Origin of the sequence: Pedobacter frigoris (genome assembly GCF_032678645.1) — a bacterium.
GTDB classification, from domain to species: domain Bacteria; phylum Bacteroidota; class Bacteroidia; order Sphingobacteriales; family Sphingobacteriaceae; genus Pedobacter; species Pedobacter frigoris_A.
Window position 1 is genome coordinate 403,699 of the sequence record NZ_JAVTSP010000003.1, and the last position, 57,671, is coordinate 461,369.

At 40.0% G+C, this 57,671-nt stretch carries 43 protein-coding genes (2 of these 43 only partly in view); 25 read left to right on the forward strand and 18 right to left on the reverse strand.

What is annotated here, in order from left to right; translation table 11 throughout:
* The 5 genes in view from R2Q78_RS12195 to R2Q78_RS12215 are tightly spaced (at most 8 nt apart) and all read right to left on the reverse strand, a layout consistent with a single transcriptional unit that may run on beyond the window.
* Nucleotides 1-72 carry the start of a glycosyltransferase family 4 protein gene (locus tag R2Q78_RS12195; protein ID WP_316792240.1) on the reverse strand. The gene continues 1,071 nt to the left of window position 1, outside the view, so the window shows 72 of its 1,143 coding nt (coding positions 1-72); its start codon is at nucleotides 70-72; its stop codon lies beyond the left edge, outside the window.
* Entirely contained in the window at nucleotides 69-731 is a 663-nt protein-coding gene (locus R2Q78_RS12200) for an ABC transporter ATP-binding protein (RefSeq protein WP_316792241.1), read from the reverse strand. The genes R2Q78_RS12195 and R2Q78_RS12200 overlap by 4 nt, the downstream gene beginning before the upstream one ends.
* An 8-nt stretch (nucleotides 732-739) precedes the next feature.
* The gene (locus R2Q78_RS12205) at nucleotides 740-1,585 is read right to left on the reverse strand and encodes an ABC transporter permease (RefSeq protein ID WP_316792243.1); all 846 of its coding nucleotides are present in this window, start codon (nucleotides 1,583-1,585) and stop codon (nucleotides 740-742) included.
* Nucleotides 1,582-2,712, reverse strand: a complete 1,131-nt coding sequence (locus R2Q78_RS12210) for a glycosyltransferase family 4 protein (RefSeq protein ID WP_316792245.1) — start codon at nucleotides 2,710-2,712, stop codon at nucleotides 1,582-1,584. Before R2Q78_RS12210 ends, R2Q78_RS12205 begins: the two co-directional genes overlap by 4 nt.
* A gap of 4 nt (nucleotides 2,713-2,716) precedes the next feature.
* Nucleotides 2,717-5,020: a polysaccharide biosynthesis tyrosine autokinase gene (locus R2Q78_RS12215; protein ID WP_316792247.1), complete on the reverse strand. Its 2,304-nt coding sequence runs from the start codon at nucleotides 5,018-5,020 to the stop codon at nucleotides 2,717-2,719.
* A 121-nt stretch (nucleotides 5,021-5,141) separates the two neighbouring features.
* Between R2Q78_RS12215 and R2Q78_RS12220 the strand changes: the two genes are divergently transcribed.
* The 3 genes from R2Q78_RS12220 (at nucleotide 5,142) to gap (ending at nucleotide 8,014) form a co-directional block, all read left to right on the forward strand.
* Nucleotides 5,142-5,891, forward strand: coding sequence for a glycosyltransferase family 2 protein (locus R2Q78_RS12220; RefSeq protein WP_316792249.1), 750 nt, complete (start codon nucleotides 5,142-5,144; stop codon nucleotides 5,889-5,891).
* Nucleotides 5,884-6,927: an MraY family glycosyltransferase gene (locus tag R2Q78_RS12225; RefSeq protein WP_316792251.1), complete on the forward strand. Its 1,044-nt coding sequence runs from the start codon at nucleotides 5,884-5,886 to the stop codon at nucleotides 6,925-6,927. Before R2Q78_RS12220 ends, R2Q78_RS12225 begins: the two co-directional genes overlap by 8 nt.
* Before the next feature lie 91 nt (nucleotides 6,928-7,018).
* Complete coding sequence (gap, locus tag R2Q78_RS12230) at nucleotides 7,019-8,014, forward strand: type I glyceraldehyde-3-phosphate dehydrogenase (protein ID WP_316792253.1); 996 nt, start codon at nucleotides 7,019-7,021, stop codon at nucleotides 8,012-8,014.
* A gap of 161 nt (nucleotides 8,015-8,175) precedes the next feature.
* Here gap and R2Q78_RS12235 read toward each other — a convergent pair whose 3' ends face one another.
* On the reverse strand, nucleotides 8,176-8,607 hold the full coding sequence (locus R2Q78_RS12235; protein WP_316792255.1) for a hypothetical protein: 432 nt from the start codon (nucleotides 8,605-8,607) through the stop codon (nucleotides 8,176-8,178).
* A 142-nt stretch (nucleotides 8,608-8,749) separates the two neighbouring features.
* Here R2Q78_RS12235 and R2Q78_RS12240 point away from each other — a divergent pair, with 142 nt between their 5' ends.
* The 17 genes from R2Q78_RS12240 (at nucleotide 8,750) to R2Q78_RS12320 (ending at nucleotide 28,433) form a co-directional block, all read left to right on the forward strand.
* Complete coding sequence (locus tag R2Q78_RS12240) at nucleotides 8,750-9,391, forward strand: DNA alkylation repair protein (protein WP_316792257.1); 642 nt, start codon at nucleotides 8,750-8,752, stop codon at nucleotides 9,389-9,391.
* Nucleotides 9,392-9,523: 132 nt separating this feature from the next.
* Nucleotides 9,524-10,717 (forward strand): phosphoglycerate kinase, encoded by a 1,194-nt coding sequence (locus R2Q78_RS12245; RefSeq protein WP_316792692.1) that lies wholly within the window; start codon nucleotides 9,524-9,526, stop codon nucleotides 10,715-10,717.
* 212 nt (nucleotides 10,718-10,929) lie between these two features.
* A complete protein-coding gene (gene mraZ, locus R2Q78_RS12250; RefSeq protein ID WP_316792259.1) occupies nucleotides 10,930-11,403 on the forward strand; it encodes a division/cell wall cluster transcriptional repressor MraZ in 474 nt (157 codons plus the stop codon).
* On the forward strand, nucleotides 11,393-12,298 hold the full coding sequence (gene rsmH / locus R2Q78_RS12255) for a 16S rRNA (cytosine(1402)-N(4))-methyltransferase RsmH (protein ID WP_316792261.1): 906 nt from the start codon (nucleotides 11,393-11,395) through the stop codon (nucleotides 12,296-12,298). The genes mraZ and rsmH overlap by 11 nt, the downstream gene beginning before the upstream one ends.
* Complete coding sequence (locus tag R2Q78_RS12260) at nucleotides 12,295-12,708, forward strand: FtsL-like putative cell division protein (RefSeq protein WP_316792263.1); 414 nt, start codon at nucleotides 12,295-12,297, stop codon at nucleotides 12,706-12,708. The genes rsmH and R2Q78_RS12260 overlap by 4 nt, the downstream gene beginning before the upstream one ends.
* Nucleotides 12,698-14,791 carry a penicillin-binding protein gene (locus tag R2Q78_RS12265; protein WP_316792265.1) on the forward strand — a complete coding sequence of 698 codons (2,094 nt, stop codon included), beginning with the start codon at nucleotides 12,698-12,700 and terminating at the stop codon, nucleotides 14,789-14,791. Before R2Q78_RS12260 ends, R2Q78_RS12265 begins: the two co-directional genes overlap by 11 nt.
* A gap of 1 nt (nucleotide 14,792) precedes the next feature.
* Nucleotides 14,793-16,250, forward strand: a complete 1,458-nt coding sequence (locus R2Q78_RS12270; protein WP_316792267.1) for a UDP-N-acetylmuramoyl-L-alanyl-D-glutamate--2,6-diaminopimelate ligase — start codon at nucleotides 14,793-14,795, stop codon at nucleotides 16,248-16,250.
* Entirely contained in the window at nucleotides 16,250-17,497 is a 1,248-nt protein-coding gene (gene mraY, locus R2Q78_RS12275) for a phospho-N-acetylmuramoyl-pentapeptide-transferase (protein ID WP_316792269.1), read from the forward strand. The genes R2Q78_RS12270 and mraY overlap by 1 nt, the downstream gene beginning before the upstream one ends.
* A complete protein-coding gene (gene murD / locus R2Q78_RS12280) occupies nucleotides 17,497-18,840 on the forward strand; it encodes a UDP-N-acetylmuramoyl-L-alanine--D-glutamate ligase (protein WP_316792271.1) in 1,344 nt (447 codons plus the stop codon). Before mraY ends, murD begins: the two co-directional genes overlap by 1 nt.
* Before the next feature lie 11 nt (nucleotides 18,841-18,851).
* Nucleotides 18,852-20,015 carry an FtsW/RodA/SpoVE family cell cycle protein gene (locus R2Q78_RS12285; RefSeq protein ID WP_316792694.1) on the forward strand — a complete coding sequence of 388 codons (1,164 nt, stop codon included), beginning with the start codon at nucleotides 18,852-18,854 and terminating at the stop codon, nucleotides 20,013-20,015.
* Nucleotides 20,016-20,022: 7 nt separating this feature from the next.
* A complete protein-coding gene (murG, locus tag R2Q78_RS12290) occupies nucleotides 20,023-21,147 on the forward strand; it encodes an undecaprenyldiphospho-muramoylpentapeptide beta-N-acetylglucosaminyltransferase (protein ID WP_316792273.1) in 1,125 nt (374 codons plus the stop codon).
* Nucleotides 21,137-22,492: a UDP-N-acetylmuramate--L-alanine ligase gene (murC, locus tag R2Q78_RS12295; RefSeq protein WP_316792275.1), complete on the forward strand. Its 1,356-nt coding sequence runs from the start codon at nucleotides 21,137-21,139 to the stop codon at nucleotides 22,490-22,492. Before murG ends, murC begins: the two co-directional genes overlap by 11 nt.
* Nucleotides 22,485-23,441, forward strand: a complete 957-nt coding sequence (locus tag R2Q78_RS12300; protein ID WP_316792277.1) for a cell division protein FtsQ — start codon at nucleotides 22,485-22,487, stop codon at nucleotides 23,439-23,441. The genes murC and R2Q78_RS12300 overlap by 8 nt, the downstream gene beginning before the upstream one ends.
* Nucleotides 23,442-23,466: 25 nt before the next feature.
* Nucleotides 23,467-24,825, forward strand: coding sequence for a cell division protein FtsA (gene ftsA / locus R2Q78_RS12305; protein WP_316792279.1), 1,359 nt, complete (start codon nucleotides 23,467-23,469; stop codon nucleotides 24,823-24,825).
* A gap of 129 nt (nucleotides 24,826-24,954) precedes the next feature.
* Nucleotides 24,955-26,589 carry a cell division protein FtsZ gene (ftsZ, locus tag R2Q78_RS12310; protein ID WP_316792281.1) on the forward strand — a complete coding sequence of 545 codons (1,635 nt, stop codon included), beginning with the start codon at nucleotides 24,955-24,957 and terminating at the stop codon, nucleotides 26,587-26,589.
* Between the two features lie 165 nt (nucleotides 26,590-26,754).
* The gene (locus R2Q78_RS12315) at nucleotides 26,755-27,996 is read left to right on the forward strand and encodes an aminotransferase class I/II-fold pyridoxal phosphate-dependent enzyme (protein WP_316792283.1); all 1,242 of its coding nucleotides are present in this window, start codon (nucleotides 26,755-26,757) and stop codon (nucleotides 27,994-27,996) included.
* A 260-nt stretch (nucleotides 27,997-28,256) separates the two neighbouring features.
* The gene (locus tag R2Q78_RS12320) at nucleotides 28,257-28,433 is read left to right on the forward strand and encodes a histone H1 (protein WP_316792285.1); all 177 of its coding nucleotides are present in this window, start codon (nucleotides 28,257-28,259) and stop codon (nucleotides 28,431-28,433) included.
* Nucleotides 28,434-28,527: 94 nt separating this feature from the next.
* Here the strand turns inward: R2Q78_RS12320 and dapA are convergent, their stop codons facing one another.
* The 3 genes from dapA to R2Q78_RS12335 are packed head-to-tail and all read right to left on the reverse strand — an operon-like array spanning nucleotide 28,528 to nucleotide 32,139.
* Complete coding sequence (gene dapA, locus R2Q78_RS12325; protein ID WP_316792290.1) at nucleotides 28,528-29,406, reverse strand: 4-hydroxy-tetrahydrodipicolinate synthase; 879 nt, start codon at nucleotides 29,404-29,406, stop codon at nucleotides 28,528-28,530.
* A 10-nt stretch (nucleotides 29,407-29,416) separates the two neighbouring features.
* Nucleotides 29,417-31,429 (reverse strand): NAD-dependent DNA ligase LigA, encoded by a 2,013-nt coding sequence (gene ligA, locus R2Q78_RS12330; protein ID WP_316792292.1) that lies wholly within the window; start codon nucleotides 31,427-31,429, stop codon nucleotides 29,417-29,419.
* A gap of 23 nt (nucleotides 31,430-31,452) precedes the next feature.
* Complete coding sequence (locus tag R2Q78_RS12335) at nucleotides 31,453-32,139, reverse strand: hypothetical protein (RefSeq protein ID WP_316792294.1); 687 nt, start codon at nucleotides 32,137-32,139, stop codon at nucleotides 31,453-31,455.
* 102 nt (nucleotides 32,140-32,241) lie between these two features.
* On the opposite strand from R2Q78_RS12335, the gene tyrS reads away from it, so the two are divergent.
* Nucleotides 32,242-33,528, forward strand: a complete 1,287-nt coding sequence (gene tyrS / locus R2Q78_RS12340) for a tyrosine--tRNA ligase (protein WP_316792296.1) — start codon at nucleotides 32,242-32,244, stop codon at nucleotides 33,526-33,528.
* A 44-nt stretch (nucleotides 33,529-33,572) separates the two neighbouring features.
* On the opposite strand, the gene R2Q78_RS12345 is transcribed toward tyrS, so the two are convergent.
* From R2Q78_RS12345 to R2Q78_RS12360, 4 genes are all read right to left on the reverse strand, one after another.
* Nucleotides 33,573-35,297 carry a RagB/SusD family nutrient uptake outer membrane protein gene (locus R2Q78_RS12345; RefSeq protein ID WP_316792299.1) on the reverse strand — a complete coding sequence of 575 codons (1,725 nt, stop codon included), beginning with the start codon at nucleotides 35,295-35,297 and terminating at the stop codon, nucleotides 33,573-33,575.
* A 12-nt stretch (nucleotides 35,298-35,309) separates the two neighbouring features.
* Nucleotides 35,310-38,663, reverse strand: coding sequence for a TonB-dependent receptor (locus tag R2Q78_RS12350; protein WP_316792301.1), 3,354 nt, complete (start codon nucleotides 38,661-38,663; stop codon nucleotides 35,310-35,312).
* A 102-nt stretch (nucleotides 38,664-38,765) separates the two neighbouring features.
* A complete protein-coding gene (locus R2Q78_RS12355) occupies nucleotides 38,766-39,950 on the reverse strand; it encodes a FecR family protein (RefSeq protein WP_316792303.1) in 1,185 nt (394 codons plus the stop codon).
* A gap of 93 nt (nucleotides 39,951-40,043) precedes the next feature.
* Complete coding sequence (locus R2Q78_RS12360) at nucleotides 40,044-40,646, reverse strand: RNA polymerase sigma factor (protein WP_316792305.1); 603 nt, start codon at nucleotides 40,644-40,646, stop codon at nucleotides 40,044-40,046.
* Between the two features lie 645 nt (nucleotides 40,647-41,291).
* On the opposite strand from R2Q78_RS12360, the gene R2Q78_RS12365 reads away from it, so the two are divergent.
* A complete protein-coding gene (locus tag R2Q78_RS12365) occupies nucleotides 41,292-41,915 on the forward strand; it encodes an ATP-binding protein (RefSeq protein WP_410478489.1) in 624 nt (207 codons plus the stop codon).
* A 19-nt stretch (nucleotides 41,916-41,934) separates the two neighbouring features.
* On the opposite strand, the gene R2Q78_RS12370 is transcribed toward R2Q78_RS12365, so the two are convergent.
* The 4 genes from R2Q78_RS12370 to R2Q78_RS12385 form a co-directional block, all read right to left on the reverse strand.
* The gene (locus R2Q78_RS12370; protein WP_316792309.1) at nucleotides 41,935-42,420 is read right to left on the reverse strand and encodes a hypothetical protein; all 486 of its coding nucleotides are present in this window, start codon (nucleotides 42,418-42,420) and stop codon (nucleotides 41,935-41,937) included.
* Nucleotides 42,421-43,710: 1,290 nt separating this feature from the next.
* Entirely contained in the window at nucleotides 43,711-44,694 is a 984-nt protein-coding gene (locus R2Q78_RS12375) for an acyl transferase (RefSeq protein WP_316792310.1), read from the reverse strand.
* A 29-nt stretch (nucleotides 44,695-44,723) separates the two neighbouring features.
* Complete coding sequence (locus tag R2Q78_RS12380) at nucleotides 44,724-45,074, reverse strand: hypothetical protein (protein WP_316792312.1); 351 nt, start codon at nucleotides 45,072-45,074, stop codon at nucleotides 44,724-44,726.
* A 4-nt stretch (nucleotides 45,075-45,078) separates the two neighbouring features.
* Nucleotides 45,079-47,517, reverse strand: coding sequence for a penicillin acylase family protein (locus R2Q78_RS12385; protein ID WP_316792314.1), 2,439 nt, complete (start codon nucleotides 47,515-47,517; stop codon nucleotides 45,079-45,081).
* A gap of 296 nt (nucleotides 47,518-47,813) precedes the next feature.
* On the opposite strand from R2Q78_RS12385, the gene R2Q78_RS12390 reads away from it, so the two are divergent.
* From R2Q78_RS12390 to glgB, 3 genes are all read left to right on the forward strand, one after another.
* On the forward strand, nucleotides 47,814-50,684 hold the full coding sequence (locus R2Q78_RS12390; protein ID WP_316792316.1) for a TonB-dependent receptor: 2,871 nt from the start codon (nucleotides 47,814-47,816) through the stop codon (nucleotides 50,682-50,684).
* 193 nt (nucleotides 50,685-50,877) lie between these two features.
* Nucleotides 50,878-53,343 carry a glycoside hydrolase family 31 protein gene (locus R2Q78_RS12395; RefSeq protein WP_316792318.1) on the forward strand — a complete coding sequence of 822 codons (2,466 nt, stop codon included), beginning with the start codon at nucleotides 50,878-50,880 and terminating at the stop codon, nucleotides 53,341-53,343.
* Nucleotides 53,343-55,250, forward strand: a complete 1,908-nt coding sequence (glgB, locus tag R2Q78_RS12400) for a 1,4-alpha-glucan branching protein GlgB (protein WP_316792320.1) — start codon at nucleotides 53,343-53,345, stop codon at nucleotides 55,248-55,250. The genes R2Q78_RS12395 and glgB overlap by 1 nt, the downstream gene beginning before the upstream one ends.
* On the opposite strand, the gene R2Q78_RS12405 is transcribed toward glgB, so the two are convergent.
* Nucleotides 55,204-57,671, reverse strand: partial view of a CHAT domain-containing tetratricopeptide repeat protein gene (locus tag R2Q78_RS12405; protein ID WP_316792322.1) — the 3' portion only. It continues 238 nt past the right edge of the window; only the last 2,468 of its 2,706 coding nucleotides appear in the window; its start codon lies off the right edge, out of view; its stop codon occupies nucleotides 55,204-55,206. The two genes, glgB and R2Q78_RS12405, sit on opposite strands and share 47 nt — an antisense overlap.

The following is a 57,671-nucleotide window of genomic DNA, read 5'->3' on the forward strand; positions in this document are numbered from 1 at the left end:
GAGTTCCCTTAAGACCGGCGTATAGTAAGGAATAGGATGGCTGACTACGATGGCTAGTTTTGTTGTTCTCATAGTTCGATCCTTCCATTGATCAGTCTGATCTGTTTATTGTATAAGTTTTTTGGGAACCTGTTGCTGTGGTCTACCATAAGTATGGTTCTCCCTTCTTTTGAATTGATGTCTTTTATCTTCCTGAGACACTTTTGCTGAAATGAAAGATCTCCCACTGCAAGTACCTCGTCCAGGATCAGAATTTCGCTTTCAAGATGCATGGCAACAGAAAATGCGAGGCGAATGTACATCCCGGTAGAATATCTTTTAACTGGAACATGAACATGCTGGCTGATCCCTGCGAAGTCGAATATTGTATCAATATGCACTGCGATTTGGGCCTTGTTCATCATCAGCATGGCTCCATTAAGGCAGATGTTTTCAACTCCTGTTAATTCAGGGTGAAATCCTGCTCCAACTTCAAGTAAGCTGTTTATCCTTCCAAATCCTGTAATTTTGCCGTATGTCGGGGACGTGATCCTGCTCAGGACTTTTAATAATGTACTCTTTCCTGCACCGTTGTCTCCGCTGAGGTTTACGATATCTCCCTGCATGATCTCAAAATTTACATCTTTTAAGGCCCATAGGTTTGTGGGATCATCGTTGAACCCCGAATTTTTAATCGGATTATTTTTATACAACTTAGATAGATTTTCCGCACGGATTATTGGCTCAGGCATATTTATACTCATATGTTGTCAATGAAATCTGTTTCAGCTTTTTTAAATGCAATAACTCCGGTAAAGAGTATCAAACCTGAAATAACAAATGCAGAAATGAAAGTCTGAGGGGTTATCAGTCCCTTACTGAAAAGTGCGTACCTGAATGTTTCTATAATTATCGTTACAGGATTAATTTGCAATAGTTTCCTGAGGTAGGCTGGTGCAACTGAAAGCGGGAAAATAACTGTTGTAGCATACATCATCAGCTGGATGCCAAAGGCGATTAAAAAGTTAAGATCCCTGTATTTTATGGTGAGTGCCGATATCAGTAAGCCAATCCCAAGACCTAATGCTGCGACATTGAAGATCAAAAGAGGAAATAGAAAAATATGCGAATTCAGATGGACCCGGAATCCGTTAAAATGATAAAAGACGAGAAGGATAATAAACATGCACAATTGAATCCCAAACCTCATTAGTAAAGCTGTAACTGTACTTAATGGTACAATGATCCTTGGGAAATAGATTTTGCGGAACAGAGGTAGGTTGTCCTTGAAAACCCCCGCTGTCTTATTGATGCAATCGGTAAAATAGTTCCATATGATTATTCCTGAGAGGTAGAAAAGCGTTGGGGGGATCCCATCAGTAGGGATCTTTGTGAGTTTGCCAAAAGTGAAAACGAAAATGGACGTGGTAAGAAGGGGCTGGATGAAAAACCATAGCGGCCCCAGCAAAGTCTGTCTGTAAAATGCAGTGATCTCGCGTTTGATGAGGTTTGCAAATAAATAGCGGTAGGGCCAGAGATTTTTCAGCCGGATTGCAAATAATGAAGGCTGTGGCGTGATATTCCATATTTGGTTTTTTCTGGTCATTTGAAAATGGATGTTTGTTTTAGAAGATGTTCTACTTTGTATGCATATTTTTTATGACTGAAGTATTTTAAACACTTTTTTTGAATCCGTTTAGCTTGAGTGTAATTGTGGCCCTGCTCTAGATTCTGAATGATCGCATCTCTGATTTGAGTGCTGTTATCAGGATCGACCATACAGCCCATCTTCCCGTTTAGCATGGCATCGATGCTCCCATCTCGGTTTCCTGATACGATTTTGAGACCACACGCGGCTGCTTCAATAAATACGATTCCAAAGCCTTCTTTTTTGCTTGGTAAAATGAACAGGTCTGCTAAAAGGTAATGGCTGGTTAGCTCTGCGGCTGGTATGAAATCTAATAAAGTGACGTGCTGCCGGATATTTAGCTTATCGATTAGTGTCTTAAGCCTGTTTTGTTCATTTTTATCTTGCTGTCCGCAAATAAGGTAATGCAGGTTGGGGAATCTGGATAAGAGTGTGGGAATAGCATTGATGACATGATCATAGCCTTTATGCCTATCCTGCTCTGTCATCCTTGTGATGCTTAATAAAATGTGTTTTTGTATCAGTTCGTATCGTTTTAGCAATTCCCCGGGTTTATGAAAATGATCTGGTACCTGGAAAAAAGGAGAAATGGAGTTATTTAAGATATGTATGCGATGAGGTTTGATCTGATGTCTGGTTTCCAACATGTGTTTTGTAAAGCTGCTTACAGCCCAGATGGTCACTTTACTTTTAAGGAGATACAGTTGCCATGCCTTCAGGTCCCGCCACACTTCGACGCCGTGTGCCAGCATAATGATTTCTGTATCCTTATTTAATATTTTTAACAGAAAGGCCAGGGGCAAAAGGTGAATATGACCAAGTATGATGGTTTTTTGGTCTTGAAAGGTACGCAGTCCTTTTAGCATGAAATGCATCCGTTTACCGCTAAAGCCACTGAAATTTGCTTTTTCAATGTACTTTGGATCGGGATTTTTATCATGCAGTGAATAAACTTGAAAACTTAGGTTCATCTTTAAAGCGATAGCACTCAATGCATAAATTAATGATCTGCATACCTGTTGAATGCCTCCGTTGGTATTGAAGATGCTCAGGCCAAGAAATAAAAGAACTGTTTTTTTTCTCATAAATCTAAGCTCGATAGCTATAATTCTGATAATTTATTCCGCTTCTTTTGCTATTATAATAAGGGATATGAAAATTATCGGGTTGAAAGTCATTCAGGATTATTGAAACATTACTCAAATTAAATTCCTTTTTTAGTGTCTGAGGAGTAAAAACATAGTTATGTCTTGATATCCCTGCCCGGATTATAAACAGATTAATGTCTGCAATTTTTATAATTGGCTTGCAGTCTGAAACGATACCAACCGGTGCCGAATCTATAACAATGAAATCATAGCTCTTCCTTAGGGTTAGGAGCATCTTCTCCATTTTTTTACTGTGTAGTAATTCCGCAGGATTTGGAGGGATGGTGCCGGAAGATATGAAATCAAGATTTGGAATATTTGTGCTTTTTATCATATGGCTGACTTCAGTTTCAGTAACCAGGTAATTGCTTAAGCCGGGTTGGTTGGTGAGGTTCAGGATTTTATGTAATGAAGATTTTCTTAGGTCAGCGGCGATCAGGATCACTTTTTTATTGATTAGCGAGAGCGATGTAGCCAGGTTAACTGATAGGAATGATTTTCCTTCTCCAGAAATTTCAGAAGTAATGTGAATTATCCTGCCTGGTTTCTCAGTTGCCAAAAAACTTAAATTGCTTCTGAGGGCTCTAATTGATTCAGAAAATAAACATTCAGGGATATGTAGCGAAGGAATACACAGCGGATCAGTATGCTTGTGTTTAGGTACTACTCCAAGTATTGGTATGTCAGTAGCATCTTCGATTTCTTCTCTGGTATGTATGTGTGGATTGAGCTTTTTCGCAATTAATATAGCTCCTGCTGATAGCAGTAAACTGCAGAGTATCGAAGTAGTATAGGTATTCCGGGGTATAGGCGCTATCGGTTCAGCGGGCGTAGTTGCCAGATCAATGATCATGGCTCCTGGTGTTACAGCCGATTTTGAAACCTGTGCTTCCAGTTTCTTCTCTATCAAGTAATTCAATACTTTTTGTTGGATTTCGGCCCTGGATTGCAGGGCTGCAAATTGCCGCTCCCTACTTGGAAAGGCTTTTAATTTGAACTGAAGTTGTTTGGTCTTTGATTTTAAAAGTTCGTCCTTCCTTATCAGAACTTCATGCTGGCTGGTTATATTTTTTGAAATGGCTGTTTTAAGCTCATCAATTTGTTGTTCAATTTGTGCTAAAAAGACAGATTGTTTTGGGAACAGGTGCTCTGATTCTCTTTTCTTTGCCAAAACCTCATTGTATTTTGTAATTAAATAAATCAGTTGTGTATCCGTGACCGATAGCAGGTTATAATTGAAAAAATCTTCATTGCCGGATGAATCCATACGTTTTTTGATGAATGAAGATTCAAGTATTTTTATACTCAGTACATGAGCCTCATTTTGCAGGGACGATAGTTTTTCAATGTATTCATGAGCTTCATTTTGTCCGGCAAAGTCCTTCTCCTCCCGGAATTTTTGAAATGCCTTAGCTGAAGAGTCCGCTGTCACAGAAATGGTGCGGAGTAAGGTGTTGATAAATTTTTCTGTCTGACTTGCGGAGGATAAGCGCTGATATTTGTCAAATATTAAGTACTGTTCCATTATGGCATTCAAAATGTCTGTAGCAAAATGAGGATTGTGATCCGTAATTCCGAGATTCAATACGTTGATGTTTTGGTGGTCATCTATCCTTAATGACCTGGTTATCCGTTCCATAAGTTCTGTGTCATTGTTGAAATGAAATGAAATGGCTTCTTTATGAAGAAGACCATTGTTTGAGGCCAGTATCTTGAATGAAACGCTGGGGTGCTTTATTAAATCACCATATTTATAGTAGTAATCAAGCTGATTATTCCTGGCATCTTTATAAGATAATTTAAACCGGTTGTGGCTGATGGCCTGAAAAGCAAAAATAGTGACAGGCGCTCTTTGATTCCTCCTTATAATTTTTATTGTCAGTGGTTTGGCTGGATAGGTTTCTGTCAGCTTGAAATTTGATTTTTTGTAAAATGATACATTATAATTTAATGATCTGATCGCTTTTGTAAGCACAGTTCTCGATTTGATGATCAGTGCTTCTGACTCGACCTTGTTTGTCCTTTCATAAATGTTTCTAATGCTGGTTAACTCTGAAAGTTCAGAACGCTTTTCTTCGAATTTCAATGAGGCATTGCACCTGTAAACCGGAGTGGTAAAGCTTAAATAGCCAAATGCTATTGATAAGCTGACAATCAAACCAGATATGATCCAGTGCCATTTTCCGATCAAAATCTTTAAAATTCTTAGGTAACTAATTTCTTTCAATACAATATTTTGTGTCATAAGGTTAGAATTCTGAAAAGAATTACAGTATCTTAATAGTTAATTTAAATTATTTAATAGTATTTATTGTTGTTTATAATTGTTTTTTATTTATTCTTGCAGGCAAATATATTAATCTATTATGAGAGTTAGTATGATTACCGTAGTTTTTAATTGTGGCCACTTTATAGAAGATTGTATCAGGTCTATAATTAGTCAGGAATACCGGGATATAGAATACATTTTGATTGATGGTGGATCTACAGATGGAACCCTGGCGGTCATAGAGAAATATTCAGCGCACATTGCATGCATCAGGAGTGAACCCGACTTGTCTATGTATGACGCGATAAATAAAGCCATTGAATTGGCAACAGGGGAAGTGATTGGTATTTTAAATGCCGATGATGTATTGGCGGAATCGGATGTTGTGTCTGCCGTTGTAAATTGTTTCAGGAGAAATTCCTGTGATGCAGTTTATGGGAATCTAAATTTCGCGAAACGCAATGACCTTACAAAAATTGTCAGGATATGGAAATCCGGTTCTTTTAAAAAATCTGACTTTCGGTTCGGCTGGATGCCACCTCATCCTACTTTATACCTTAAAAGAGTGATTTTTAAAAATTTTGGAGGGTACTCGTTGTCGTTTGGGAATAGTGGTGATTATGAAATGATTTTAAGACTTTTTTGTAAAAATGATTTGTCCGCATTTTTTTTAGATAGAGTAATGGTCATTATGAGGACGGGCGGCAGGAGTAATAATTCTTTGTTCAGCATGTGTTTAACTGCTTTCCACGATTATCAGGCAATGAGGCTAAACCGTGTTTTTACCCCGGTAGTTGGTGTAATCTTTAAGAAGTTGAGGAAATTAAGGCAATTTAAATATGTGTGATTTAATCAGCGTTTTTTGCATTTCCTTTATTCTTTCGGTAATTAAAATACCAATCATCATTGAGTATTGCGATTGGTTTGAGTTGTATGATGATTTAGACTTTCATCGGAAATGTCATGGTTTTGGAGCGTCCAGATTAGGGGGCGTTGTCATCTTTTCAGCTTTTATGCTGAGTATGTTGTTGCTTTTAAATGTTCGGGATGGTGAGGTTGGAGCTTTATTGATTTCTACTTCAGTTGTGTTTTTTATTGGATTGAAAGATGATATTCTAGGTGGGGTATTGCCTGGAGAAAAGATCCAGGTCCAGCTGCTTTCGGCTATTATACTTGTTTTTTTAGGAGATTATAAGATCACCAGCATGTATGGCTTACTTGGGGTATATGAACTTAGTGAATTGAATGCAGCGATTCTTTCGATAGGCATAGTGGTTTTTGTGGTCAATGCTTTTAACTTCATCGACGGAATTGATGGGCTGGCGGGTACGATAGGGGTTATTGTCAATGTTAGCTTTGGGATGCTTTTTTTAAAGCTGGGGAATACTACGATGGCTTTTGCAGCATTTGGAATGACGGGTGCAATAGCTGGTTTTTTGAGGTATAATTTTGTTTCCGGGACTATATTTATGGGGGATGCCGGTTCAATGGTTATTGGGCTGGTCTCTATTTCTTCAGCTATTAAATTTTTGACACTGAATGACCACAATTTATCGGGTGCCACTATAATAGATGTGTCACCCGCTATTGTACTGGCGATTTTAATTGTTCCGGTATTTGACGGTATACGGGTCATTTTACTCAGGCTATCAGCTAGTAAATCGCCTTTTGCTGGAGATAGAAATCACATGCATCATAAATTAAAGTTTTTGGGCTTTAGTGATGTTACCATTGTTTTGATTCTTGCATGTTTCAATGTCTGGATCTTAATCTTAGCATTGTCCCTGAATTTTCTGAATGATGTTCAATTGATAGGTGTTCTATTTTGTATCTGCATTATTTTTAATGTTTGGATAACGTATGCAAAAGGAAAAAGAAGTTAATTCCGATGTAAAACTTTGAGATTTCGTTATAGAATTGTTGGCTTGCTCGTGATAATATAGGTACTTTTGCGCGCATAAACAGAGCAAAGAAATGAACATCGCAATTAATGGTTTCGGTAGGATAGGACGTATCTTTTTACGTGCTGCAATTGAAAGAAACATAAATGTCGTAGCAATTAATGATCTTGGAGCTATTGAAACCCTTGCACATCTATTTAAATACGATACTGTGCACAGAGGATTTAAAGGTAAGGTCGGTTTTGATAGCGAAGGACTGATCATTAATGGGAAAAAAATTGCTGTTTTTTCTGAAGCCAATCCATCTGAATTGCCATGGAAGGAGTTAAATGTTGATCTTGTTCTGGAGTCGACCGGCAGGTTTACCAGCCGTTCGGGTGCCGAACAGCATTTGAAAGCAGGTGCGAGACAAGTATTGATTTCAGCTCCCTCTGCAGATAAAGATGTTCCCATGGTTGTTTTGGGTGTCAATGATGGCGATGTAGATTTTAGTTCGCCTATACTTTCCAATGCTTCATGCACGACTAACAACGTGGCGCCAATGGTTAAAATTTTGGATGACAATTGGGGAATCCTAGATGGCTACATTACAACCGTTCATTCGATGACAGGTGATCAGAATTTGCATGACGCTCCTCATAAAGATTTAAGGAGGGCAAGGGCCGCTTCGGCATCTATTATACCTACAAGTACCGGTGCTGCTAAGGCCATCACAAACATATTTCCACACCTTGAAGGTAAATTAGGCGGGGCTGGAATAAGGGTGCCTGTGCTAAACGGATCATTGACCGATTTTACTTGTATTCTCAAATCTCAAACGACAATAGCTGAGATCAATGCTGCTTTTAAAAAAGCATCTGAAAATGAACTGTCGGGTATCGTAGAATATACCGAAGATCCGATTGTTTCTGTAGATATTTTGGACAATACACATTCCTGCATATTTGATGCGCAACTGACCTCTATCGTAGGGGACTTAGTGAAGGTAGTAGGATGGTATGATAATGAATCGGGGTATTCTTCCAGGTTAATGGATGTGGTTGAGAAGATCATTGCAGAGAAGGGTTAAGATCTCACCAATATACTATCACTTATACTGATTTTTGTCAGGGTTTATGGTATTTGAGGAGGGAAGGGGCAATACTACATTGCCCCTGACTTTCTTCTATTTCATTTCTAAACCAGCAGGTGGAGTTACGTCTTCAAAGTTAACCTGTGTATGATGACAACTTATTTTTTTGGTTTTGTGGTTGATTTAACGGATACGCCTGATTCATTAATAGCCCTTGAGGCAGTGTTGTGAAGAGGGTTTTCTCCCGTATTACCAGAAGGCGTATAAAGCGGGTTAACTGCAATGGCATTTGGGTCACCTGTTTTATTGCTCTTTAAAACTTCTACTCTTCTTCTTTCTGCCGCATTTTTGGTGCTGTCTGCAGGATTTGTAGTTGGGGCTGCAACTCTGCCTGTAGCCGCATAGGAAGCAGCGGCAGCACCACCACCAGCTCCGCCTGCAAGTGTACCTACTGAAGATACGGCTTGTGACGGTGCCGCGGGTTGGCTTTGAACTTTTACTGGTGCTTGAGTTTGTTTTTGAACTGGTGATTGAGCGATAGCTACTGCACTGATCAGTGACAGGATAAAAGCTGGTAGTATTGATTTCATGATCTTGATTTTAATGTTAATTTCTGGTTGTTTACAGGTATATCAATCAAGATTGGATTTTGTTACCCTGTCCTGCATGGGTAGGTAAAGGTTAAATAGAAATTCGTAACTTATACCGGATCATAAAAACAGAAAGATTGATATGCAAAGTTTACCAAAAGCAGAACAACTCCTGGAACAAATCAATAGTAAAACTAAACTTGGCGACCTGCGCAAAATGGCAAAGGAAATCAAGATGGATCACGCCCTGGCTATTGAGCTTTGGAGCAGCGGCGATTTCCTGCCCAGACAACTGGGCATCTTAATCATGGATAATAAAGTTCTTACGCAAGATATGATTGATAAACTGGATAAGGATATTCAGGCTCATCCGCTTAACGAGCGAAATCAATTGATAGACTGGCTCATGGCCAATCAACTGGCTAAAAACAAGAAAACTATTGCATTGATGGAATCCTGGGAAAATAGCCCGTCGCCTCTTCAAAGGCGGATTTTCTGGTATTATCAGGCGCGTTTAAGATGGGTTGGACAAGCTTCTCCTGAAAATACTGAATACCTGCTTTCTGCAATTGAAGCTAATATTGCCAGGGAGGCACCCGAAGTGCAGTGGGCAATGAATTTTGCTGCGGGCTGGATAGGTATTTACGATAAAAAGTTTCGGGCGCGCTGTATTGCTATAGGCGAGGAAACTGGTCTTTATAAAGGTGAAATGGTGTCAAAAGGGTGTACTCCAGATTATTTGCCAGAGTTCATTGCTATTGAAAGCAATAAAAGGGGCTTGTGACGACCTGCGTAAGCGCGGTCTGCTGGGGGAGGGTTAGGGACAGGAGAACCATATATTGTTTTGCAGATTGGGTGGAGTGATAAAATGCTCTATATTTGTTCTACTAAAACCATACTATAAAATTATTTAATGATGAGAACAATTGATCAATGCAATTTTGCTGATAAGAAAGCTTTAGTCCGGGTAGATTTTAATGTCCCTTTAGACAAAGATTTCAATATTACAGACGATAAGAGAATGCGTGCTGCATTGCCTACCATTACTAAAATATTAAATGACGGTGGCAGTGTGATCTTGATGTCTCATCTGGGACGACCAAAAGTTGGCCCGGAGGATAAATATTCTTTAAAACATATTTTAGGAGACCTATCCAGAATGCTGGATATTGAAGTGCAGTTTGCAGATGATTGTATAGGGGCTCAGGCAGTGGATAAAGCAAGGAATCTTGTTCCGGGACAGGTATTGTTATTGGAAAACCTTCGTTTCTATAAAGAAGAGGAAAAAGGTGATAAGGCTTTTGCTGAAAAGTTGTCGAAACTTGGAAATGTTTATGTTAATGATGCATTTGGAACAGCACACCGTGCTCATGCTTCAACTGCGATCATTGCAGAATTTTTCCCTAATGACAAATACTTTGGCTACCTGATGGCTGAGGAATTGAAAAATGCAGAGAAAGTGAACCATGGTGCTGATAAACCGTTTACCGCAATTATGGGAGGCGCTAAAGTTTCTGATAAAATTTTACTGATTGAGAGTTTATTGGATAAAGTAGATAACCTTATTATAGGTGGTGGTATGGCTTATACTTTTGCTAAAGCACAGGGTGGTGAAATTGGGACTTCTTTATTAGAGGAGGACAGAATGGCACTTTGTCTGGAGCTGCTTGAAAAAGCCAAAGCCAAAGGTGTAAACCTGATTTTGCCGGTGGATACCATCATCGCAGATAAGTTTGATAATGATGCCAGAAAAGATGCTGTTGATTCTGGTGAGATTCCTGCGGACTGGATGGGCTTAGATATTGGTACAAAAACCATTGAATTGTTTTCTAAGGTGATTAAAGATTCTAAAACATTATTGTGGAATGGGCCTATGGGTGTTTTTGAGATGGCAAACTTTGAGCAGGGAACCCGTGCTATTGCAAATGCGGTTGTCGAAGCTACTCAAAATAATGGTGCTTTTTCGTTAATCGGGGGGGGTGATTCTGCAGCTGCGATTGCTAAGTTCAATTTAGAGGACAAGGTTAGCTATGTGTCTACCGGTGGTGGTGCATTGCTGGAATATATGGAAGGTAAGGAATTGCCTGGTGTTAAGGCTATTAATGACTAGTCGGCCTGACTCATTTTAAGGACAGGCGTTTCGTTTTTGCGAAACGCCTGTTTTTTTTACCACTTCCTCCCACTGCTATTTTATGGCTTTTTAAGGTAAAAATGGGGGAAAGTGGTAATTAAATAATATGTGGAAAACTTTTTGTGGTAGAATGTGGTAAAAAGTGGTAGAAGTACCTATTTTTACACTACATAAAAAGTGCACATATTGTTATGGTTCAGTTATTAGGAGAATTTGATTGTAAATTAGACGCGAAAGGACGCTTGATGGTCCCTTCGAGTTTAAAAAAACAATTGCCTAATGTTGAGCAAGAGGGACTTGTGGTTAACAGGGGTTTTGAGAAACACCTGGTAATTTACCCTAAGAAAGTATGGGAAAAGATAGTGGAGGACTTGAGTAAGCTGAATCCGTACGAACAAAAAAACAGAGAGTTTATAAGATTATTTACGCGTGGCGCAACAGAATTGACGCTGGATGCTACCGGCAGGGTTAATTTGCCTAATTCTCTGATGGAGTCTGTAGGTATTGAAATTAATTCTGAACTGGTGCTTGCTTGTCAGTTTGATAAGATTGAGGTTTGGTCCAAAAAATCTTATGAAGCGTTGTTTGATAAAGATCCTGCTGATTTCGCAATGCTTGCGGCTGAGGTAATGGGAGATAAGAACAGGAGGGAAGATGGAAAATAACTACCATGTTCCTGTAATGCTAAAAGAATGTATTGACGGTTTAAATATTAAACCTGATGGTGTGTATGTGGATGTAACTTTTGGGGGTGGTGGTCACTCGAGGGAGATACTGAAGCATTTAGGTAAGAATGGTGTCCTGATCGCTTTCGATCAGGACCCTGATGCACAACGAAATAAAATCGATGATCCGCGCTTTTTGTTTGTGGACCAGAATTTCGCCTTTTTAAAAAATAACCTTCGTTTGCTTGGTTTTAAATCGGTAGATGGTATTCTGGCTGATTTGGGTGTTTCTTCTCATCAGTTTAATGAGGCTGAACGTGGTTTTTCTACCCGGTTTGAGTCTGTGCTGGATATGCGCATGGATAAGCAGGGTAAGTTGACTGCTGCTGAGGTTTTGAATACCTATTCTGAAGACCAGCTGCATAAGATTTTTGGAATATATGGAGAGGTGAAAAATGCGAAGTCGCTGGCTAAGGCCGTGGTGACGGGGCGTGTGGAGCAGCCTGTTCAGACGCTTGCTGATTTCAAAAAAGTCGCAGGCGCGCATATTCCGAAAGGTAAGGAACACAAATACATGGCGCAGGTTTTTCAGGCACTTCGGATTGAGGTTAATGCTGAAATCAACGTTTTGGAAAGTTTTCTGGTGCAGACTGCAGATGTGCTGAAAAGCGGTGGCCGTCTGGTGGTGATGTCTTATCATTCTCTGGAGGACAGGCCTGTAAAGAATTTTTTGGCCAAAGGCAAGCTTAAAGGTGAAGTAGAGAAGGATTTCTTTGGAAACGAATTGAAGCCATTTAAAGTAATTACCAGGAAAGCGGTAGTAGCTGATGAAGAGGAATTGCTGCGTAATAGCAGGTCCAGGAGTGCAAAGCTAAGGATTGGGGAGAAGTTATGAATAACAAGTTCAGAGAACATATAGAGAATGATGAGCCTGAATTGGAAGAAGAAATTGAGGTAAAGGTTAAGAAGAAGGAGCCGTCAACGGAGAATTTGTTCTTTAAAAAGTTGTTTACTGAAGGTGTGGTAAGTAAAGAGGCCGCAACGGAGATGTTGCCGTTTTTAATCTTTTTGTCGGTGCTGTGTATGCTGTATATCGCAAACAGTCACATGGCAGTGAAGAACATCAGGAACATTGATAAATTAAATAAAGAAGTAAAGGAACTGAGCTGGGAATATAAGTCGCTTAAGGCTGATTTGATGTTTAAGAGCAAGCTGACGGAGGTTGCAAAGAAAGTAGACACATTAGGTATTAAGGAACTCATTGAGCCGCCAAAAAAAATTATAATAAACAGTAATGAATATTAGAGCTAACATATTATTGCGTGTTTATCTGTCTTTCGGACTGATTGTGCTGTTTGCCGTGGCAGTATTGATCAGACTTTGCGATGTACAGTTTGTGGAGGGACATAAATGGCGTGCCATGGCCGATAGTCTCTCTACAAAGTATATCAATGTAGAGGCTGCGCGTGGTAATATTTATTCGGTAGATGGTAGTCTTTTAGCTACTTCTATTCCTGAATATGAACTGCGTATGGATATGTATGCCGGGGGTATTGCAGATGATGACTTATTTAATAGTAAGGTTGATTCTCTTGCGTTTAGGTTATCGCAATTTTTTAAAGACAAAACTCCGAAAGAATATTCAAGGTATTTGCGTTCTGCCAGAATGGACAGTGCGCGTTATTTACTGATCAAGCGTAAAGTTGGTTACCAGGAGCTGAAAACGATCAGAACTTTTCCATTATATAATGTAGGAAAGTATACCGGGGGCTTGATCGCGGTGCAACAGAATAAAAGGATAAAGCCATTTAAATATCTGGCTTCCAGGACTATTGGGTATAAAAACGAAAATGTAAGTAATGGTGTGGGTTTGGAAGGAGCATTTGGGGAATACATTAACGGTGAAAAAGGGAGAAGGCTTGTTCAGAGAATTTCTGGGGGCGTTTGGATGCCTGTTAATGATGAGGCTGAAGTAGCGCCAAAAGAAGGTGCAGATATCATTTCTACGATTGATATTAATATGCAGGATTTAGCGCAAAGTGCGCTCGAGAAACAATTGATAGCAAGCGATGCCCATCATGGGACGGTTATTTTGATGGAGGTTAAGACCGGCGAAATACGAGCGATGGCGAACTACACGAAAGTTGCCAAGGGAGAATATAAGGAAACATTTAACTATGCGATCGCAGGTAATCAAGATCCTGGATCTACGTTTAAGCTCGCTTCTTATATGGCTTTACTTGAGGATGACAAGGTAGATACAAGCTCGATGATCGGGACTGGGAATTATCAGGTTCCGGGAAAGCTAATCAAAGACTCCCACGGAAGTATAGGTGTGGTTACGGTAAAAAAAGCTTTTACGGAATCTTCAAATGCGGCCATTGCTCAGATGGTAAACGAACATTACAGAGATGATCAGTCTAAGTTTACTGATCACCTGTACGATTGGCATCTTAATGAAAAGCTTAAGCTTCAGATTCCGGGAGAAGCCCGGCCTGTGATAAAGAATCCAAATAACAAAAGCTGGAATAAAAGGCAAACACTTGCTCAGATGGCTTATGGTTACGAAATGCAACTGACTCCGTTAAAAATGCTGTCGTTTTATAACGCTGTAGCTAACAATGGAAAATACTTAGCGCCAATTTTTGTAAAAGAAATAAGAAAGCTTGGAAATCCAATTGAACAATTTCAGGCTAGGGTAATAAATAATAAAATCTGCTCTGACGCTACATTAGGGAAGGTTCAGGCTATGCTTGAGGGTGTTTTTACAGAAGGTACAGGTAAAAGCCTTGCTTCTAAATTTTATAGAATTGCCGGTAAAACCGGTACTGCTCAAGTTGCTGATGACAATAAAGGCTATGCGAAAAGGCAATACCAGAGTTCATTCTGTGGATATTTTCCGGCAGATAATCCGAAATATTCACTGATCGTAGTGATAAACGACCCTAAGGGAGCTTATTATGCTGCTTTAGTCGCGGGACCTCCGTTTAGAGAGATTGCCGATAGGATTTATGCGCGTGATATCCAGATGTATAATAATATACCAGATCATCTGGTGGGCAATACGAATAATCCTGAAGCAAAAGCGGGTCAGAGTAAAGCAGTTAAAAAAGTATACAATGCGTTTGGTATTAAAGCACTTTACGCGGCTAAGTCACCTTATTTTAATTCCCTGGACACTAGTAATGGGGTTGTTTATGAGGAGTTTAGTGCGTTGAAAGGTGTGATGCCGAATGTTGATGGAATGGGCTTAAAAGATGCATTATACCTATTGGGTAATGCAGGTTTGAAAACGAGTGTAAAAGGACGTGGTAAAGTGATAGCACAATCTATTCCGGCAGGAAGTAAGATCGGAAGAGGTTTGTCTGTACAAATAGAATTACAATAATATGCAGTTAAAGGATGTATTATATGGTGTAGGGATAAAGACATTGGTTGGTTCAACCGATGTGGAGGCGACTGCGTTGGTTTTTGATTCCCGTCATGTAAAAAACGGTGATGTATTTTTTGCGATTAAGGGAACCTTGTCTGATGGACATGATTATATTGAGGCTACGATTCAGGCAGGTGTAGAGGTTATAGTTTGTGAGCAGTTGCCGGAAAATGTTTCTGATACAGTGACGTATATTCAGGTTGAAGATAGTGCTGTGGCGCTTGGTATAATGGCAACTAATTTTTATCAAAATCCATCAGCTAAATTGCAGCTGATAGGGATTACCGGTACAAATGGTAAAACCACAATCGCCACATTGCTCTTTAAGCTTTTCCGCAAATTAGGATACAAAGTTGGTTTGATCTCTACTGTGCAAAATCAGATTGATGAAGAGATCATCCCTGCAACGCATACTACCCCTAATCCGATAGCGCTAAATGAATTGCTACAAAAGATGGTGGTTGCTGGCTGTAGTTATTGTTTTATGGAAGTGAGTTCCCATGCAGTTGTGCAGCACAGGATTGAAGGACTAACGTTTGCAGGAGGTGTGTTTTCAAACATTACCCATGATCACCTGGACTTCCATTTGACTTTTGATAACTACATAAAGGCTAAACGGGGCTTTTTTGACGCATTGCCTAAATCGGCATTTGCATTGACCAATATTGACGATAAAAACGGGATGATCATGCTGCAAAACAGCAAGGCCTCTAAAAAAACTTATGCGTTAAAACAACTTGCAGACTTCAGGGCTAAGATCGTTGAAAATAGTTTTAACGGACTTCATCTTGATATCGACGATGCTGATGTATTCTTTAAGCTTGTTGGTTCTTTCAATGCCTACAATCTACTCGCTGTATATGGTACTGCGATATTGCTTGATCAGGATAAGCTAAGTGTGCTGACGGAGTTGAGTAACCTTTCGGGTGCTGAAGGAAGATTTGATTATATCACTTCGAGTCAGAATATCGTAGGTATTATTGATTATGCGCATACTCCCGATGCGGTACAGAATGTCTTGAGTACGATTCAGGATATCAGAAAAGGTACTGAACAGGTAATAACGGTGATTGGCTGTGGCGGTGATAGAGATAAAACAAAACGTCCGGTTATGGCACAGGTTGCCTGCGACTGGAGTGACCGTGTGATTTTGACCTCAGACAATCCGAGAACAGAAGACCCCCAATCGATCATCCGGGATATGGAAAAAGGAGTTTCTCCTACGAATCAGCGCAAGAGTTTGATCATACCTGACAGGAAGGAAGCAATAAAGACGGCTTGTCTGTTGGCCAAACCCGGTGACATCATTTTACTTGCAGGAAAAGGACACGAGAAATACCAGGAAATTAATGGTGTGAGACATCATTTTGATGATAAGGAAGTGTTAATGGAACAATTTAACTTGATCAGCTAATGTTATATTATTTATTTGAATATCTGAATCAGAATTATGATTTCCCAGGATTGAGGTTATTTCAATACATCACTTTCCGTACATCATTAGCGATTATCATTTCATTAATCATCACCACTGTATATGGCAGAAGAATAATCAATTATCTGCAAAAAATGCAGGTAGGTGAAACGGTGAGGAATTTAGGGTTGGAAGGACAAATGCAAAAACAAGGAACTCCTACCATGGGAGGAATAATGATTTTGCTGGGCATTCTTATTCCTACGCTCTTGCTGGCAAACCTGACTAATATCTATGTGATTTTAATGATCGTGACCACCATATGGATGGGCGCGATTGGTTTCGTAGATGACTATATAAAAGTATTTAAAAAGAATAAAGAGGGTCTTGCAGGCAGGTTTAAAATTGTAGGTCAGGTAGGACTGGGACTGATTATAGGTTTTACGATGTACTTCCATCCAAATATTGTAGTGAGGCAAACGGTAGACGAAGCCAGTGTTTCTAAAGCTGCAGCACCTATGGTGTTGAGACAGAAAGGCGAAAGCTTCTATTACACGCAGGATGTAAAGTCGACACTGACAAACGTTCCTTTCTATAAGAACAATGAGTTTGATTATGCTAAGGTGCTTAAGTTTTTAGGTCCGGGGTATGAAAAATATGCTTTTCTTGTTTTCCTTGCCTTCACTGTTTTTATCATTACGGCGGTTTCCAACGGAGCTAATATTACAGACGGTATAGACGGTCTGGCTACCGGTACATCTGCAGTGATTGGTATAACGCTCGGTTTGCTGGCCTATGTTTCAGGTAATACGGTCATTGCCGACTATCTGAATATCATGTACATTCCTAATTCGGGCGAACTGATGATTTTTGCGGGGGCTTTTGTAGGGGCCTGCGTTGGATTCCTGTGGTATAATTCCTTTCCGGCCCAGGTTTTTATGGGAGATACCGGGAGTTTAGCTATAGGAGGGATCATTGCAGCTTTTGCCATTATGATTCGCAAAGAGTTGTTGATTCCTATTTTGTGCGGGATTTTCCTGATAGAGTTGGTATCTGTGATCATGCAGGTATCTTATTTCAAGTATACCAAGAAGAAATTTGGCGAGGGCAGAAGAATCTTCCTGATGTCTCCGTTGCACCATCATTACCAGAAGAAGGGTTACCATGAGGCTAAAATCGTTACCCGATTTTGGATCATCGGTATTTTATTGGCAATTATTACAATCATCACTTTAAAACTGAGGTAATGGAAAAAGGTAGAATTGTCATATTAGGAGCTGGGGAAAGCGGTGTAGGTGCAGCAATGCTGGCACAGAAACAGGGTTTTGATGTTTTTGTATCGGATTTTGGTGCGATAGCTACTCAGTATAAGGAAAAACTGCAGGAATTGAATATCGCATTTGAAGAAAAGCAGCATGATTCGGAAAAAATACTGAATGCATCTGAAGTCATCAAAAGTCCGGGTATTCCTGATAGTGCACCAATCATTAAAGCCATTAAGAAAAACAAGATTTCTGTAATTTCTGAAATAGAATTTGCGAAACGCTATACCAAAGGCAAGACTGTTTGTATTACCGGTTCGAACGGAAAAACTACAACTACGATGCTTACTTACCATATCCTGAAAAAAGCAGGATTGAATGTTGGCCTGGCTGGAAATATAGGCAATAGCTTCGCTGCTTTGGTAGCAACGTCGGACTTTGAATGGTATGTGCTGGAGTTGTCAAGCTTTATGCTGGATGATATGTATGAGTTTAAAGCAGATGTAGCTGTTTTGCTAAATATCACGCCTGATCACTTAGATAGGTATGATTATAAACTGGGAAATTATGCGGAATCAAAAATGCGTATTACCCAAAATCAAAGTAGTGATGATGTCTTTATCTATTGTGCTGACGATGAAGAAACCTTGAAAATATTAAAAAGCACAAAAATAGATGCTAAAGTTTATCCATTCTCCATCAGGAAAAAGATTGAAGAGGGAGCATACCTTGAGAATAACAACATACACATAAATATACACCTAAACGACCAATTAACCATGTCTATTACAGAGTTAGCCCTTCAGGGAAAGCATAATATTTATAACTCTATGGCTTCGGGCATAGTAGCAAAAGTATTAGATATTAGAAATACGACCATAAGAGAAAGTATGGGTGATTTCAAGAATATTGAACACAGGTTGGAGCATGTTGCTAAAATTTCCGGTGTTGATTATATCAATGATTCTAAAGCTACAAATGTGAACTCGACCTGGTATGCCTTGGAAAGTGTAGGGAGTGAGGTTATCCTGATCATGGGTGGGGTAGATAAAGGTAATGATTATACCATGCTTAAAGACATGGTGCACCAGAAGGTTAAAGCAATTGTGTGTTTAGGTAAAGATAATAAGCGAATACATGAGGCTTTTGAAGATGATGTGGAGATTATTGTGAATACATTTTCTGCTCATGAGGCTGTTCAGGTGGCTTATCATCTGGCAAAAAAAGGAGATACAGTATTACTTTCACCTGCCTGCGCAAGTTTTGATCTTTTTAAAAACTACGAAGACAGGGGTAATCAATTTAAAACTGCGGTTAAAGAGCTGTAATTATGAATACGATGATAAATACACTTTTAGATAAGACAAAGGGGGATCGCTGGATTTGGCTGATCATTATCCTTTTGTCGCTAATCTCTATACTTACGGTGTACAGTGCTACAGGAACTATTGCCTATAATAAGGGGGTGACCGTAGAGAAGTATTTATTGTATAAGCATGTTATCTTCGTGATCCTGGGTATTGGTATGATTTATATTGCCCATTTACTGGATTATAAATATTATGCAGGTATATCAAAGATCCTGATGATCATTACTATTCCATTGTTGTTGTATACAGCAGCATTTGGAGAACACATTAATGATGCTTCAAGATGGGTTAAAATTCCTGTAATAGGACTTACTTTCCAAACTTCCGATTTGGCGAAATTAGCCCTGATTACATTTTTGGCCAGGATGCTGACCAGGAAGCAAGAAAATATTAAAGATGTTAAGAAGGCCTTCATCCCGATAATGGGTTCGGTATGTGTTGTTTTCGTATTGATTGCATGGGCCAATTTATCTACCGCACTGATGCTGTTTGGCGTAAGTATTTTATTGCTGATCATCGGTCGGATCAGTATTAAACAGATCATGATGGTTTGTGCAGGCGGAGCCGTATTATTGATGTTTATTGTGTTTTTAGGACCAAGGGCGGCGACATACAAATCACGTATTAATTCTTTCCTCCACCCTGAAGCTCAACATTCAGATAAAACTTATCAGGCAGATCAATCAAAAATTGCATTGGCTACCGGAGGAGTGTTTGGTAAAGGTCCTGGGAATAGTACTCAGAGGAACTTTTTACCTCACCCATATTCGGACTTTATTTTTGCAATTATTGTGGAAGAGTACGGATTGATGGGGGCTTTGACAATGGTTGTCTTATATCTGGTACTACTTTATCGATGTGTAAGGATTGTAACACAGAGTCCGAAAGCATTTGGGGCACTGCTTGCGGCCGGATTAAGTTTTAGTTTAACCATTCAGGCATTTGCAAACATGGCAGTAGCTGTAGGTCTGGGTCCGGTTACAGGGGTTCCGTTGCCTTTGGTTAGTATGGGAGGAACTTCCATATTGTTTACAAGCATAGCATTTGGCATTATATTGAGTGTGAGTAAGGATGTAGAGGAAAATAATAGCAGTAAAAAAATAATCGTTGGTGAAATACCGGCAATGGCATAAAATAAAGATGAGACCAACTAAAATAATTATTTCTGGAGGAGGTACTGGCGGACATATATTTCCAGCCATATCTATCGCTAATGCGCTAAAGCGTATTGAGCCAGGCTGCGAAATATTATTTGTTGGTGCAGTTGGCAGAATGGAAATGGAAAAAGTTCCTGCTGCCGGATACAATATTGTAGGATTAAACATTAGCGGACTTCAAAGAGGTTCGATTGCGAAAAACCTTAGCCTTCCTTTCAAGCTGTTTGGAAGTATGAGGAAGGCTATGCAGTTGATTGACGAATTTAAACCGGATGTAGTGGTAGGGGTTGGAGGGTATGCTTCAGGACCGATTTTATTTGCTGCTTCTCTGAAAAAGATTCCTTACCTGATTCAGGAACAAAATTCATATGCCGGAATCACTAATAAATGGCTGGGAAAAAAGGCAGCTAAAGTATGTGTTGCTTTTGATAACATGGGGCAGTTTTTTCCCGAAGAAAATGTATTGAAAACCGGCAATCCTGTTAGGAAAGATGTAGTGGATATCATTGATAAACACCACGCAGGCGCCGAGTTACTGAGGCTTGATCCCTTGAAAAAAACAATTCTGGTTACCGGAGGTAGTTTGGGAGCGGGAACATTAAATAAAAGCATAGAGAAACATTTGCCGGAGTTGATAAAGGCAGATGTGCAGGTAATCTGGCAAACTGGTAAGTTTTATTATAAAGGTATAATGGAACGTCTGGGTCTGGATTTCCATCCCAATGTCAGGATACTGGAGTTTCTGAATAAAATGGATATGGCTTATGCTGCGGCTGATCTGATCATCTCAAGGGCAGGTGCAGGTACAATAGCTGAGCTTTGCCTGATTAAAAAACCGGTAATACTGGTGCCTTCGCCGAATGTTGCAGAAGATCATCAAACAAAAAATGCACTGGCTTTAGTTAAAAATAATGCTGCACTGCTGATCGCAGATTCTTCTGCGGAGGATACACTTGTCCTGGAAGCATTGAGCCTTCTTGGTAATAAAGAAAAAAGTAAACAGTTGGCCGAAAATATAGGTAAAATGGCATTGCCGGATGCGGATAATGTGATTGCCCGCCAGGTCTTGATTTTAGCGGAAAGGAGGAAACAAGGTCATGGAGCTTGAAACGATTAAGAATGTTTATTTTGTTGGCGTCGGCGGGATTGGTATGAGTGCGCTTGCCCGTTACTTTGTTAAGCGGGGCTGTGTGGTTTGTGGTTATGATAAAACAAGGACAAACCTAACCATAACATTGGAGGCGGAAGGCGTGGCAGTTTCTTATATTGATGAAATATCTACAATTCCTCAGGAGTTTTTAAGCAATGATGAAGAAACACTGGTTGTTTATACCCCTGCAATACCAAAAAATTCATTGATACTTAATTATTTTAATGACAATGGTTATGTGCTGAAAAAACGTTCCCAGGTTTTAGGGATCATCAGTAAAGGACAATTTTGCATTGCAGTTGCCGGAACTCATGGTAAGACTACAACTTCTTCGATTATAGCCCATATCCTGACTGATACAGGTTTTGGTTGTACGGCCTTTTTGGGTGGGATCACTGCAAATTATAACAGTAATTTTTTAATTGGAGATAATAACGTCGTTGTTGTAGAGGCCGATGAATATGACAGATCATTTTTGACCCTGCACCCGGATATTTCTGTTATTACTTCAATGGATGCTGACCATTTGGATATTTACGGAGATGCTTCGCAATTGGAAGAATCATTTCGTCTTTTTGCTGGCCAGTTGAAGCCTGAAGGTACCTTGTTTGTAAAAGAAGGTTTGCCTTTAGCAAACGGGATAACCTATGGTGCCGGAGATGCAGCGATGGTAAATGCAAAAAACATCAGGGTAGAGGATTCAAGTTTTGTATTTGACTATGTTGATGAGAATTTAGCTATTGAGGATATAAAACTACTGCTGCCGGGAAAACACAACGTTGAAAACACTACTGTAGCAATAGCTGTTGCGCTGAAGCTTGGAATTCCAGCAGATAAGATAAAGGCTGCTGTGGGTAATTTCAGAGGTGTTAAAAGAAGGTTTGAGTATATCGTAAATTCAACAGAACACATATATATAGACGATTATGCGCACCATCCTGAAGAACTGAAGGCTTGTTTTGGCGCTGTGAGACAGTTGTATCCTAATAAGAAACTTACGGTGATTTTCCAGCCGCACTTGTTTACCCGTACCCGTGATTTCGCGGAAGATTTTGCAAAAGTTTTGAGCACTGCAGATGATTTGATATTGCTGGAGATCTATCCGGCCAGAGAATTGCCACTGGAAGGGATAGATTCGAATTATTTGCTGAATAAGATCACCTTGAAAGACAAGGAAGTATGTGGAAAAGATTTGGTGCTTGAGCAGGTGAAGATTAAAAACCCGGAGTTACTTTTAACAGTTGGCGCCGGGGATATAGATACATTAATACAACCACTTAAAAATTTATTGACAAATGCTTAAGAGGATAAACTGGAAACTGATATTTAAGTGCTTTGCCTGGATCATATGTCTGAGCGGATTGGTTGTCCTTATGAGTTTTGTTGGCGTAAAGAAACACACGCTTACCTGTACAAATGTTAAGATTTTAATACCTGGAGCAGATAACTTTATAGAAAGAGAAGAAATTGATGCCATCTTAAAACAAAGTCAAGGTAAGCTGATTGGGCGTAAGCTTGAAGATATCAATCTTGAAGATATTGAGAAAAACATTAAGGCCAATCCCTATATCGCATTTTCAACTGTCTATGCGGATATGGATGGGGTGATTCATGTTGAAATTCAACAGCGTCAGCCTATATTAAGGGTGATTAACTTTAATAGCCAGGATTTCTACATAGATAGAAATGGATTGAAAATGCCTGTTTCTCCAAATTTTACAGCCAATGTATTGGTGGCGAATGGAAAGATAATGGAACATTTCAGCGGCAGGGTAGATACTTTGATTACTGATCTGGCAAGGGATCTTTACAAAACAGCTTTATACATCAAACAGGACACTTTGTGGGATGCGCAAATAGAGCAGCTTTTTGTAGATGAAAAGGGAGATATGGAGTTGGTTCCAAGGGTGGGAAATCAGCGTATAATTTTAGGTAGTGCAGATTCTCTGGAGGTTAAAATGAGAAATTTGCTGGCCTTTTACAAACAGGCTATGCCTAAGGTTGGATGGGATACCTATAAAACAATTAATATAAAATATACCAATCAGGTAGTTTGTGAGAAGAATAAGATTGATTCTTCAGCAACTAAGCTGAAAACCACGGTGATATTAGATACGGCTTCTAATAACAACCAGGAGATTATACAAGAAAACCCTGATGCTGATTCAGCCCCTGGAGAAAAACCTTCAGTAAGCAGTACCGAACAGGAAAAGAAAAAAGATAAAACAGATACCAGGAAAAACAAAATATAATAAACTCAACAAAATCAATATCGTTATGGGCAAAGAAAAATTAACCACTCAATCTCCAATAGTTGTAGGCTTGGATATTGGTACTACTAAGATCTGTGTGATCGTTGGTCGGAGAACACAGCATGGAAAAATAGAAGTATTAGGTATAGGGAAGGCGGAATCAGCAGGTGTGACACGCGGTGTAGTATCTAATATTCAAAAAACAGTTCAGGGCATATCACAAGCAGTAGAGCTTGCCAGTGGACAATCTAATGTGGAGATCCGCGTTGTAAATGTTGGTATTGCAGGTCAGCATATCAAGAGTTTACAGCACAGAGGCATCCTGACGCGCAGGGAGCTTAACAATGAAATTGGCAAAAAAGATATTGATAAGCTGATAGACGATATGTTTAAGCTGGTAATGGCACCTGGAGAAGAGATTATTCATGTTTTACCTCAAGAATTTACCATTGATAATGAGCCCGGGATAAAAGATCCGATTGGTATGGCAGGAGTTCGCCTGGAGGCAAACTTTCATATCATTTCAGGTCAGGTTACGGCCGTAAAAAATATCATGAGATGTGTTACTAATGCAGGGCTGCAAACTCAGGAATTAATTCTTGAGCCATTGGCCTCTTCTGAGTCGGTGTTGAGCGATGAAGAAAAGGAAGCTGGAGTAGTTTTAGTGGACATAGGTGGTGGTACAACAGATATTGCGATATTCCACGAAGGTATCATTCGTCATACCGCTGTTATTCCTTTTGGAGGAAATAGTGTAACAGAGGATATCAGAGAAGGGTGTTCAGTGATGAGAAATCAAGCCGAATTGTTGAAAACCCGTTTTGGGTCGGCACTGGCTGAAGAAAATAAGGAAAATGAAATCATTTGCGTACCAGGTTTAAGAGGAAGAGAACCTAAGGAAATTTCAGTAAAGAACCTTGCTTATGTCATCCAGGCCCGTATGGAAGAAATCATAGAGCATGTTTATTACGAAATCAAATCTTCAGGATATGAGAAAAAGTTGATTGGCGGGGTTGTTATCACAGGCGGTGGTGCCTTATTGAAACACCTATCACAATTGGTAGAGTATGTAACCGGTTTAGATTGCAGGGTTGGTTATCCTAACGAGCATTTGTCGAAATACGAGGATATGCCTAAAACAATCTATGATGATTTGAAGAGCCCCATGTATGCTACAAGTGTTGGTTTATTAATAAAAGGTATACAGAAAGCAGAAGAATTGCTGGAGGAAATGAAGCAGCCAGGAGTATTTGTGGAGCGTCCGAAAGACAAAGAAAAAGTAAAAAGATCGGGAGGCGGATTGTTTGATAAATTGCTGGCAAAGACTAAAGATTTTATCAAAGACGACATGAACGTAAGTGACGAGGATTATATAAAACCGTAATATTTTTCCACAAAAGACGATTTTTCCACATTCTTAACAGTTGTGGAAAACGCCTGTTAAAAAAGTGTTAATATTACATAGAGAGATGAACAGGAAAAACGAATTTTTAAATAACTGATTCATAAAGATATGCAGTTCGAAATGTTAAAAGATAAGTCATCAATCATCAAGGTAATTGGTGTTGGTGGCGGTGGTGGTAATGCGGTAAACCATATGTACCGTCAAGGAATTACTGGTGTAGACTTTATTATATGTAATACTGATGCCCAGGCTTTGGAGTTTAGTCCTATCCCTAATAAGGTACAACTTGGTGCAAGTTTAACCGAAGGAATGGGTGCCGGGTCAATTCCTGAAGTTGGTAAAAATTCAGCTATAGAGAATATAGATGACATTAAGCAGATGCTGGGAAGCACTACTAAGATGTTATTTATTACTGCAGGTATGGGTGGTGGTACCGGAACGGGTGCCAGTCCTATTATCGCTAAAGCAGCTAAGGAATTAGATATTCTGACTGTTGCTATCATTACTACTCCTTTCGCTTTTGAAGGCAAGAGACGTAAAATGCAGGCAAATGACGGGTTGGATGAGCTTAAAAAATATGTTGATTCTTACCTGGTGATCTCTAATGACAGGTTGCGTGAAATATTCGGTAACCTTACTTTAGGGTCAGCTTTCGCACAAGCGGATGATATTTTGACGACGGCTGCGAAAGGTATTGCTGAGATCATTACAGTACCTGGATACATCAACGTGGATTTTAAAGATGTTCGCACTGTTATGAAAGACAGTGGGGTATCTATCATGGGTAGTTTCGCATGCGAAGGTGAAAATAGAGCATTGAACGCAGTTGAAGGAGCTTTGGCTTCGCCATTATTAAAAGATAATGAAATAGAAGGCGCAAGATATATCTTGCTAAATATTAGTTCCGGAGTCCGTGAAGTAACCATGGATGAGGTAACTATTATCACTGATTACATTCAGGATAAAGCAGGTCTTTCTGCAGATTTAATATGGGGTAACTGTATTGATGAGAATCTGGGAGATATGTTGTCTGTTACTATTATCGCTACAGGATTTCAGACTAAAGAACAAAGAGAAGAAGACAGAAAGAATGTTAAAAAGATCTCTTTACTGACACCTGAAGAGGCGCCGTTAGTGAAGCCAGTGGAACCTGTTAATTCTTTTATTGAGCCGAAAGTAGAAGTACAGCCTCAGGAGCCGGTGTTAAAAGCAAAAGAAGAAATTAAACAATCGGATCTTTTTGGTGATCTTTTTAATATTAATAAGTCAAGAAAAACTGAAGAACCTGAAAATACAATTGTAAAGCATACTTTGATAGAGGAGGAAGCTCCCGCTCAGGAAAGTAAGCAAGAGTCAGGTTTTGAGTTTGAGATCAAGCTTGCAGAAACTGATTTTGTGTTCGAAACACCAGCTGCTGTATTCAACAATGACGTTGAGCCGCATAAAGATGAAGTTATCGAGGCGGGTGCAGATGATGATAAAAATGACGAATCGATAGAAGATCAGTTAAGAAAGTCAAAAGAAAGGATTTTGAGGTTAAAAGACCTGAGCATGAAGTTGCGTACAAGCAATGGACTACAGGAACTGGAAAATGAACCAGCGTACAAACGTAAACAAATGCAATTGCAGCAGGTTCAGCATTCCTCAGAATCACAAGTTTCAAGATTTACTTTGAGTAATGATGAAGATGGTTCAACAGAGATCAGACCAAATAACTCATTTTTACATGATAATGTTGATTAATCAATAAATCGTAAAAGTATAAAAGCCTTAACAAAAGTTTGTTAAGGCTTTTTTGGCATAATAATGGCGTCTATCGAAACGTCGTCAATCCATTGCTTCATATTGCATATGAGGCATATTAAACTTAAATTTGCAAAAAAATAAAAAACCTAAATACATATAACATTGGACATTTTTGAAAAGATAGCGAAACATATGGGGCCAATTGGCCAACATCACAAATGGTCTCACGGATATTTCTCATTTCCTAAATTAGAGGGGGATATTGCTCCTCATATGAATTTTAGAGGTAAGGAACACTTAGTTTGGAGTTTAAATAACTATTTAGGTTTAGCTAATCATCCTGAAGTTAGAGAAGCAGATGAAAAAGGTGCAGCTGAATTTGGTATGGCATACCCAATGGGTGCACGCATGATGTCTGGAAACTCTAAATATCATGAGCAATTGGAACAGGAACTTGCTGCCTTTGTGGGAAAACCAGATGCATTTTTATTGAACTATGGTTACCAGGGAATGGTTTCTATTATCGATAGTCTCGTAGACCGTAATGATGTTATTGTTTACGATGCTGAATCGCATGCCTGTATTATCGATGGTTTGCGCCTTCACATGGGTAAACGTTTTGTATATAAGCATAATGATATCGAGAGTGCACGTAAGCAGTTGGAGAGAGCTACTAAACTGGTAGAACAAAGTGGTGGTGGAATATTGGTCATTACTGAAGGTGTTTTCGGTATGTCTGGTGCGCAGGGTAAGCTTAAAGAACTTATAGACCTTAAAAAAGAGTTTAATTTCCGCTTATTGATCGATGATGCTCATGGTTTTGGTACTATGGGACCAACAGGAGCAGGAACGCATGAAGCACAGAACTGCATTGATGGTGTGGACGTTTACTTTGGCACATTTGCTAAATCTATGGCGGGTATAGGCGCATTTGTGGCTTCTACGGAAGAGATGACGAACTTCTTCAGGTATAACATGAGGTCTCAGACTTTTGCAAAAGCATTGCCAATGCCAATGGTTATTGGCTTATTGAAGAGGCTTGAGCTATTAAAAAATAACCCGGAACTTAGAGAGAAGCTTTGGACGATTGCGACAACCCTTCAGCAGGGCTTAAGAGAACGAGGATTTGATCTGGGTGTTACCAATACTATGGTGACTCCTGTGTTTTTAAAAGGAGAGTTACTTGAAGCCACGGCTCTAACAATGGATCTTCGTGAGAACTATGGTATCTTCTGTTCAATCGTTGTTTATCCGGTTATTCCCAAAGGACTGATAGAACTTAGATTAATACCTACAGCGGTTCATACGCTGGAAGATGTTCAGCGTACACTTGATGCATTTAGTGAAGTTTCGGATAAACTTAAGAATGGTTATTATAAAGAAAATCAATTTTCGATTTCCTAAAAGCAAAAGTTTTAGAAAAGCCCCTCTAATTGAGTTTAAAGGGGCTTTTTTGTGAATTATTATTTGTAAGTTGCTGGTATTTAGTGTGTTGGTCTTGTTTTTAGTGCGGTTAATTGTTTATAATCCCCTTGAATGTGGAAAAAAACAAGGTTTAGCATATTTTTTTATTATTCTAAAAGTTTTTTTATTAAAATAAACACCTTACTTTAGTAATAGAGTATTAATCAAAACCTTAAAAACCTAAAAGGAGTAAATTAACGATGAAAAAATTCAATCAAGTAAAGGAGCTTGTAGCATCTTTAGAAGCTGATGCAGACAAATTCTACAACAAAGCAAACAGTGCTGCTGGAACACGTGTACGTAAAGGTATGCAGGATCTTAAAAACTTAGCTCAAGAGATTCGCTTAGAGATTCAGGAAACAAAAAATAAAGGTTAATACTTTATTTTTGTTTTGATGAAAAAAGCGTCCCGATATTCGGGACGCTTTTTTTATTGTAGTTAACTTAAACTGGGTTTCCAATAATAGGGTGTTATGAAATCTTCTGCGATTCCGCGATAATTGCCTCACGCAAAGCAGGAGATACCTTTACTAATGGTAATCTCAGGTGATCATCGCAAACACCAAAATGTTTTAATGCAGCTTTAACACCTGCAGGATTCCCCTCCGCAAACATCAACTTGGTAAACTCTAGCAGGCTTAAGTGTAAAGGTAGAGCTTTTGCAAACTCTCCGCTTAAACACAATCTGATCATATCCGATAATTGCTTTGGCAGTGCATTACCCACAACAGAGATTACGCCAACAGCTCCTAATGAGATCATCGGCATAGCAACCGGATCATCACCAGATATCAATAGAAAATCTTCAGGTTTATCCCTCATGATCTGGTTAAACTGATCAAAGTTGCCTGAAGCTTCTTTTGTAGCAACGATATTCTTAAAATCATGTGCAAGTCGGCAAGTAGTTTCCGGACTTACATTACTTCCTGTACGACCTGGTACATTATAAAGGAATATAGGTAGAGAACTAGCCTCACTGATTGCTTTATAGTGCTGGTATATTCCTTCCTGTGTAGGTTTAACGTAATAAGGACTTGCCGATAATATCGCACTGTATCCATTCACTTCAAAGTCTTTAACGCTTTGGCTTATTGAAGCTGTGTCATTGCCACCAATACCGGCGATTAAAGGTAAACGGCCATTATTTATTTCTGCTGTAAATTCCCAGATCTTCTTCTTTTCATCTTTATTGAGTGTTGATGCTTCACCTGTAGTGCCCAATGACACCAGGTATTCTACCTTTCCGTCGATCAAATAGTTGATCAAGTTTTTTAACCCGTCAAAATCTACCGATCCATCTGCTTTAAATGGCGTAACCAATGCTACACCGGTTCCATGAAATTTGTTCATCTTTAAATTATTATTTCAACATCTCTAATAAATCATCCTCTGAAATCAGGGGTACATTTAGTTTTTTCGCTTTATCAAGTTTGGAAGGTCCCATATTATCTCCAGCAAGCAGGTAGTTTAGTTTGGCAGATATGCCACTTAATATTTTACCGCCATTGCTTTCAATGAGGTCCTTTAGTTCCTCTCTGCTATAATTCTCAAAAACGCCCGAAATTACAAATGTTTTTCCAGTTAATTTGTCACTTTGTAAAGCAATTTCGTTTTCTACCGCTGTAAACTGAAGTCCATATGACTTTAGCAGCGCGATTTGTCTCAGATGTTCCTCATTTCCAAAGTACTCAATAATGCTTTCAGCTATGCGCTGACCGATTTCATCTATGGCTGTCAGCTCTTCAAGACTAGCTGAAGACAGTGTATCAACATTCTTTGTCCCAAACGCTAATTTTTTAGCTACAGTTTCCCCAACATACCTGATTCCAAGTCCAAATAAGACTTTTTCAAAAGGCATTTGCTTGGAAAGTTCAATTCCATTGAGCATATTTTCAATCGAACGCTCCCCAAACCGCTCCAGCGTTTTTAATTCTTCAGCTTTTTTATGAAGTGTGTATAAATCACTGATGTGCTTTACCAGTCCTTTTTGATAGAATGTTTCAATAGTTTCATCGCCAAGTCCATCAATATTCATCGCTTTTCTGCCAATAAAATGCTGGATCTTACCTACGATTTGTGGTGGACAAGCTTCATCATTCGGACAGTAGTGATTGGCTTCCCCTTCTTTTCTGATCAATGGAGTGCCACATTCCGGACAATTTTTAATGTATTTGACAGGGACATCAGAGACGCGTTTCTCTAAAACAACACTAATGATTTTCGGAATAATTTCTCCGCCTTTCTCTACGATCACAGTATCGTTTTCATGCAATTTCAAACGCAGCTCGATTTCGTCTGCGTTGTGCAGTGTAGCGCGTTTTACTGTTGTGCCAGCCAATAAAACAGGCTTTAAGTTGGCTACAGGTGTTATCGCGCCAGTTCTGCCAACCTGGTAGGTCACTTTTTCTAAGACAGTTTGTACCTCTTCTGCTTTATATTTAAACGAAATTGCCCATCTGGGCGATTTAGCTGTGAAACCAAGCTCCTGCTGCTGTGCATAGCTATTTACTTTGATTACGATTCCATCGATGTCATAGGACAACTTAAATCTTTCGTTTTCCCAGTGCTTAATAAACTCAAGTACTTCGTCGATGCTACTGACCAGTTTAGTATCGTTGCTGACATGGAATCCCCAGCTTTTTAGGGTTTGCAGACTTTCCCAATGGGTTTTGAAATAATTCTTATCTGTATTCAGCGAATAGAGGAAGCAGTCGAGCGGACGTTTCGCTACTTCTTTAGAGTCTTGCATTTTTACTGTACCAGCCGCGAAATTCCTTGGATTGGCGTATTGTACTTCCCCAAGGTCTTCACGTTCTTTATTTAGCCTGTCAAAGGCGGCGCGGTGCATAAATATCTCGCCCCTGATCTCAAAAAGAGGAGGCACTTCAGCATGCTTCAATTTATGCGGGATATTGTTTATTGTCTTCACATTAGTTGTCACATCATCTCCCTTTGTTCCATCGCCACGTGTAACAGCTCTCACCAGTCTATCGTCCTCATAAGTGAGGCTAATGGACAGACCATCAAACTTTAGTTCGCATACATACTCAAAGCTATCGCCAATTGTTTTTCTTACCCGGTCATCAAAATCCCTTAGATCCTGCTCGTTGTACGTGTTTCCTAAAGAAAGCATTGGCCACCTATGGTTTACAGTGGTAAATGTTTTTGTAATATCACCTCCAACCTTGAGCGTCGGTGAATCCGGGTCTGCGTAATCAGGATATTCTTTTTCAAGTTTGGCAAGTTCCTCCAACTTCTTGTCGAATTCATAATCCGCAATGGTTGGCATCGCCAAAACATAATAATTGTAAGTATGTTGGTTAAGCTCCTTAACCAAAGCATCCATCCTGTCTTTAATATCGAATAGTGACATAAGAGCGAAGATACAAAATCCCTTTAAATTTGCTCCTGATTCAGGTGCTGAGTGATTTCATCGAAAATGGAGAGGTATTGGTCATTTATTAGATTTTTAAAAATAAACAACTTATCTGTCAAGATTGCCAACTGAGCATCCGTAAACGGATTGTCCCAAATGCGCATGCAAATCCTGTTTAGCGCATAGGATATATTTTCTATTTTTTGATAGCTCAATAAATACCGGCTTGAAATAAAGCCGTCAAGGAACTTAAAAAAGATCGTAGTGTCTGTTAGTCCGGCTTTCTGTAGAAAATCATTCAACGCAACTTTATCAGCTTTAAGGAGCTGATCATAAAAGGTATTGATGTCGATGATTCCTTCAGTAACGAGTAAATGATCCAAAACCAGCTCCAGACCAATATGCGCCATGAAAAAAGGCTTTACCGGACTGTTTTCAAAAACTGGAAGGATGATTTGTTTTAATACGTTGGTCTGCGATTTGAAAAAATCAGAAGAATGAAAAATATTATCCACCTGTATGTGTCTTTCCCAGCCCTTAAGGATCGATTGCTGATGTTTGACCTCCTGAAACAAATGTTTTTCTTTTAAGGGATACAGGTTGATGTCCTTCTGTGCATTTTTAATAAAATCTGGCAAAACGACTCCCAGTACCCTATTTTCGTCAGGGTTGTGTTTGTCGAAGTAAAAATGCGATAGAAAGTTCATCGCTTTAAAAGTAGCGATTTTTAAATGTTTTAACTGCTTCGGGTCAATATGAATTTAAGGATAACTTAGCTTTTTATATATTTGCCCCAAAAGCATAAAAGAATGACCAATTTTGTTGAAGAGTTACGTTGGAGAGGCATGTTGCAGGACATGATGCCTGGTACTGAGGAGAAATTGAATGAAGGAATGACTTCCGGATACATAGGTTTTGACCCGACCGCAGATTCACTGCATATTGGTCACCTGACCCAAATCATGACCTTGATCCATTTCCAGCGTGCAGGTCATAAGCCTTATGCGCTTGTGGGTGGTGCGACAGGAATGGTAGGAGATCCCTCCGGCAAGTCTGACGAGCGTAACCTGCAAACAGAAGAGATCATCGAGCTTTACCTTGCCGGAATGAAACGCCAGCTTTCCAAATTCCTCAATTTTGAAGAAGGGGGCAATGGTGCCGTGATGGTCAACAATGCAGATTGGTTTAGAGATATGAATCTTTTTACCTTTATCAGGGATGTTGGTAAGCACATCACCGTCAATTATATGATGGCAAAAGACAGTGTGAAAAGACGTCTGGAAGGTGATTCAGGGCTTTCTTTTACTGAGTTTTGCTACCAGCTGATCCAGGGATATGATTTTTATTACTTATGGAAAAATAAAAACTGCCTGATACAAATGGGCGGTTCAGATCAATGGGGCAATATCGTTACCGGGACTGAACTGATCAGACGTAAAGATGCAGGTACTGCCTTTGCAATAACGACACAACTGATCAAGAAAGCCGATGGGACTAAGTTCGGTAAAACCGAAAGCGGTGCAGTTTGGCTGGATCCGGAAAAAACTTCTCCGTATAAATACTACCAGTTCTGGTTAAACGCTTCTGACGAGGATACCAAGAAATGGATCAGGATATTTACACTGAAAACAAAAGAAGAAATAGAAGCGTTGGAGGTTGAACACGATGCTGCTCCTCACATGCGTATTTTGCAGAAGGCCCTTGCTGAAGACATCACCATCAGAACGCACTCTGAAGAAGCTTTAGAAACAGCCATTAAAACCTCTGATTTCCTATTTGGAAATGGTTCCCTGGAGTTTTTCGCTACGTTGAGCGATGTGCAGGTTAAGGAAATCTTTGAAGGCGTGCCTCAGTTTCCGGTTTCCAGGAATGAGTTGGAGCAAGGCATAGATGCTGCGACGCTACTTGCCGAGAAAACAAGCGTATTCCCTTCAAAAGGTGAAGTGAAAAAGACCATACAAGGTGGGGGAGTTTCCGTGAATAAGGAAAAAATCAAAGAGATGACAGCTGTTTTCAATACAGATCATCTGCTGAACAATAAGTATATCATTGTACAAAAAGGAAAGAAGAATTATTTCCTGTTGATTGTGGAATAGACAAGAAAAAAAGAGCGGCTAATTTAGCCGCTCTTTTTTATGAGTTAATTGGTCGGGTTTTGTGTTAATTTTCCCGGGTATGAATTAATAGCAGTTTGAGGGATATAGTAAGTAACCCTGAAATCTGTAGCAGTTATTTCTCCCGTTTGATTTTGAGGACCTGGATATGGACGTGAGAGTGACTTCCCGTTACGGAATACGTCAAAACTACGTTCCGCCTGATAAGCCAGTTCCAATTGCCTTTCTTGATCAATTAAATCTCCCGCATTTGCAGCAGTTAAAGAACCATATCCACCATTTACAATGGCACGGCGTCTAACTTCATTTAAATCGCTAAGCGCACTTGTGTAATTTTGCAATTTGGCATAAGCTTCTGCTCTGTTCAGATATACTTCAGCCAGTCTGCTAATTACCGGAGAATGCAATTGAGAATTTTCTCCTTCACGTGAGGCTTTAACAATGTAAAACTGAGGGTAAGCGCGATTTAAGGTGATAAAATAATCAATTACGCCTGTGTAGGTTTTGCCGTCTTTGTAACTGATAGAATAAATATCCTGTGCCGCATCAACAGGAGTAAGGGTATAAACTACCTGATTTGGACTCACACCCTCTACGCAGGTAATTGTATTCCCGTTACGGGTGGTGGTTAATTGTGCATAGTTCAATGTATTCCCGGCATCATCCTTAATAAATCTGAAAACCTCTGTGTAAGCACCGGCAGCATTTTTAGAATAAGTAGGCTCAATGAAAGCAGCTCTGGCATCTACAATTTTGTATTTATCAGGTCTCCAGTCATTTCTCCCGGTTTCATTCAATAAACCAATGTATTTTGCGCTGGCATACATTTCTCCCCAGCCCATCCCGCCAATATTTGAATACATCCCGCCGATACCATAGTAATGATCGTCACCGGAAAACTCGGATGCTACACGTTTAATTGCAAAAATGGTTTCCCTGTTGCTTTCGGGTGTAAAGGTGCTGTACTTCATGAAATCAGCTCTCGACAGTAAGCCATATCTTGTAGATCCGCTAATTACTTTCGTCGCATAATCTACGGCCAGTTGGGCATAAGTTGGGTTAGGAGTGGTATAAGTCCCGCTCATGTACAGATAGACCCTCGAAAGTAGCGCCTGCGCAGCTTCTTTAGATGCAAAAATAGGGCCTTTGTTCACTGAAATTAACTGTTCAGCCTTTTTCAGGTCGGAGATCGCCTGTTCGTAAGTAGCCTTAACAGTAGCCCGGTCCGGGAAAGCTGCATTGATTACATCATCCGGAGTACCATTCACAATAGGCACACCGAGGTTGGTTTCCGGGTTTTGATAATATGGGCGTCCAAACGCACGCACCAAATAAAAATACATCATCCCACGGACAAAAAAGCATTCTCCAAGCTTGCTGTCCAGTTCAGGGCTTTTGCCTAGTGGAATCTTATTGATGATATTTGACGCCTGTGCAATTGCTTTATATCCACTATCCCAAAAAGTCGCCAATCTCCCATTATTCGGAGTTCTGGCAAAGGAAATGAACTCATAGAATGCATCCGTAGAAGAACCTCTGATCATTATATTGTCCCCTGCATATTCACCCAGGCGGTGCATTGGGTCTGACCAGGCCTTCAACTGGCCATACATTCCGTTCAACAGACCATCTATAGACCCTTCAGGGTTCTCGTTTATCTTATCAGATTTCATTGATCCAAATGGATCTCTATCAATCTCGCAGGATGATAGGGTTATGGTAACAAAAAGTATTGCTAATATTTTTTTCATTTTTTATGCACTTTAGAATGAAACATTAAGTCCTAACATGAATTTTCTGGCCATAGGGTAAACAGATGGTCCTGTAGAAAATAATATTGCCTGATTGTCTTCTCTCACAGGTATCTCTGGGTCTACTCCAGAATATTTAGTGATTACAAATAAATTCTCCCCTGATAGGTAAACCCTTAGATTTCTGACGTTATACTTTTTAAGATCGAAGTTGTAGCCTACCGCCAAAGAACGTAATCTGAAAAAATCATTACTTTCCAGATAGCGTGAAGACATAGAATTTCCTTTATCCTGGTTGTTATATCGCGCTATGGGATGTGTGGCAATGTCACCAGCTTTCTCCCATCTCTTCCAGCCATCTATTAATTTCATTTGGTTTCTGTCCGTATAAGTTCCATCAGAATCATATTCCTGACGTGAATAGTTGTACACTTTTCCACCAATTGAATAGCCGAATACCCCGTTTAAATCAAATTTCTTCCATTTCAAATAAGTGGTGATGCCACCAAATAAATCCGGCGAAGCTTTGTCAAGTTTTTCCTGACTGGCTTTTGAATAATCAGAAGTTTTTGTTCTCGCTGTTTCATTGCCATTTGCATCTCTGGTTACGGTGTACCATAAAGGCTTGCCGTCATCAGGATTAACGCCAGCCCATTCCGGCATGTAATAGGTGTCAACAGGCAGTCCAATTTCCAGTACCCTGCGTGCCGAGCCCGCAATACCCAGGTCATCACCTATAATAATTGGTTTGGCGGAGTAAGTTCCATCTGAATTTCGGGTTTTATAGATATCTGTAAGCTTATTGACATTGTGTCCAACATTTACATCCAGGCTCCATAATAGGTTCTCCGTATGTAGAATGTCGCCTCCAAGCGCTATCTCTATACCCTTATTTTGCATTTTGCCCACATTTTGCCAGATGCTGGTTACGCCTGTCAAGCCACTAATCGGCACATTGTACAAGATGTTGTCAGTGTTTTTAATATAGTAGTCTAGTGTTAGTCTTACCCTGTTGTTGAAAGCAGTCGCATCTAATCCCAATCCGCTGGTGTAGGTTTCTTCCCAGGTTAGGTTTCTGTTGCCAATCTGGCTGATCAAAAGTCCTGGAACTCCATTGTAGCTGGCAGACGCATTCACAGCATACAAGTCATACTGAGGATATAGTGCCGAAGGACGGTTTCCTACGGTACCATAGGCAGCACGAAGTTTAAGTGTATTCATGAAATCTGCTTTGAACCATTCTTCGCGGTTGATATTCCACCCTGCACTAACAGAGAAAAAGTTCCCGTATTTCTTGCCGAAATTTGAGGCACCGTCTCTTCGTAAGGATACCTGCGCAAGGTATTTCCCATCGTATGCATAATTCGAGTTGAACAGCAAAGACTGTACTGCCCATTCATTTATTGCTCCCTTTGTCCTTTCAGGTTTTGATACCACATCCAGGACTTCAAAGCCCGGTGCCAGACCCGTTCCGTATACATCTAAAGTTTTACTGCTGAAGTCGTTGAATTCGTATCCTGCAAGGGCATTTAGACTATGCTTACCCCATGTGTTGTTATAGCGCAATAGCTGATTGGTATAGCGACGGGCATATTCTGATCTATAATCTGTGATACGCCCGTTTACACTCAGTCCACCATTTGAACGGGGATCTGTATAACCACTGGCAGAGTAGGTGTTAAATCTGTAATTGTTAACAGAAGAAAAGGTCAGGCTTTTAGATAATTTAATATCAAAATCCATATTACCCATAAACTCGTAATTGGTATTCGCAGATTTATTCCATTGCAGGTCATAAAGATAGTTGGTACTTACACTATTTACCCATAAACTGGACCGGTGAGGTACTAAATTGCCGTCGGCATCATAGGGGCTATCCCAGGGAAGATTTGAATAAATTGAAGTTACAGAATATTGTCTGTCGGTAACACCACGACGTGAGCCAACTAAAGAAGGCTTGACAGTCAGCCAGCTGAAAGGCTTGTAAACCGTGTTTAATCTGAAGTTGTAGCGTTCATAATCATATCCTTTGATAGCGCCGGATTCATCATAAAATCCTAGAGAAAGAAATGACTGGAGTTTTTCAGTCCCTCCCTGCAAAGAGATGTTGTGATTTTGGTTGAAGCCATTTTTAGTGGCCAGGTCCCACCAATCGAAATTGCTGTTGCGCAACTCTGGTTTCCAGCGGGGGAAGGTAATGGCACTTGCATTGGCAAAAGAAGAAAAGTAGTCATATAATTCCGCTCCGTTCATCACCTGCAGGTTGCCGTTTGTAAGTTGGGTAAAGCCATTTCTGGAGGTAATATCTACGGTCATTTGTCCGGCCTTTGCACGTTTGGTAGTCACAACAATTACACCATTGGCACCTTGAGAACCATAAATAGCAGTGGATGCAGCATCTTTTAATACCGTCATAGATTCAATATCTTCCGGATTTAGCTCTCCCGGACTTGAGCCTATGATCACTCCATCTATCACCCACAGCGGACTGGTTGTTCCGCTCAAAGTAGCTTGTCCCCGAATGATCACTGAACCTGCGGTCCCCGGTTTTCCTGAGCCAGGTGCAACGAACAGGCCGGGAGCTTTTCCGGCAAGTAGATTTTGTACGTTAGGAGAGGTCACATTTTTTAGTTTATCTCCGCTGATTGTGCTGATGGCACCGGTGAGACTTTCTTTTTTCTGAGTGTTATAGCCCATTACCACTACTTCTCCGAGTGTCTCAAGCGATTCGCTAAGGATGATATTTCCTAAAGACGGACCACTTATTTTGATTTCCTGAGGAGTAAAACCAACAGAACTGATCACTAGTGTTTCGCCGATAGTTGCTTCTATGCTAAAATAACCTTGGGCATTACTGAGTGTAACCCGGTTAGTACCTTTCACCGTTACAGAAGCTCCGGTAACGGGTAAGCCACTTTGGTCTTTAATAGTGCCTGTAATGGCTTGTGGAATCGCTATTTTTTCAGCAATCATCACCCTTGGTTTATCAAGGGTTTTATTGACAACAATAGTTTTATTTTCGATAATATATTCTAAAGGTAAGCCCTCTAATACTTGTTGTAGTACACTGTTAATTGAATTTTCATTGATGTTTACATCCAATTTCTTAATTCCTCGTAGATCGTCGGTTTTGTAGAAAAAAGAGTAGTCAGACTGTTTCTCAATTGCGATTAAAATATCGGCTATTTTCGCAGATTTCAGCTGTAACTTAATAGTTTGTGAGAAAGTTTTTGCGTTTGCAAAGGTTGAAATAAATACCGTAAGGAAGGTGACAATCTTCATGGTGGCAAAAAAGAGACCGAAGGGCTTTTTGCCCTTCCCGCTCTGCAAGTGATTGTTTCGTTTTTGGTTAGTTTTAGGGTTCATTTTTAGCTAAAGATTTTAGGTTTAAATGTTTTTAGTTAATAGTTTTCGAAGCACATGGCTTCTTCAGGCAGCATGTTAGTGTTTACTCATATGGTCTTGGGTTTAGTTTTTGATGATCAATTTGTTGTCTTGTGTTAATTCATATTTGACGCGTGTGGCACCTAATATTTTGAGGGCTTGTCTAAGCGTTAGGTTTTTTTGGATTTTTCCTGTGAAAGTACCCGGAGGTCTGTTTCCATCGTACACTACTTCAATGTCGTACCATCTCGCCAGTTCCAACATCACATCATCTATATCTGCTTCATTAAACTGGAACAAATCATTTTTCCAGGCCATGATATCTTCCGGATTGATGTCACTAATTACCCGTACATTTTCAGAACCAGGTTGGCTAACAGCCTGTTGATTGGGCTTTAATAAATAATTTTGCTTACCGGCATTTAATTTGATGCTGCCTTCCAGTAGGGTAGTTTTGTAACTGCCATGATCAGCATAAGCATTGACGTTGAAATGTGTACCCAGAACTTCAATGTTTGCTTGGCTATTTTGGATGTTTACGATAAATGGTTGTTGGGGATTTTTTGCTACTTCAAAATAAACTTCTCCAGAAATGGTCACTTTTCTGGTCTTTTTAGAAAAGGCGACAGGATATTTAATGCTACTAGAGGCATTCAACCAAACTTTAGTACCGTCAGACAAGGTAATGTTGTATTTCCGTCCGACAGGTGTTTCAATGCTATTTAAATCATTTTCTTTGACGTTTTTACTATCCAGATAGACCACTTGTCCATTGCTGATCCGGATTTTTGAACCATTGCGGCTAACGATCACTTTACTGTCGAGAGCACTGTCCAGTGAAACCTGCGTTCCATCTGACAACACCAATATGGCGCCATTTTTCCCTGGCTGTACATCTTTTTCAACAGCTATTTTTTGATCAGGCTTAGCATTGAAGTTTTGATGAAACAACCAATAAGATCCAATTAAAATGGCGATAGCCGCCACAGCACTGTATTTCAGCAATCTGAGCATGGAAGTGCTGCGGGTTGTTTTCAGTTGGAAATTCTTGTCCAGCGCCAGTATTTGATTGACTCTTGTATTTATTGCAGCTTCGTCCACAATAAAATTCTCTGTTTCTGAGATAGGGGGAATCGTGAGTCCGAGTAAATCGATTAATTTTTCATGATCAGTTGTGTCGAGTAATTGAGACAATTCTGCAGCCTCATGATCAGACAGCATATTACCATAATATTGTTCCAGTAAATAACGGATTCGTTCGTTACGCATGTGGTTTCTTTGTTTGGTTAGTTTGGATTTTCATCCAGATTAATAGTATGAATAGACTTTTGTAGATGACTACTATTGAGAGCGAATTTTTTTTTAAAAAAGACCTAATATGATGAGGATGCTCAGGTATTCAGAATAGCCAGCGTTCACCAGTTCCTGGCGAATCAGTTTTAGCGCAGTGGTCAGGGTGTTGTAAACGGTGTTGATGGATATGTTTAATTTTTTTGCGATCTGGTCCGGACTCAGCCCTTCTTCTCTGCTTAGTAAGTAGATGGTTTGGCGCTGCTGCGCCAGGCCCCGTACAGCTACATTTATGATCGACTTGATTTCTGTAAACTCAACAGATTGCTGGATGCAAAATGTTGAATTTTCGTTTTCTATGTTCGATTGCAGCCTGTCAGCCTTTGTCTTGATATGAAGTTCTTTTCTGATCAGGGTCAAAGCCTCAGTGCTGACTACTTTATAGATCCATGCCTGGAAGTTGTCTATTTCTCTAAGTCTGTCTCTATTCAGCCAAACTCTTAAGAATGACTCCTGTAAAATATCAGAAGCGGCATCTTCGTTGTTGTGGGTTACCTTAAGAAGGAATTTATGTAATTTTTTAAAATAGAGTGTATATAAAGTTTTGAATGCTTTTTCATCTCCATCGGCGATAGCTTCAATAAGATCTGATTCGTTGTGTTCTTTTTTGATCACTAAATTACACTAATTCTTTGCGAAGATATATAATTGGTTATTTAAAACATATCTCTATTAATGAATTACAAATCATTGAGGTTTTTGAGTTCAATCAAGTGATCGGCTGCCCCCAGTTTTTGAAAATGGTTGTATTGTAAATGATTTGTTGGCCCGGTTAACGGAAACACGGAAAACTGGGGCATAGGTTAGGTATCCATCGCTCACGGCTTATAACTCTTGCTGACCTTTTCCTGCTTTCTTCCTGCTCTCTTCCTAGTATGTTCCTACTTTAGCAGTAGAAAAGAGCGATACAAGCCCAATAAAGCCAATTGTTCGGTAGAATGTGTATTTTACCGCTGCAAATCGATGATTTTTCTAAAACTATCAGAGCCCCCCCTAAACCTGCTTGATGTCTAATCGTGCTGCTAAATTTTAGAATATTAATCCCGGCATAGGTTTCCGTCATGAATGACGCGTTGCATTTATCCATGAAAATCTGATTTCAGATTTTCATGGATTGACTTCAAGTTATTAGATAGATAAATTGCTCATTTATATATGCTTATATAATTAATTGCAGATTTTGTTATTCGCATTGAAGATAATTAACCTAGTAAATCCAAACTTTAAGTTTGGATTTACTAGGTTAAGCGCGACCTGGCGCTGCTATTTGGAGTGGCGCTTTCTCCGGTTACTTTGCGTAACTTTTGGAGTATGCTGGCCCATTCTAACGGCAACCTGCTCAATGCGGAAGTTTTCGCCCGTTCGCTCGGGGTAAGTGCCACTACGGTAGTTAAATACCTTGATTTTTTAGAAGGTGGCTATATGGTAAGACGTTTACAGCCCTGGTTTGTAAATGCAAAGAAACGGCTGATAAAGTCGCCCAAAACATACATACGAGATACGGGAATACTTCATCGGTTACTAAACATACCGAGCCTGGATGCGCTTTTTGGTCACCCGGGAACGGGAGGTTCCTGGGAGGGCTACGTGGTAGAACAAATTTTTCAGGCTAAGCCAGATCACCTGGATGTGTTCTTTTACAGGACACAGGCAGGGGCTGAATGTGATCTGCTGCTCGTTCAAGGCATTACTCCCATAGCCTGTATAGAGATCAAATTATCAAATTCACCTGTCGTATCCCGAGGCTTTTTAAACTGTATACAAGATCTTGAGCCTAAGTCTAGTTTTATTATTACCCCGCAGAGCGATACTTATACCTCTAGTCATGATGTTACTATCATCAGTCTGTATGATTTTATTGTAACAAGATTGAAAATGTTATAGATAATAGAAAACGGACAGGCTATAACCACTGCTCCTTATCTCTGATCACTATAAAACATTCCTTACCCTTTTTCTCGATTTTCACTTCATACTCCGGCCATTCACCATCAAGGCTTCTGTGCATCAGTACATAAAAATCATCCTGATGGTTGTAAGGCACTACCAATTTATAACAGTAGAGCTGCTTCAATTTCTCAGGCTGGCGAACATCAATAATGACTTTCTCCTGTTCACTGGCTTTAAAAGAAGCGTCATGAGGTGGCGCCAATCTCAGAGCAATGGCATACAATTGCGGAATGGTGTAATTTCGGATAGTAATCATCTTCCCGCGCATAAACTCGTCTGCACTAATGCGACAGCTGCTCTTATACCCAGACTTATAGCCTGTAAAAGCATAGATGTGAGTTCGAGTAGTTCCAGGCTTAGGGCAATTTTTCTTGTTCTGTCCATAGCAAAAATTGAGGCAAAGCACAGCCATTACGACCATTTTTATCGTTCTGTTCATTAGATTATATATTTAGTTATGGGACTTGGTTTCTTAGATCTTTTTCATAGCATTCTGTTAGCCTGGTTTAAGCAGATATGATACAGAATCTGAAAGTGGACTCAGGTTGGCTGCCTGATTGTGTTTCGCCTAATGCTTATGAAACGCAAAAAGCGTGGAACCCCACTTACCGCAACAGAGGCCGTAGGAGGCCCATAGACGAATAAGCGGGGCCCACGCTTTTTAACGCGTGAGCACCTTTCACTTATCCTCTCGTCTATGCTTGAAATTTCCTACGTTTCTGTTGCGAGATTCTTAAGTGCTAAATGCTCCAAATATTTTGAAGATTTTGCAAATGTATAATATTAGCTTATCACATACTTTTAATTTTTACCAAATATACTCAAAAGATAAAATTCAACCAAACATTTCTCTGTAATTAATATTTTGGATGATTTTGCAATATTTTGATTAAAAAGCCAATATTTTTCGTGTTGAATATCACAATGAAAATGCAGAAGATGGAACTCTGAATTCAATCCAGTTTATAAGTTTTCGTCAGGTGATCTTCCATAATTGTACTCAGCCTATGCAGCATATTTCTTTTGCTATTGTTTTGCTTTCCTTTTGCTATTGTTTTGCTATCCTTTTGCTTTTTGCAAAACAAAGGCAAAAATATAGCAATATGGAGGCAAAAATAAAGTAAGGTGAAATAGCCGCACATTCCAGGCCCATCCTTATTTCAAGGGGGGATTAATTAATAAAAACCGGTTATTGAAAGAAAGATTCGGCCACTCACATGAAAACTTTGTCAGCGTGTTTTAACAAATTCTTATGAGAAAAATCAGAAATTGCGGTTTTCCACTAAACGTGGAATTAATAGAATAAATATGAAATCTTTTTTTGACAACTTTATCTTCTTTATATACGCCGCTACTACTTTGCCCGATAAGTATGATAGGAAGGACACTTTTCCTACCATATTTCTAATTTCATTTTTAGAAATATTACTGATGCTCCCCATTTTTGTCCTTATTATTCAAGCGCTAAATTTAAGCATGGTTTTAGTATACCTAAAATTACCAATGCTTTTTAGATATGGAATTATATTACTGGTATTTGCCGTCCTGTTTAGACTTAATTACTTGATATTAGAACGCGGAAATTACATTTTGAACATCTCTGAAAAATTAGGCTGCAAAAGAGAAAAATATTTCTCTTATCGATGGCTATTAGTTGTTTGTGGATCAATATTAGGGGGTGTCATCGTAATACTGTTGAGAGTGATTAAAATGGGGGGACTACCGTAGCTTAGCCTACCAGCAAGTTACACCCTCTGATATCTGCATTGTCAAAACGGCCTAATACTTCAAATGAGCCATCTTCAAAAACACGGCCTAAATCCTGAGTTGCGATAAAAGAGCAGGAGTTGATATTGGCCAGGTCGATCACGTTGATGCCGCCTGTTTTCGGACCAGTTATTAAAGATAATGGATCATTGGTATCTCTCAGTAGAATCTTCATCCAGGGTGGACAATCAAATATTCCCAATCCATACGAGTATGCCTGAGATAATAATTCAGTCATTCCGTATTCGCTGTGGATAGCACTTACGCCAAAGCCTTCCTGCAACAAGTGGTGTAGTTCTTCTCTCACCATTTCTTTTCTTTTGCCTTTCATACCCCCAGTTTCCATAACTACCAATTCCGGGAAATCAATTTGATTGGCCTCAATAAAATCTAGGAGGGCGTAGGTCACTCCAATCAAAATGGTCTTTGTCCCATTTTTTTTAAGGTTACTCAGTTTCTCATGAAGTTCAGTATGGTTGTGCAGAAAATAACCGCTGTCAGGGTGCTTACTTCGTTTGATCAAAGCATCTACCATGTATATAAGTGAAGATCCATCTCTTTCCAGATAAGAGGGCAGAAGTGCAAGGATACAAGTGTTTTCTATCTTTCCGTAGAACTGTTCAAATGCCTGGTTGAAGCTGCGTTCATAGATGCTGACATCCGTTACATAGTGCCGGCTTTGAGACATCCCGGTAGTGCCCGAACTGCTGAAAATGATCTCAGTCGCATCCTCCGAACTTAAGATGTCGTGTGTTTTAAAGAAGGCAATCGGCAGATAAGGAATATCAGCTGTATGATTCACCTGTTCGGGAACCACACCCAGGTGAGTCATATATGCTTTATAGGTATCGCAATGTTTTGCCTGATGGTAGAATACCTCCAGACAAGTGTTTTCAAATTGATCTGGTGTCTGTATTGAGAATATTTGTTCGATTAAATCCTTCACATTGGCAAAAATACATAACAAAGTTTTATTTAAGCATTGGTTTTCTTAATCAACACAGCTTTTCTAAAATGATATCCGCAATAACCACTGATGCCGGCCACGAAAGCACCCAATACCGAACTTAATATTAAAATAAGCACATATGATTTTACGCCAAACATTTCGGCAATACGCGAAGCTAAAATATGGTTATTGGGGATGCTTTTGAACAATGCCATTCCGGTCCACAAAAGTAAAATTGCAAAGAAAGGGGACCATAGTGCTATTTTCCCGGTTTTCCCGATCAATCCGCAGGTAGCAAAGCTGATGATCACAATGACCCACCAGGGTAAAACCATCTGAAGAAGAAATGATGCGATAAGTATTACAATAAAAACCATATGGCTATTTTTTTGATATTTTTAGTGTTGAAATTATTGTGGCCGATTTGTCGTCAGAAGAAGTCATGAAATATAGATCATATAATTCGCCTTTCGCCCATTTGTCAATCATATTGTCATAAAATCTACTGCCTGGATTTCCTGACTGTCCGCCAGGGTACACCCCATGACCTTTAGGGGTCTTGCCCAATTCTACAACCATCCTCCATGATGGGCCATTACCTTCACTTAAGGCATTGATTGTCATTTTACCGCCGCCAATTAACAGTGGCTGAGATCCCATTCCCGGGATTTTAGCAAGATGTTGTATTGTGGTATGTTTTACATTGGCCCATTCCCATTGTTTGCCGATAGGGCCATATTTCCGCTCCAGGCTGTCGCAGCTGTATTTAAAGGCTTCATTGATCTGATCGGCCAGCGTTTCTTTTGCAGGAGTTTTTATATTGTCAACCCATTTTGAATCAGGTTCATTTAAAATCAACTGGAGTGTTCTGTCTCTGGTAGGGTAACGCATCGGTACATCGGCAATGGTAAAGTCATCATCCCAGATGTTGAACTGCAGACGTTTGTTCCACAAGTCAAAAATGCTGGCAGCAATTTCATTGGCGTCGTACCGCTTATTCCATTTGGATACTAAAGAAAACGCTTCTTTTTGGGTGGCATTTAGTGAACCAGCATTTACATTGCTGATCAATGTTCCAAGTGCGTTTTGCGCATAAATACTGTAATTGTCGGTCTGCATTTTTCTAATGCTGTCGGCAGTGGCATTAGTCATGACAGTCAGCCTGTCGTTGATGCGTTTTCCGCGTTCATACGGACTAAATTCCCAATTGATGTAATATGGGTAAGTCTGATCTGTGGACGATTGGTTGGCCGAGCTGACAAAGTTTCTAGGAGGGTTCTTAACGGTAGGGTTTTGGGATGCAGGTATCCAGCCATGCCAGTCGCTTTTAGGATCTGTTCCGTCAAGGATAAATTTGCCCTGGTCTTTCCATTTTAAAGGGAATCTGCCATTGGCTGTGATTGCGATGTCATTTTCAGCAGATGCAAAAATGAAATTCTGTGCAGGTGCTGTATAATGAGTTAGCGCTGATCGGTAGTCATCGTAGTTTTTTCCCCTGTTCAATAAGTAGAATGTTTTCAGCTCGTTTGATTCCTCATGAGCAATCCACCTTAGTGCACTTCCAGTAGGGATGTTTTGTGATTTAGAAAATTTCTCTGGTTTTGTCAGGTAAACCACAGGGCCATGATGTGTGTAGAAAACAGTATCTGTTTCTGTTTTACCTCCTCTGATGATTATTTTTTCTAAACGCGTACTCGTTTTCTTCCATTCGTTATTGTACCAATAACTTTCGTGAGTGTTGTCCTTAAATTTAACCTGATAAAAATCAAGCACGTCGGCCGCAACATTCGTAACACCCCATGCTATGTTTTGGTTGAAACCTATGATCACTCCAGGAGCACCAGGGAGGGAAACACCGTAAGCATTTAATCCCGGAGCATGAAGTTGAATTTGATACCAGATTGATGGCAGAGACAAATCAAGGTGGGGATCGTTTGCCAGTATAGGATAACCTGAAGCTGTCTTTTTTCCGGACAGTGCCCAGTTATTACTGCCGATGCCTTCTTCCTTCTGTTTGGTCCTGATGTTATTGCCCGCTATTAAATCATCCGCTACAGCAGGGGCTTCCGGAATAGGCAGGGGAGTGAAGTCCCATTTCGTCCCAACCGGAATAATGGGGTCTTCTTTAAAAGGATAATCAGGGAAGAGGTCTTTAACTACGTCAGTACCGAATTTTTTCCTGATGTTGGTCATGTAGAATTCATCCGAGCCCATGGCCAGTACGGCCGACATCTGTTTCAGCAATAATGCACATTTTATCGGAGTCCAGTCTTCGGGTTTAAAATCGAGTAGTTTATACTCTAAAGGTAGTTTTGCTTTGGATAAGGAATGGATATACGCATTAATCCCAGCAGTGTAAGCCATAATCATTTCTCTTGATTGAGGGTCGGCCATCATGCCTTTTAGTGATTTTTCCGCGCCATATACCATGCCCATTCTCCGTTGATACCTATCCAGTTCCAGTGCTTTTTTACCAACAACTTCACACAATCTTCCTGCGGCAAATCTGGTTTGAAAATCCATTTGCCATAATCGGTGCATGGCCGTCACATAGCCTTGGGCATAATAAACGTCATAGTCATTTTGAGCGAAAATATGGGGGATCATTCTGTCATCAAAAGCAATTTCAACATTTTCTTTAGTTTCTTTAAGAACGATTTGCTTGTTTTTCTTGACAGTTACATTTTCGGCATTCTGCCAAAATCCTGTAAAAGGATTCAGGAATTTCAAAAGAGGCGGTGTGTCACCAAATTTTGTATTAAAAATATACGCTAATAATATAGGGACAACAATACAAGTAAGTGCTTTAATTTTGTTCATTACAGCTCAGTTAAGGTACGACCACTCTTTCGAATAGAATATCTGGTTTGCTTTTGCAATTTAACATAAAACTTAAATCAAATGCAATGAAACCATGATGATTTTTAAAACCACACCCTGGTATGGGCAAATTTAATTCATTGAAAAATTTGAGAGCTTCATCTCAATTGAAAAACAAATTAAATTCAATGATTGGGACATTGAGATGAACAATTTGACTTAAAAAAAATCAAATTTGGAAAATTAAAAATTTGTATTAGATTTATAATAAAATTAACCTAGTATAAAATCTAAGTATGAGCAAAACTTTTACTAAAGCAATCTTTACGCTTTTATTGTTGTGTATTACGGGAGTAGTAGCACAGGCACAAAGTGTAACCATTAGTGGTATTGTAACGGACAAGGCCACAAGGGAACCAATACCAGGTGTTGGGATTACTGTCAAGGGGAAAACTTCCGGAACGGCGACCAATGAAAATGGTAAATTCTCATTCAGTACTACGCAAAAAGCCCCTTTTACGATCGTTATTTCATTCATCGGGTATACTTCACTCGAGAAAGAAATTACCGGTAATACGGCTAATCTGGCGTTTGAACTGGAACCTTCAACTATTGTTCTTGGACAGGACGTTGTAATTTCTGCATCCAGAACTCCTGAGCGTATTCTGGAATCACCGGTATCCGTTGAGCGAATGGGACCTGCAGCGCTTAAGGAAATCTCGGCGCCGTCATTTTATGACGCTCTGAACAACATGAAGGGGGTAGAGATCAGTACCCAAAGTTTAACATTTAAGTCTGTTAATACCAGGGGATTCAATTCAAATGGTAATACCCGCTTCAACCAATTGGTAGACGGTATGGACAACCAGGCTCCGGGACTAAACTTTTCAGTGGGTAACATCATTGGTGTTTCTGATCTGGATCTGGACAATGTGGAGTTATTGCCGGGAGCATCATCTGCTTTGTATGGTGCCGGCGGTATCAATGGTACCATGTTAATGACTTCTAAAAACCCATATGATTATCAGGGCGCAAGCTTCCAGTTCAAAACCGGTATCAACCACCTGAACGATGACAATACCGGCAATCAGCAATACAATCAGCTGGATGTGCGTATGGCTAAAGCATGGAATAGATTTGCTGTTAAAGGTACTTTCTCTTTCTTGCAGGCGAAGGACTGGCAGGCAGATAACTACAGCAACTTTGACCGCAACGCAAGGACTTTTATACCGGGAGACAGGGCATCTGACCCTAATTATGATGGTATAAACGTATATGGTGATGAAGTAAATGCAAACATACTTTCAGTTTCAAGACTTTTGCAGGGTGGATTCGTTGCTCAATTGCCGCCTGCAGCGCTTACGAATATCAATAATGCTATAGCAGCTAATATACCTTATGCAAACATTAAAGCCAGTTTGGCCGGAACAGCTGCTCAACCGCTTATTGGTGTATATTATGGTTTAAACAAAGGATTGGTTTCGAGCCGGGATGTATCCAGAACGGGATATAATGAGGTTGATCTGGTAGATTACGATACGGAATCTTTAAAAGCATCCGGATCGTTGCATTACAAGATTACTTCTACAATTCAGGCCATCGCACAACTGAACTGGGGTAGAGGAACTTCTGTTTATACAGGTTCTGACCGCTATTCATTACGTAATTTCAGTATCGGACAGTATAAACTGGAATTGAAAGGCCAGGATTTTTTCCTTAGAGGTTATACTACACAAGAAAGATCAGGAGACTCTTATATTTCTTCAATTCTTGGATCATTCATCAACGAGGCTTACCGTCCAAGTGAAGGCCCTGCAACAGATCCTACTTCAGGCTGGTTCGCTCAATACGCAATTGCTTATGGTGATGCAAAATCAACCGGTGCAAGCGATGTCGCTGCTCATACAGCTGCTAGGGCATTTGCAGACAGAGGTCGTTTTATGCCTGGAACACCACAGTTTGAAGGTGCAAAAAGCGCTATCGTAAATAGTACCATTTCATCTGGAAAAGGTGCTAAATTTAATGATAAGACCAATTTGTACCACTATGAAGGTATGTACGATTTCTCTGATGCATTCAACAATGCATTGGAAGTACAGGTAGGTGGATCTTACAGGATCTATCAGTTGAGATCAGGAGGGACTATTTTTGACGATTTGAATGATAAAATTGACATCAATGAGTATGGCGCATTTGCCCAATTGGCTAAAAAGATGTTCAATGATAAGTTTAAATTATCTGTATCAGGAAGATATGATAAGAGTACAAACTTTGATGGCCGTTTTACCCCAAGAGTATCTGGTGTACTTACTGTAGCCCCAAACAATAACATTCGTTTATCTTACCAAACAGGTTACCGTAATCCGACTACACAGAATCAGTATATTGATCTGTCTGTTGCAGGTGGAAGACAGCGTTTAATTGGTGGTATTCCTGAAATGTTGAATAAATATAACTTGCTGACTACAAATAAAGCTTTTACAGATGTGAGTTACAGGGCATTCTTAGCCTCAGCTGCAACCGGAGCACCTAATCCTGCTTTGTTAAAAGCTTATGAATTTGACCCACGTGGTGTTCGTCCGGAAAGTGTACAGGCTTATGAGATTGGTTATAAAGGATTGCTTGGGCCTAAATTCCTGATCGATGCTTATGCTTATTACAATACTTATAAAGACTTCATTACCGCGGTAGAGGTATATCAGCAAAACGGAACCAAATTCTCTAAATTTGGAGCACCAGTAAACGCTAACGGAGAAGTTAATTCTTACGGTGGAGCGTTGGGTATTGATTACCTGTTGGGCAATTATAACTTAAGCGGTAACGTATCTTACAATAAACTTCAGGATCTTCCTGTAGATTATATCAACGATTTCAATACCCCTAAAGTTCGTTATAACCTTGGTTTGGGTAATAAAGAGATCATCAAAAACTTCGGATTTAACGTGAACTATCGCTGGCAGGACAAATTCTACTGGAACTCGTCATTTGCAGCCGGAGAAGTCCCTGCTTTCAGCACTTTGGATGCACAGGTTAATTTAAAGATACCTTCAGTTAAATCTATGATTAAAGTAGGTGGATCAAATATCTTGAACAAGTACTACTTTACTTCATATGGTAACCCGGCAGTAGGTGCGTTATATTATATCGGATTTACTTACAATCCTTAAGATTAGAATTTAATAAACCAATAATAATTACAAAAAAGGCTCTGATGTTATCGTCAGAGCCTTTTTTATGTACTTATTTTATCTCACAATAATCCTTTGGTTTTTATAGAAATTTTAACACTTTTAGGTGTATGAAATACACGATCTGATGCAGGATCATAAGGTGGGATAAATTTTACTAAAGCGATTTTTCATGGAAGAAATAAACGGACAAGACAAAGAAATACTAGAAAATATAAATACTCAAGAAACTGAAGAAATCATTCAGCATTTAAACAATCCAGTTACAGACTTAAAGCCAATCGTCAAGAAATATTTAAGCTCAGTAAAGAAGGTAGAGAATGAAGGCAATAAATTCTTTTTTGGAGATGGCAATGCCCGCGTGGAAATAAGGGTTGTAAGTGATGAGATCATTCGCGTAAGACTTGCTCCGCATGGTGTATTTTTAGATGATTTCTCTTATGCAGTTCCTGTTGTTGATCAGAAGGTGACTACATTTAAGTTGGAAGAGCTGGAGGATAGCTATGCCATCTCAACTAATACGATTACCTGTAAGGTAAGAAAGAGTGATTTCCTGGTGTCATTTACGGAGAACCTTACTCAAATGGTGATGAGTGAAGACGATGCTCCAATGCACTGGGAAGAGAATGTCGAATTTGGAGGCTATTATGTATATGCGACTAAAAAGTGCCAGTCAGAGGAGAATTTCTTTGGCCTGGGCGATAAGTCCGGAAATATGAATTTAAGGGGGCGTCATTTCCAAAACTGGAATACTGATGCCTATTCTTTTGGCTGGGACCAGGATCCACTCTATAGGACCATCCCATTTTATACCGGGGTGCACCAACAAGCGGCATATGGTATCTTCTTCGATAATACCTTCCGCTCTTATTTCGATTTTGGAAAAGAAGACAACAGCAAGACCAGTTTCTGGGCTGATGGCGGAGAATTGCAATATTACTACATTCACGGTCCGCATATGATGGATGTGGTGAAGAGATACCAGACACTTACCGGTACGCATCCAATGCCGCCAAAATGGGCTTTAGGTTACCATCAGTGCCGCTGGAGTTATTATCCGGAAAAGAAAGTTAAAGAAATAGCGGATGGTTTCCGTTCAAGAAGTATCCCTTGTGACGCGATTTACCTGGATATAGATTACATGGATGGGTACCGCTGCTTTACCTGGAACAAGAGCCATTTTCCTGATCCTAAGAGGATGATTAAGGAATTGGCCAATGACGGCTTTAAAACGGTAGTCATGATTGATCCGGGAATTAAAGTGGACGATAACTATTGGGTATTTAAAGAAGGAAAAGAAAATAATTTCTTCTGCCGCCGAAGCGACGATTACTTTATGGAAGGTCACGTGTGGCCGGGCAGATGCCAGTTTCCCGACTTTACCAATCCTGCTGTTCGTGAATGGTGGGGAGGTTTGTATAAAGAGCTGGTAGATATAGGAGTTGCCGGTGTTTGGAATGACATGAACGAGCCTGCCGTATTTGGTTCAGGTACATTCCCAAACGATGTAAGGCATAATTACGATGGGTACCGCGGCTCACACCGTAAGGCACATAATGTCTATGGAATGCAAATGGTGCGCTCTACATATGACGGGCTAAAAAAGCTGATGCGCAATAAACGTCCGTTTACCATAACACGTGCCGGATATTCGGGTATGCAACGCTATGGTTGTGTGTGGACCGGTGATAACGTGGCTACATGGGAACACCTCAAGATTGGTAATATCCAGTGTCAAAGGATGTCAGTTTCCGGTGTGCCTTTTTGCGGAACAGATATAGGCGGTTTTAGCGGAGAGCCTGATCCGGAATTATTTACGAGATGGATCCAACTGGGTACTTTCTCTCCATTTATGCGTGCACACTCTGCAGGAGATACTGCGGAAAGAGAACCATGGAGCTTTGGAGAACCGTATACCAGCATCAACAGGACTTACATCGAATTAAGATATAGATTGATGCCATATCTTTATTCTGTGTTCTGGGAACATCACCGCTATGGTTTCCCTATTTTAAGGCCTTTGGTCATGCTGGAGCAGGAGAATATTGGTAATAGCTTCCGTCAGGATGAATTTACATTTGGAGATAAGATTCTCGTGTGCCCTGTTCTGGAACAGGGAGCTACTTCACGTATGGTTTATCTTCCAAAAGGCAAATGGTATAACTTCTGGACCCATGAAGTGCTGAATGGCGAAAGTGAGCATAACATTGCCACGCCTCTGGATCACATGCCTTTGTTTGTACGAGCAGGTTCTGTAATACCTGAATATCCGGTAATGCAGTACGTAGGTGAAAAAGATATAGACGAAGTGATGTTAAATGTATACTTTGCAGATTACGAGGTCAATTCATTCCTGTTCGAAGATCATGGAGATACGTTTGCTTATGAGCAGGATATCTATTCGGAGAAAAAATTCATTGTAAAAGGAACTGAATATGCCTTAACTATAGAACAAAGCAGAGATGGATTGTATACTCCGAACTATGAACTGTACAATTACAATGTGATCGGCCTACCTTTTAATGTAAATAAGATTACTGTTGATGATGTAGATGTCACAGATTATACATTAGATGAACGTAACTGTTTACGTTTTAAATCAAATAAAAATTTCACCACGATTAAAATATACAATTAATGGAAGTGCTTGCCCACAGTTTATTTAGCGATTTTGACATATCATTATTCATCTCAGGCAAGCATTTCAGGTTATATGAGAAATTTGGTGCCCACCTCATCAAACTGAATGGTGCGGATGGTACGTACTTTGCTGTCTGGGCGCCCAATGCCCAGACAGTAAGTGTAACAGGTGATTTTAATCATTGGAATAAGGAAGCACATTCACTAAACCGGCGCCTGGATTCTTCCGGAATCTGGGAGGGTTTTATTCCGAATGTCCATAAAGGAGCAGTTTATAAATATGCAATTACAGGTTTTGATGGCAGCGCAATAGAAAAGGGTGATCCGTATGCGGTAAGGTGGGAGCATCCACCTAAAACGGCATCGGTAGTGTGGGATACAGACTATACCTGGAAGGACAAGGCATGGCTCAAGAAACGACCTAAGGTAAATGCACTAAATGCGCCAATGTCTGTTTATGAACTACATCTTGGCTCATGGCAGCGCGATCCCAGCGATCCTAAACGTGTGCTGACTTATAAGGAAATAGCAACTAGTTTGGTCCCTTATATACTCGACATGGGATTTACCCACGTAGAACTGATGCCGATTATGGAATATCCTTATTATCCATCATGGGGGTATCAGATCACCGGTTATTTTGCTGCAAGTTCCCGGCACGGGACACCCCAGGAGCTGATGTTCCTGATAGAAGAGCTGCATAAGAACAACATTGCTGTGATACTCGATTGGGTTCCCTCACATTTCCCCGGAGATGCACATGGACTGTACAATTTTGATGGGACACATTTGTATGAGCACGCAGATATGCGTAAGGGTTTTCATCCCGACTGGAAGTCATATATTTTCAACTATGACAGAAATGAGGTCAGGTCTTTCCTGATCAGCAATGCCTTGTACTGGCTGGATAAATTTCATGCCGATGGCTTACGGGTAGATGCAGTGGCTTCTATGTTATATTTTGACTTCTCCAGGAAGGCTGAAGAAGCGGCAACCAATGAGTTTGGCGGAAGTGAGAATCTGGGTGCAGTACTGTTCCTTAAAGATTTAAATGAGGCTGTCTATGGAAACTATGAAGGTGTACAGACTATTGCGGAAGAGAGTAGTACCTACCCTGGCGTTACCCACCCGGTTTATGCCGGAGGATTAGGCTTCGGAATGAAATGGATGATGGGCTGGATGAATGATACCTTGAAGTATTTTAAAAATGATCCGATCAACAGAAAATATCACCATCATCAGTTGACGTTCAGCATCACCTATGCCTTCAGCGAGAACTTTATGCTGCCCTTTTCACATGATGAAGTAGTGCATGGTAAATCATCCATGATCTATAAAATGCCGGGTGATGAATGGCAGAAGTTTGCGAACCTTAGGGTGCTGTATGCTTACATGTTTACACAGCCGGGTACAAAATTGCTGTTTATGGGCAATGAGTTTGCCCAGACCCACGAGTGGGACTTCAAAAATTCTTTAGACTGGCACCTGTTACAGCACCCTCCACATTTGGGGATGCAAAAAACAGTGCGGGCCATTAATAAATTGTATACTTCCGAACCTGCTTTATACGAACATAGTTTTTCTCATGAAGGGTTCGAGTGGATCAATGCAGATGATGCCAATAACTCCATTTTTATTTATATAAGAAAAGGAAAGAAGGCAAAAGATACGCTAATTGTTATCCTGAACCTGACACCTGTTTACAGGGAAAACTATCTTGTTGGGTTGCCTTTCAAAGCAAAATGGAAGGAAATATTCAATACAGATGCCACAGAGTTTTTTGGAAGCGGAAAGCTAAATGAAAATGTATTATTACCTCAGCAGGTCAGTTGCCACGGTCGCGAATATTCCATAGAGATCAACGTGCCGCCTTTGGCCGCAATCGTTTTAAAACAAGGTAAATAATACCGGAGACCAATAGGATAGCCGATCCAATGATCAGTAAAATGCGAATTGGTAGTCCGGCGGGTTCTATTGGCAGTTTCTGATCATGACCAATAAAAATCAGCGAGTCCCAGTAGTAGGGAAGGTATTCCTGTTCTCCGTTTCTTTTGCCATTCAACCAATTTAGCTTGGCCTGATGTAAAGCATTGCTGATTTCCTTTCCATCGATCAGATTTTGATACGTGTCAGCGGTAATGGCTGCGGCAGCTTCATCATTCACATTCCATAGACCAGCAATGGTTCCCTGTGTCCCGATCGCTGCAAATCCCCTGCTCAAACTAATGATCCCTTCTCCTGAGGCCATGATGCCATCTGCAGTCCGGCATGCGCTCAATACCACCAGAGATGGAGCTGTTTTACGGGCCGATAGTTCAAACAAAAAGACCTGGTTGTCTTCAAAGGCAAGCGTTGGTTCCTGTTGTAATCCAGATAGATATGAATGCGTGCTGATGTGTAAAACGGAGGCTTTATCAAAGGCCTCAAAGAAGTGATTTACATCAGCGTCCTTGCCCGTTATAAAGTCGCCTGCTACCAGTTTTTTAATGGATTCCGCTTCTTTCGCTACGGCAGGAATGTACTTTGTTCCTTTGTTCTCGTGGGTAATGAACAAACCTGCAAACGCTTTGCTGTTGTTTTGCTTTCGCTCCGATTGGTTCAATAAGGTTTGTATAGAAAATGCATAAGACAGGCTAGTTTTTTTGATCAGGTATGGCCACGTAGAAATTGAAGAGGTGTATTTGTCCTCTGTGATCAGGCCATCGAAAGACAGGTGACCCAGTATTTCATCGGGAATAATAATTACTTGTTTGCTATTTTGTAATTCAAAATCAGCTAATAATGTTTTGTAAATAGAATTCGAAGCCATGAAAAACTGTTTAGGCTGATCCAACATTGCAGCCGGACCATGACGATAAAAAGTATCCACAAATTCATTGACAGCATTCTTCACAGGTAATGCATTAACGATCTTTTTGATGTGTTTGATCTGCCTGTTTTTTACCTCGACTACATAGATCACTTCTTTGCCCATAAAGAACTCGATGATGTGTGTTTTCTGAGGTAGTTCCTTTATGATTCCCGATGAGGCGGATGTTTTAGCTTCTTTGAAAGTTTCCAAAGCCGGGTATTTCTCTCTTAGCTGCTTCTCTATTGATTCCAGTTTGAACTTAAGGTCAGCATTGTTTTTAGTCAATGATCTGATTTCTTCAGGATCCTGTAGCAATTGTTTTTCATTATATGTTATTGCCCGCTCTAAACGTTGCTTGTGTAGAAATAAGCTGTCTTTGGTTTGTAATGTAAGTTGTTGCTGATTCCGTCTGATGTCATCCAGTAAAGTTCTCGCTTTGGTTTTTTCAATAATGTCGAGAATTACCTCAGCATAGTGGTGTTGCTTTGTCCGCTCCAGCAGCTTAAAGGCGATCTCAATGGCTTTCTCGGCCATTTGTTTTGTTTCTCCCTGAAACCTTTGTTTGGTCTTTACATCAGCCAGTTCAAAACGGATCTTATCGACAGCAAACAATGACAGCCTGATGTTTTGAAGTGCGGATTGATCATCACCCAAATTTAAATAGGCGAGGGCCTTCTGATAAAAGACATCAATGATGCGATTGTCGCCAAATATAGCTGATTCATTTACACTGCCTGATGCGTTTAACAAACCAAAAGTGCTCAAAGTCTGATTGAAATAATTGATCGCTTCTGCTGCTTTACCCTGGTTTAGTTTAATTTTACCCAGTTCAGTAATGATATTTGCTTTCTCCCTTAGCCTGTTCCCTTTGTAGTACTGATCGTTTATAGACAGCCCTAAATGATAGTACTTTTCTGCAGCGCTGTAGTTTCCCTTAGCCAGTTGTATATTACCGGCTGTGATGTAACTGCTGAGCAGCCAGTAAGCAGTTTGGATATCCAGTTGCTGTTTCTTTTGTCTGGCAATATTGGCGTTGATGATCCGTTCCGCATTTGAAAGGTCATTTTTGTCTTTATAGATATCAGCGAGGGTATTGTCCAGTAAAATACGGACGGTTGAAGCCGCATCCGTTTTTAAGATCCCGAGCCTGATGTATTCTTCTGCTTTCTTAAAATCAGCCAAAGACCGGTAGGATATGGCCATGTTGTTATAAGTAGAGGCCGCAAGCTCATTATCATGCTCTTTTATCGCAAAGTCCAGTATCTTCTGCTGAATAAATAATGCCTTTTCATAATCGCCCAACCGGGTATAATTATTTGCCCAGGGCTTTAATATATAGTCGGTGATTTCTATGTTGAGGTTATGCTTCGCCCAGTAATTATAGGCGTGTTCATAGCTGTTAATAGACTCTAAAATATTGCCGGAGAATAGTTGATTGTACCCCTGGTTACTGAGTAGCATTAGCCAGGCACCGT

Coding starts and splice junctions, on each gene's coding strand:
- murG (WP_316792273.1), top strand. CDS start 20,023: ATGAGACCAACTAAAATAATTATTTCTGGAGGAGGTACTGGCGGACAT.
- R2Q78_RS12215 (WP_316792247.1), bottom strand. CDS start 5,020: ATGACACAAAATATTGTATTGAAAGAAATTAGTTACCTAAGAATTTTA.
- mraZ (WP_316792259.1), top strand. CDS start 10,930: ATGGTTCAGTTATTAGGAGAATTTGATTGTAAATTAGACGCGAAAGGA.
- R2Q78_RS12270 (WP_316792267.1), top strand. CDS start 14,793: ATGCAGTTAAAGGATGTATTATATGGTGTAGGGATAAAGACATTGGTT.
- R2Q78_RS12335 (WP_316792294.1), bottom strand. CDS start 32,139: ATGAACTTTCTATCGCATTTTTACTTCGACAAACACAACCCTGACGAA.
- glgB (WP_316792320.1), top strand. CDS start 53,343: ATGGAAGTGCTTGCCCACAGTTTATTTAGCGATTTTGACATATCATTA.
- R2Q78_RS12395 (WP_316792318.1), top strand. CDS start 50,878: ATGGAAGAAATAAACGGACAAGACAAAGAAATACTAGAAAATATAAAT.
- R2Q78_RS12345 (WP_316792299.1), bottom strand. CDS start 35,297: ATGAAAAAAATATTAGCAATACTTTTTGTTACCATAACCCTATCATCC.
- gap (WP_316792253.1), top strand. CDS start 7,019: ATGAACATCGCAATTAATGGTTTCGGTAGGATAGGACGTATCTTTTTA.
- tyrS (WP_316792296.1), top strand. CDS start 32,242: ATGACCAATTTTGTTGAAGAGTTACGTTGGAGAGGCATGTTGCAGGAC.
- ftsA (WP_316792279.1), top strand. CDS start 23,467: ATGGGCAAAGAAAAATTAACCACTCAATCTCCAATAGTTGTAGGCTTG.
- R2Q78_RS12220 (WP_316792249.1), top strand. CDS start 5,142: ATGAGAGTTAGTATGATTACCGTAGTTTTTAATTGTGGCCACTTTATA.
- R2Q78_RS12350 (WP_316792301.1), bottom strand. CDS start 38,663: ATGAACCCTAAAACTAACCAAAAACGAAACAATCACTTGCAGAGCGGG.
- R2Q78_RS12200 (WP_316792241.1), bottom strand. CDS start 731: ATGCCTGAGCCAATAATCCGTGCGGAAAATCTATCTAAGTTGTATAAA.
- ligA (WP_316792292.1), bottom strand. CDS start 31,429: ATGTCACTATTCGATATTAAAGACAGGATGGATGCTTTGGTTAAGGAG.
- mraY (WP_316792269.1), top strand. CDS start 16,250: ATGTTATATTATTTATTTGAATATCTGAATCAGAATTATGATTTCCCA.
- R2Q78_RS12370 (WP_316792309.1), bottom strand. CDS start 42,420: ATGAACAGAACGATAAAAATGGTCGTAATGGCTGTGCTTTGCCTCAAT.
- murC (WP_316792275.1), top strand. CDS start 21,137: ATGGAGCTTGAAACGATTAAGAATGTTTATTTTGTTGGCGTCGGCGGG.
- R2Q78_RS12235 (WP_316792255.1), bottom strand. CDS start 8,607: ATGAAATCAATACTACCAGCTTTTATCCTGTCACTGATCAGTGCAGTA.
- R2Q78_RS12390 (WP_316792316.1), top strand. CDS start 47,814: ATGAGCAAAACTTTTACTAAAGCAATCTTTACGCTTTTATTGTTGTGT.
- dapA (WP_316792290.1), bottom strand. CDS start 29,406: ATGAACAAATTTCATGGAACCGGTGTAGCATTGGTTACGCCATTTAAA.
- R2Q78_RS12210 (WP_316792245.1), bottom strand. CDS start 2,712: ATGAGAAAAAAAACAGTTCTTTTATTTCTTGGCCTGAGCATCTTCAAT.
- R2Q78_RS12385 (WP_316792314.1), bottom strand. CDS start 47,517: ATGAACAAAATTAAAGCACTTACTTGTATTGTTGTCCCTATATTATTA.
- rsmH (WP_316792261.1), top strand. CDS start 11,393: ATGGAAAATAACTACCATGTTCCTGTAATGCTAAAAGAATGTATTGAC.
- R2Q78_RS12205 (WP_316792243.1), bottom strand. CDS start 1,585: ATGACCAGAAAAAACCAAATATGGAATATCACGCCACAGCCTTCATTA.
- R2Q78_RS12265 (WP_316792265.1), top strand. CDS start 12,698: ATGAATATTAGAGCTAACATATTATTGCGTGTTTATCTGTCTTTCGGA.
- R2Q78_RS12260 (WP_316792263.1), top strand. CDS start 12,295: ATGAATAACAAGTTCAGAGAACATATAGAGAATGATGAGCCTGAATTG.
- R2Q78_RS12320 (WP_316792285.1), top strand. CDS start 28,257: ATGAAAAAATTCAATCAAGTAAAGGAGCTTGTAGCATCTTTAGAAGCT.
- R2Q78_RS12225 (WP_316792251.1), top strand. CDS start 5,884: ATGTGTGATTTAATCAGCGTTTTTTGCATTTCCTTTATTCTTTCGGTA.
- R2Q78_RS12355 (WP_316792303.1), bottom strand. CDS start 39,950: ATGCGTAACGAACGAATCCGTTATTTACTGGAACAATATTATGGTAAT.
- R2Q78_RS12240 (WP_316792257.1), top strand. CDS start 8,750: ATGCAAAGTTTACCAAAAGCAGAACAACTCCTGGAACAAATCAATAGT.
- R2Q78_RS12380 (WP_316792312.1), bottom strand. CDS start 45,074: ATGGTTTTTATTGTAATACTTATCGCATCATTTCTTCTTCAGATGGTT.
- R2Q78_RS12300 (WP_316792277.1), top strand. CDS start 22,485: ATGCTTAAGAGGATAAACTGGAAACTGATATTTAAGTGCTTTGCCTGG.
- R2Q78_RS12245 (WP_316792692.1), top strand. CDS start 9,524: ATGAGAACAATTGATCAATGCAATTTTGCTGATAAGAAAGCTTTAGTC.
- ftsZ (WP_316792281.1), top strand. CDS start 24,955: ATGCAGTTCGAAATGTTAAAAGATAAGTCATCAATCATCAAGGTAATT.
- R2Q78_RS12285 (WP_316792694.1), top strand. CDS start 18,852: ATGATAAATACACTTTTAGATAAGACAAAGGGGGATCGCTGGATTTGG.
- murD (WP_316792271.1), top strand. CDS start 17,497: ATGGAAAAAGGTAGAATTGTCATATTAGGAGCTGGGGAAAGCGGTGTA.